The sequence below is a fragment of the Paenibacillus sp. J31R34 genome, from assembly GCF_059383715.1.
Window position 1 is genome coordinate 230,685 of record NZ_JBXENU010000005.1, and the last position, 57,671, is coordinate 288,355.

The following is a 57,671-nucleotide window of genomic DNA, read 5'->3' on the forward strand; positions in this document are numbered from 1 at the left end:
TATGGACGTAAGCTGCTCTCGCAAATCAAGGATGCGATTGGAAACACCATTACAATCTCCTATAGTGCATCCGAAGTTGTAGTAACAAAAGGGAACCAAAGCGTAACTTACCAGAAGCGTAAAGATGCCGCCTCAGGGATAGAATTGCTGGATTCCGTAACCGATGCAGAAGGAAGAAAAACGTCCTATTCTTATCTGCTAAGTGAAGCGAAGTTCAATTTAATGGGGGCTTATCCAGAGCGGGCACGCTCCAATCCGTATGCTTTATTAACGAGCGTGCAGCATCCTACAGGTGCGTTGAGTGAGTATACCTATGAGCCGAATGCCGTGACTCGTTATTTGGGCGAGAGCTCAACCAATCAGGCTTACCGGGTATTAGAGCGACGGGACAAACTAACTTATGAAAACGGAACAACCGAAATTTTTAATAGACAGTCTATGTTCTATACAAATGATTTCAGCGGTCCATATGGACAGGACATGTCTTTCTCAACGCAAATTGATTTTGGATTGACGCAGACGACCTTTAGCTACAAGAAGGATTATATTGATGAATCTACCGGAGCAAAGTATTATTTGGAGCAGCAGGTGGAAAAGGGCGGGACTCTACAGAAGACAACGGCGTATACGTATGGCAAAAATGTTGGCAGTCGCAGCTATCCAGCTCCAGTGCCTACGTTAACAGTTTTTAGTGACAATATGTCCAGCGATACGTTAACCACAAGTGCAAAGTATGATGATTATGGTAATGTGCTGCAAGCAACTGACGTTGCGGGATTAAGCACTACGTATGGTTATGACAGTGTGAAAAAATGGCTGGTCAGCGAGACGAAGCCTGTAGATACAGGTGCTTTTTTGTATACGTCATTTGGTCGCAATCCACAAGGGGATGTAATTGAAACCACAATACGTAAAAATAATGCGTCTGGAGAAGTTATTCAGCAAGTTAATGACAAAAATACAGACGCATACGGTAATGTGACGCTTCGTACGATCTCCTATGGGGATAAGACCTTGCAAATGACGATAGCATACGACAGCGCCTATCAATTTGCATTCCCAACTAGCCAAGCAGTGGTGGTGACAGATGCAAGCAATCAGAAAAGTACTATAGTGACGAAAGCGGAGTACGACTTAGGCACGGGTATGATGATTGCCTCAACTGATGGGAAAAATGCGCGTATGGCTTATCAGTACGATAAACTTGGGCGTATTAAACAAGTCACTCATCCCGATGGGAAATTGCTGCGGGCGGCATATAATGATGTTCGGAATACCTTGCTTGTTACAGATGAAGGAGGATATCAAACACAGAAAAGCTGGAATGGTTTAGGTTGGGAAATAGAATCCGGTATAATCAATCAAGCTGGTTATGAAATGAAAGCCAGAAACGATTATGATGCCTATGGACGTGTGGAATGGTCGGAAGATGCTTTAGGATATCGGACTCGCTATGAATATGATAATTGGAAGCGATCAACCAAAACTATTTTGCCGAATGGATCAGAAACGACATCAACTTATGATGATATCCTGCATAGAAAGATGACAACTAATCCACTAGGCAATAAAAATATTGAAACCTATGATAAGTTTGGTCGATTGGAGAAAGCAGAAGAACAGGCACAAGCGACAGGAATTATTACTCCATTGCTTAAAAACACGTATCACCCAATTAATGGACAAATCGTACAGCAGTTGGATGCCAAGCAGCAAGTTACGATGTTTACGTATACAATATTGGGGCAACTTGCTTCGGTTACGAATACGAAGAATGAAATGACTCGTTATGAATATGATCAGGCAGGTAATTTGACAAAAACAATCTTTCCTGATGCAAATGTGCAAACGAAGGCTTATGATGAACTTGGACGCGTTATTCGCAGTACCGATGCACAACAGAATAGTGAAAAATTGTATTATGATGCCAATGGTAATCGAAGCAAATTAATTGATAAGACAGGTAAGGTATTTCAATATTCTTATACTAACCGAAATTTATTGTTGTCTAAGCAAGGACCAAGTGAAACGATTTCCTTTACTTATACCGATAACGGTTCACGTAAAACGATGACGGATAGCACGGGGACGACTCAATATACGTATAAGCCGTATACAGCGGAGTTGGCTTCCGTAATCTATCCAGACGGGAAGAAGCTAGATTATGGTTATGATATACGTGGTCAAGTAGCGAGTGTAACCTCACCATTTGGGGATACTGCATCTTATAGCTATAACAATAACAATCAACTAAACCTTGTTTTGTGGAATGGGGCCGTTCAGGAAAGCTACACTTATGATGCAGGCGGTCAACTTGCCAAAAAGCAGCAGGCTAATGGGCTATTGACAGAATATAGTTATACCGATTTAAAACTGACGAACTTGAAGCAGTTGAAAATGGATGGTGGGATTTCATCTAATTATAGTTACCAGTATGATGTGAACAACAACATCACAAGCATTAATGAGCAAGGTTCAGATAAGACAGAAGTGGATAGTCTTTTCACATACGATGTATTAAACCGTATTAAGACATCTACGAAGTTAAATGAATCGTATACCTATGACAGTCGGGGAAATAGGAAAACTCTATCTAGTGACAGTGAAGTAGGACTTACAGATAATGTTTCCTATGAGTATGATGAGTGGGACCGCCTAAAGAAAGTCGTTAAGGCTGATGGGAAGAATGTGACTTATCGTTATAACGGAGATAATCTAATGGTGGAGCGGCAGGAAAATGCCGTAACGACTCGTTATTATTATGATGGTAATTATTTGATTGCAGAGGGTACTTTACAATCAAATGGGACAGTCAAGGAAAAAGTGAGTTATTTACGTGGGAACGGTCTTATCATGCAGGAGAATGTTACAGGAACAAAAGGATACTATTCGCAAAACGGACATGGTGATGTAGTATCAATACGAGATACAACTGGTGCAATTTTAAATGAATACGAATATGATATTTGGGGAAATTCGCTCAAAGCAACCGAGAGTGTGGCAAATTCTTTCCGTTATTCCGGCGAGTACTGGGATGATACGACAGATTTACAGTATCTTCGCGCTCGTTGGTATGATCCAGGGATGGGAAGGTTTATTAATGAGGATTCGTATGAAGGGGATCTGACGAATCCTTTAAGTCAAAACCTTTATACGTATGTGCATAATAATCCTCTTAACTGGGTTGACTCTCTAGGTCATTGGATTGAAGGTATTGACAATCAATTATCAGTATCGGATCAGACTAAAATAAGGCAACTTACGTCTGATTGGTATAAGGCCAAAGGCAATAAAGATTTACAAGCAAATCTAAGTCAAGCAGCTCAAAATCTTAGAATAGATCACTTTATAAATGTAGCTAATCAAACTAGGGCGAAGCTAAATGATGATTTTGTTGAGGCAATTGCTGATTCCATACCTAACCCAAGGAGTGCCATAAAGAATGCATCAAAATCACTAGTAAAAATGTTTGTTAAATCTATGGACGATGATGTAACCTTCATTTTTAGGAGATCTGACACTACCGATTCCCAAAGTATGACTGCTGAGCATAGAGATGTTCTGAAAAAGAGGAAAGGAGTATTGCAAGCAAAAGGTAAAGATGATAAGGCATTATCTTGGTCGACTAATATGATGTTGCCTGGTTGGGTATCTACTGCAGAAGCTATTACTGCAACGGGGTTATTCAGCGTCGTTTTTGATGGTAACGGACATGTTTCAATTGCTCCGACTGCCGCCGCACAGAAGGCATTTGGGACTATGGCGGACTGGAGAAATAGCTACGATAATGCGAATACTACTCGTCATTTTTATACAGCCATCCTTATGACGGTCAGCATTGCGGTTAAATAATTTCTATTGGAAAGGTCTGGGGATATGAATGTTAATTTTGGTGATATAGTTGCAGGTGAGCGAGTAGGAAAGTATAAATTGGGGAGTAGTTTAGAGGAGCTACTTGAAATTATTGAATCTCCTTATGTCATATCAGAGAGCTCGAATACAATAAATATAGATATAGATAATACTCACTTCTTTGTATCGAAAAAAACGGGAGAATTATCAACGATAACTGTATTTGGTGAGTATAAAGGGAAATACTTAGGTAGGATTTGCATAGGTTCAACATTATTGGATCTAGAGGATTTAGATATAGAAGATTTAGAGTATGATTCAATGGAAAACGAATATAATATGCAAGGTCTTACATTTTGCTTTTCATTAAAAAATGAACAGGGTGAGAGGTTTTTAGAGCATATGGTAATATGGAAATCGATAGGATGATATTAAGCTAAATATTCTTAGATAATTTCACATGATATAATAGGACCACATGCGAGTGTGAACTGTAACCCGTAAGATGGATACTTTAAAAAAGTGACCTCTTACGGGTTTTTCTGCTTTAATCATACTATCGAGATTACACGAGAAATGAACATCATGAGAAAAATCAGAACTGGATTTACTGAAGCAACGATCAGATTGTTGGAATCGAATCCAAACGTAAGCCGCGTATCAGGCAGGAACATTTCGTATGCTCCAAGTTTTAAACTCGCAGAGGTGCAAGCTAACCAAGCGGGAGAGCCGCCAATGGAGATTTTCTTGAAAGCAGGCTTTAGTATCGAACTCATCGGTCAGAGAACACCTACAGAGAGCCTCTATCGCTGGAGGGAGACCTACGATAGTATGGTGAGGATGGCTTGCTAGAAGAACGCAGAGGCATCGTAAGCACAGGCAGACGATCGAAGAGTGAATCGTCAGCAGAAGAGAAGCTGAAGCAAGCTGAAGCTCGGATTAAACTCTTCGAAGCGGAAAATGAACTTTTAAAAAAGCTAGAAGCGCTCGAAAGGCGAAGCAGTAAGGAGTTGAAGCCTTCCGAGCACTTTCAGCTCATTAACCAGACGATTCTCAAGCATGACCTACGACGTTTAACACGCTACTTATGTGAGATTGCCGAAGTAAGTACAAGCGGCTATTACCGTTGGCGCAGCACTGAAGAAACGCGCCAAGTCGTATGATGCGTAAGTTCGGGTTAGTAGCTACGATCCGCCAAGCCAATCCCTATCGAAAAAAGGCAAAAGCGACGCAAGAACATCGTACATGTTCTAATCTTCTGGAGCGCAAGTTCGATCAAGGAGAACCTGAGAAAGTCCTCCTTCAAAGCTACGTGTGGTTTCTTTTTGTTTATAGTATCAGATACTGCACTTCTTATTTGATTTATTGCATAGAATTGCTCGATATTTCATCTTTTCTCACGATTGAATCTGAAAGGTGAAGTTGGAAAACGTGGGGACAATAACTTCACATGGAAAGAACTTCAGGAGATAGTTAAAGAGTATATGGAAAAAGAAGGATGGTGCAGCTATTGAGTTTTATTTCTGGAGCTTGCTCATTAATAATTAGAGGCGAGAAGCTAAACAAAGAAAACATTTCTGAAGAATTGAATATCAAACCAACAAATTATACGTTTAAAGGACAAACTATTAACAAGACATAATACAAAGCACCTAAAGACGTTTGGAGTTATAAGATAGAAATTGTAAATGACGAGTTTCCAAACACTGTACTGCATAAACTTGTTTTAAAGTTACAGCAATCTGAAAAATATATATCCGAAACAGCCTTTGAGGATATTTGTATTCGGTTGTATTTACAATCTGATTTGGCTCAAATGTATTTTGAATTGCAGCCAAGTGTTTTAAATGATTTAGCAAAATTAAAAATACGGTTTGAAGTTTCAATATTGTCTTGGGGAGGGGTAGAGGATAAGTAATGAACGAATTTAATTTGAAACAATTCCTATTGCAAGAGGCTCCATTTGAGAAAGCGGTTGAAGGTTTTTGGTTATATGCAATTAATTGGAAAGTGGATGAGCCAGAAGAATTTTTTGATGCCTTTAGAACATTTGATCTATCATCAATCCAGTTAGAGAGAGAGAAGATAGCATATGTGATTCATTATCGTTTTAACGAACCGGTTGAATTTGTCCAGACAACCTTGAATGTATATTTAAATGGCAAGTATGCTGCTTTATATCAATTCCTTCAGAAGTTAGATGGGGAAGGAATGGATGATTCAATAAGTTTCAACATCTAATATTTATATTATTATCGAGGGTCTGTCAAATCTTTTGTGTAAACTCTTTTAATAGGCTTCTCCCCGCGGGGAGAAGATGAAAAATCATTTAAGAAAATGACCGATGCGATCCGGGAAGAAGACGGATAGCTGGAGGAGCATTTGTCCCCAGTTTTGTACGCGGCCGGTCCATTTACGGGTCACGTCCATCGTGGCCAAGTAAAGCATCTTGAGCAAGGATTCATCCTTTGGAAAGATGCTTTTGCCTTTGGTCACCTTGCGCAGCTGACGGTGGTAGCTCTCAATGATGTTCGTCGTGTAGATAATCTTGCGGATTTCAGCAGGATACTTAAAGAACGTAGCGAGCTCATCCCAGTTATTGCGCCAGGATTTCACAATGAGCGGGTATTTCGTTCCCCATGTTTCCTCAAATCGATCGAGCTCCAGCAACGCCATCTCTTCGTTAACCGCCTTGTAGATGGGCTTTAGGTCCGCCGTGACCTTCTTGATGTCCTTGTAGGAGACAAACCGCGTGGAATTGCGGATCTGATGGATGATACACTTCTGGATTTCGGTCTGCGTATAACACGCGGAGATGGCCTGCGTGAAGCCGCTCAAGTTATCGACGCAGGTAATGAGAATGTCTTGTACACCGCGGTTTTTCAGGTCATTCAGGACGTTAAGCCAGAACTTAGAGGACTCATTTTCGCCGATCCACATGCCGAGCACATCTTTACAACCCTCCAGGTCAATGCCAATAACCATGTAAGCCGCCTTATTCACGATAGCCCCATCTTGCTTGACCTTGAAGTGAATGGCATCGAGAAAAATAACGGCGTACACGGACTGCAACGGTCGGTTTTGCCACTCTTTAATAAGTGGAATAATCTTGTTGGTCACGTTGGAAATGAAGGTTGGCGAGACCTCAATGCCATACAGATTCTGCAGATGATCCTGAATCTCCCGAGTAGACACCCCTTTGGCGTACAGGGCAATGATTTGATCCTCGATACCCGTCACGTTGGACTGGTGCTTCTTCACGACAAGTGGCTCAAAAGCGCCATCGCGGTCACGAGGGATGTTAATTTCTTGTTCACCATACTCGCTAACGATGCTCTTTTTGCTCTTACCATTGCGACTATTCTTCGTCTGCTTGTTTTGAACCTCATGCTTTTGGTAACCCAAATGCGTATCCATTTCGGCCTCGAGCATCTCTTGTAGCGTCTCGGCGAACAGATCCTTCAATGCATTTTGGGCATCTTGTGCGGATACCAATTTGTTCTCTTTAATGAAAGCTCGTAGCTGCTCTTTCGTCCATAATCCCATGTGTACTCCCCAACCTTTCGTATACTACCATTTTAATGGGTTTAGGAGTTTACACAATCTATTTTACAGACTCATTATCGACAAAAGCGAAGTGTCCCTGTATTGGCAGGACACTTCGCTTTTTTAGTCTTTAGTGAGCAAGTTAGCTGGAGCCGAGCTTAAGACTGCTCCGCAGCAGGCTTAACCAGCTTTCCAGCGAGACCCGTGCTTGCAGCAGTATGTGCAGGCTCGACTTTCGCGGCTACAGCCGCATCCGGCGCGCCGCCCGGATGAAATTCATTTTCCATCTTGGCGACGACGACCGTTGCGACACCGTTGCCGATCAGGTTCGTGATGGCGCGGGCCTCGGACATAAAGCGGTCAACGCCGAGCAGCAGAGCCATGCCAGCAACAGGAATGCTCGGGAAAGCAGCAAGCGTCGCTGCCAGCGTAATAAACCCGGAGCCCGTAACGCCTGCGGCTCCCTTGGACGTCAGCATCAGTACGCCAAGCAGCGTAAGCTGCTGCCAGAGCGACATCTCAACGCCGGATGCCTGAGCGACGAACATCGCGGCCATGGACAAATAAATCGCCGTACCGTCGAGATTGAACGAGTACCCAGTTGGAACGACGAGCCCAACGACGGGCTTGGAGCAGCCGTATTTTTCAAGCTTATCCATCATGCGCGGCAGCGCCGATTCGGAGGACGAAGTGCCGAGCACGAGGAAAATTTCATCCTTGATATAACGGATAAAGCTGAAAATGCTAAAGCCATAAAAGCGGGCAATCGAGCCGAGCACAATGATGATGAACAGCGCCATCGTAATATAGACGGAGCCCATCAGCTTGCCCAGCGAGGTCAGCGAGCCAATGCCGAACTTGCCGATTGTGTAGGACATCGCTCCGAAAGCAGCAAGTGGTGATAGCTTCATAATCATATTGACGATGCCGAAAAAGCCATGCGACAGCTTGTCAAACAGTTGGGTAACCGGTTTTGCCGATTCTCCCATCGCCGTAAGCGACAAGCCGAACAAAATCGCAAATAAGAGTATCGGCAGCAAATCGCCGCCAGCCATGGCCGAAATGACGTTATCCGGAATAATGCCGAGTATAAAATCCACCATGCTGTGGCTCGACTGGGCAGCAGCGTCGGTGTACTTTGTAATGTCGCCGCTGGCTTTGCTGGCATCAATGCCTGCGCCCGGCTTCACCAAATTGACGACGATGAGGCCAATCGCAAGCGCTAGCGTCGTCACAATTTCAAAATAGAGCAGCGCCTTGCCGCCGATGCGGCCGACTTTTTTCATATCGCCCATATTGGCAATGCCGTTTACAACGGTGAAAAAGACGATGGGCGCAATAACCATTTTGATCAGCTTAATGAATCCATCGGCAAGCACTTTCATTTTCTCGCCAAGCTCCGGGAAGTAATGGCCGAATAAAATACCAATAATGATAGCACACACGACTTGGACAGTTAGGTTTTTTAGGTTGAATTTCAGCTTCATGAGGAGGGCCCCACTTTCTTTTATCAAAATGAAAACGCTTTAATTTCGTTTGCGTCCTCATTGTAAAAGAAGGAGAGCCTCTGTCACAAGCATACGGTCATATTGTTCGTTTTGGTTATTTCGGTCGCGCGATTTCCTTCATCAGTGGTTCCCCGATAATTTCATAATATTGGTCATAAATCGGCAGAAAAGCCTGCACCCATTGCTCCCGCTCCTGCGGCGTCAGCGTATGGATGTCAATATCCTTCAATTGCTTGAGCTGGCGAAGCTGCTGCTCCTGCATGGCTGCTGTGTTCCGCATCATCCATTCGGTCGTTTCTGCAAGCGCGCTTTGCAGCTCGTCCTGAATGCCCGGAGGAAGCTCGTCCCAGAAGCTTTCATTAAACATGACGCCATAGCCAAGATAGCCATGATTGCTAATCGTCATATAATGCTGCGTCTGAAACAGCTGCTTCGTAAAAATGTTGGATATCGTGTTTTCCTGTCCATTAACGATGCCTTTTTTCAAGCTTGCGAACACTTGGTTAAAGGGGATTTTCGCTGTAGTGGCGCCAAGCGCTTGAAATTGGCTGATGACGACATCGCTCGGCAGCATGCGGAATTTCAGCCCTGCAAAATCTTCGGGAACCCGCAGCGGACGAATGCTGTTCGTCATTTGCTTGAAGCCATTGCTCCAAAAGGCAACGCTTTTTATATGATGCTTCTCCATCGCTGCAGCTAAAAGCGTGCCAAGCTCGCCTGCAAGCGCCTTATCCACTGCTTGCTGATCGGCAAAAGCAAAGGGCAGATCCATGACGAGCCATGCGGGATCAACGGCGCTTAGATTGGAAAAGGAGGGGGAGATCATTTGAATATCTCCACGCTTGAGTGCCGCGACCTCGGTATCCTCGGTATACAGCATGCCGTTTGGAAATATTTGAATTTCAACGGCGTCATTCGTCTTTTCCTTGACGAGCTTGGCGAAATGGGTCGCCGCCAGTCCTTTCGGTGTATTTTCCGCGACCACATGGCTGAATTTAATGACGATCCGCTCCTTCAGTCCCGTCTGCTCTTCATCAAAGGGCAGGGTACGAGTCGCCTCGGGACGAAAGCCGAACAAAATGGCTGCCAGCAAGCCTACAGCAATAAAGCTGATCATACCGATTGCGGTTTTCATTTTTAATCCACTCCCCCTTCCTGCCAGATTAGCAGCGTTTGCCGCAGTTGCTATTTTACCCTTATTATTTCACAATAGAGAAAAAACGTAAACGAAGCAACAGGGAGGAGAAGCGATGCTCAGCCGTCTGCGAATTTATTGGAAAATGATATTGCTGTCATTCGGACTCGTTCTTCTCTCGCTGCTTATTGGTGGCATTGTCGTGATTGGGAGCGTCACCCGCATGAAGGAGGACGAGCTTAAACAGCGGCTGCTGATTACCGCCCGTACCGTTGCCGAGCTGCCTAGCATTAAAAATCAGATCAATGAACCGGACAGCGCAAGCTGGATTGCGCCTGTAGCGGACAATATCCGCATTATTAATAATGTGGCCTATGTTGTCGTGCTGGACATGAACCGGACGAGGCTATCGCATCCATTGGCGTCGAGGATCGGCGGCAAATTCAATTCATCGGATGCGGATGCAGCGTTTGCCGAGCACACCTACATGTCAAAGGTGAAGGGGGAGTCGGGCGTTGCGCTGCGTGCTTATGTCCCGATTATGAATGAGGCGCATGAGCAGGTAGGCGTCGTTGTGGCGGGCGGGCTGCTGCCGGGGCTGGCGAAGCTTATCGCGGAGCAGAAAAGCTCGATTGTGCTTACGCTGCTGATCGCTTTATTGTTTGGGATATTCGGGTCAGCGCTGCTTGCCCGCCACATTAAACGGCAAATGTACAATTTGGAGCCGCATGAAATTGCGCGTATGTATGGGGAGCGCACAGCAGCTTTTCAGGCGATGCATGAAGGGGTCATTGCGATTGACCGTTCTGAGCTGATCACGATTTTTAATGAACGGGCGAAGCAGATTTTCAATGTATCCCGCGACGTAGTCGGCTTGCCGATTCGCGAGGTGCTGCCGGATACAAGGCTGCCGGAAATTATGGAGCTGGAGCGTCCCGTATTCAATCAGGAGCTGCGAGTGGGCAAAACGCTGATTTGGAGCAATCGCATTCCGATTCGTGAGCAGGGGGAGATGATCGGGGCGATTGCGATTTTTCAAGATCGGACCGAGGTGGCACGTATGGCAGAGGAATTGACGGGTGTGCGAGAGTTCGTCGATGCGCTGCGGGTGCAAAATCATGAGCATAGCAACAAGCTGCACACGATTGCTGGACTGCTTCAATTGGATAAAAAAGAGCAGGCACTGCAATATGTATATGATATTTCCGGCCAGCAGGAGGAGCTGACGCAGTTTCTGCATCAGCACATTGCGGATGACAGCCTGGCGGGCCTGCTGCTTGGCAAAATCAGCCGGGGCAAGGAGCTGGGCATTCAGGTTAAGCTTGATCCTCATATGGAGGTAAAGCAATTCCCCGTCATGCTGGATCAGCATGATATGGTGCTGCTTATCGGAAATTTGATTGAAAATGCTTTTGATGCGCTGGCGCAAGTAGTTCGCGAAGAAAAGGAAATTTATGTTAGTATGGAGCAGAATGAAGAGCTGCTGTCCATTCTTGTTGAAGACAATGGCTGCGGCATGACGATTGAGGTGCAGTCGCGTGTGCTTGAACGGGGTTTTACGACAAAAGGCAGCGATAATCGCGGCATTGGATTGTATTTGGTTGGCAGCATCGTCGATAAGGGCGATGGAGAGCTGCGTATTCAGTCAGAGCTAGGAAGCGGTACGGCTATTGAGCTAACATTTCCGATGGGAGGGGCTGGCGGATGAACGTGAAAGCGGAGGACATGAGCAAAGGACAGAACGGAAGCTTTTTCAAAGTGGTGCTTATTGAAGATGATCCCATGGTACAGGAGGTTAATCGCCAGTTTGTCGAGCAAGTAGACGGCTTTCAGGTCGTGGGCATTGCGGGGAATGGGCTGGAGGGCTTGCGCCTCATCCGGGAGCTTGCGCCGGATTTGGTGTTTCTCGATGTGTTTATGCCCGCGCTTGATGGGATGGCAGCGCTGCGGGAGCTGCGCTCAGCGGCAATGCCCGTTGACGTTATTGTCGTAACGGCGGCGAAAGATCCGGAGACGATTCGCGAAATGCTGCGCGGAGGTGCGATGGATTATATTATTAAACCCTTCAAGCTGGAGCGGATTCGCCAGACCTTGGAGCGTTACCGCGAGCGTCATGAAGGTTTGGCCGAAGAAAAGCCCGTCACCCAAGAGGAGCTGGATCGAATGCTGCTCATTGGGGAAAACTGGGTGCAGGGGCAGAAGCATGGTAATTGTCAGCAGGAAACTGGACAGGCTGGACAAACAGGGCCAGCAGGAATAGTTGGAAAGGCTGAGCAAACAGGACAAGCAAGGCAAATTGGTTTTGCTGGACTGGATGAGCAGCAAAGCAGCCTGCCGAAAGGGCTGAATGCCGTTACTCTGCGGCAAATCGTTGAGGTGATGCATCGCTCGGAGGGCGGGGTATCGGCGGAGGAAGCAGCCGAGGGAATCGGCATTGCCAGAGTCACGGCGAGGCGCTACTTGGATTTTTTGGAGAAGAGCGGTTATGTGATGCTGGAAATCAACTATGGCGGGGTTGGGCGTCCAATCAATCGCTACGTATTGCAGCAAAGACCAAAATGACCAAAACCAACAATATGGTCAAAAGCTTCCCACATTTTCATGTAACCGTTAACATGAAGGCAAATAGCAAGCGCTAAAGCGTTTGCAAAGGGAGTGTGGTCAGGGTGGCGGTGCCAGCAACGGGAAGCACGAATATCGTATTGCGTTTGGAAATGGACAAGGAAACGTCAACCTTTGGCCGAATTGCTACGGCAATTGGTGAAGCGGGCGGCGACATTGTAGCTGTAGACGTAAGCGGGACAAGCAAAACATCGACGATTCGTGATGTGACGGTCAATATTACGGATACGCAGCGCAAAGAACTAATAGTAAGCGTATTAAATAAGTCGCCAGGCGTGAAGGTGCTGCAGGTATCAGACCAGACCTTCCTTATGCATCTTGGCGGCAAAATCGAAGTTACACCGAAAATGACGATTAAAACGCGTGATGATCTGTCACGGGTGTACACGCCGGGCGTGGCAAATATTTGCATGGCGATACATGAAAGCCCGAAGCGGGCACACTCGCTCACGATAAAAAGAAATACGATAGCCGTCGTATCGGACGGAACAGCCGTATTAGGGCTTGGCAATATTGGCCCGCTCGCAGCGATGCCGGTCATGGAGGGCAAGGCGATGCTGTTCAAGCAGCTCGCAGGAGTAGATGCTTTCCCGATCTGCCTCGATACACAGGATACGGAAGAAATCATTGCGACCATTAAGCGCATTGCCCCTACTTTCGGCGGCATTAATCTCGAGGATATTTCGTCGCCGCGCTGCTTCGAAATTGAGAGGCGTCTCATTGAGGAGCTGGACATTCCGGTATTCCACGATGACCAGCATGGTACAGCGGTCGTGCTGCTCGCAGGTCTTATTAATGCGGTCAAGCTTGCTGACAAGCAGCTTGCAGATTGCAAGTTTGTGCTGTGCGGCGTTGGGGCGGCAGGTATTGCCTGCACGAAGATTTTGCTCGCAGCAGGTGTACGGAACATCATCGGGGTTGATCGTGACGGCGCACTCGTCGCTGGCAACAGCTACGCGCATGAAGCGTGGAGCTGGTATGCGGAGCATACGAATCCGAACCGGGAGCAGGGCAAGCTGAGTGAGGTCATTGCGGGCGCAGATATTTTTATCGGCGTATCGGGGCCGGGCGTGCTGAAGGCGGATGATGTTCGCAAAATGGCGAAGGATGCCATTGTGTTCGCAATGGCGAATCCAACGCCGGAAATAACGCCGGAGGAAGCGGAAGGCCTTGTGCGCGTTATTGCGACGGGACGGTCGGATTATCCGAACCAAATCAATAATGTATTATGCTTCCCCGGATTGTTCCGCGGCGTGCTGGACTGCCGTGCCTCGCGGGTGACAGAGGAGATGAAGCTGGCTGCCGCCAAGGCCATTGCTGCGGTGGTTACCGAGGATGAGCTGAATGAATATTACATCATTCCGAGCATATTCAATCCGCATGTGGCAGAGCGTGTCAAAGAGGCGGTCATTGAAGCGGCTTATGCTTCAGGCGTTGCCCGCAGACGGGAGCGCAAGCTGTAGTTTGCATATGGCGAGGGTGCCAGATAGGGGACAAAGAAATATTTAGATTCGAATATTGATTGAAAAGTGGGAATGCTTCGGGGCTATCTATGAGCCTGAGGCATTCTTTTTTTATCTGCTTCAACAAGTTGCTTCAGAATAAAATCATGAAACAAAATTGATAATGATAAGAAACAAAATCGATATCTTCGTGAAATGATAGCGGATACAATTATATTGTAAAAAGAAATTACGAGGGGAGCAATTAAAAATGAGGTTTGAAAAAAAGATTATGACGCTTGCCTGTCTCGTCATTTTACTGCCTGCCTTAATTATTGGTTGCAGTAAAAACAATGCAGGTTCGGAAGCGTCGCCAGCCGCTTCGGCAGCAACAGAACCTTCTCAAGAGCCCTATGTTGTCAAGATTATTATGGTGGATGATGCCGACGACGAAGCGGTGAAAGAGGTTGCAGCGGCAGCAAGCAAAATTACAGAAGCAAAGTTTAACACAACCATTGAGCTTGTTCGTTTTGGCTTCAGTTCCTTTGGCCAACAAAGAAATCTGATGCTTTCTTCCGGAGAAGATTTTGATTTAATGCCAAGCTTCGGATTGACTGTTCCAAATGCGGCCAACAGCGGTCAGGTTGTGCCTCTGAATGATTTGCTCAAGGAATATGGGAAGGACATGCTGGAGCAAATCCCTCAGTCCGATTGGGATTCAACTTCAGTAGACGGTCAAATTTATGCGGTCCGCAACAATAAAGAGCTTGCATCCGGGTATGGTTATGCCATTCCGACCGAGTATCTGGAGAAGCTGGGCACCGACACTTCTGCCATTAAAACCGAGGATGATGTTGAGAAGCTCCTTCGTGAGGCAAAGACCCAGTTCCCGGATATGTATCCACTGGTGTCCGATGCTGGAACGATGGGATATTATATTTCCTACAAGGATGATTTGGGAGGAGACCCAGGAGTTCTGGAGGACTCTACGACTGACCATACAACGGTAGTCAATTGGTATACGTCAGACACCTACAAAAATATTGTAACGAGACGTCATCAATGGCAGGAAGAAGGCTTGCTGCTGCCAAACGGCTCAACCAACTCGGAGAGTGCCGTCAGTCTAATTAAGGCAGGAAAGGCATTCGCGTCCATAACCAACACCAAGCCTGGAATGGAAGGCGAGATTGAAAGAAGCACGGGCAAAAAGATGACGATTATTGAGCTTACTGCTCCGTATTCGACAACTAATAATATTAATAATCTGTGGTATGTTGCCCATAATAGTAAAAACCCGGGAAGAGCGGTGCAAATTCTGAATGAAATGTACACGAATCCAGAATTAGCTAATATCTTTATCTACGGTGTTGAGGGTAAAAACTATGTGGTAAAAGACGCAGCCAAAGGATTAATTGATTACCCTGAAGGAATGAACGCCCAAAACAAAACCTACAGCGCAGATCCATGGGCTTGGCCGAACGAATTAATTTCTCATGTATGGGCCTCCGATTCCCCTACCGTCTGGGAGGATACGCTCAAATTCAACGAAAATGCTACGAAATCCATTGCAAAAGGGTTTATTTGGAACAACACGAAAGTATTGCCGCAAATTGCTGCAGTAAATAATGTACTCGCAAAATATGTGAACGCGCTGGATTGCGGCGACCTCGATCCGGTCGAGGTGCTGCCGCGGTTTGAAAAGGAATTGAAGAGTGCCGGCATAGACGCAATTATAGAAGAAAAGCAGGCTCAGCTCGATAATTGGCTCGCACAAAAATAAACAATAGCAAACAATGCTCCCCCGCTCCTGCGATGAGGCTGTTACGACAATCGGAAGGTAGGAGCGGGGTGAGGGGAGGTCCGCATGAATAGCCTGCAAAAAATGAGTCGGTGGAGAAAAATGCAGTTTCTGCCGCTGTATCTTCTTCTTTTACCCGGGACGATTTATATGATTATCAATAACTATATTCCAATGAGCGGGATTATTGTTGCCTTCAAGCAGTACAATTACCAGAAGGGAATTTGGGGAAGCGATTTCATTGGCTTTCAAAACTTTGAATTCCTGTTCAAAACGCAGGATGCATGGCTGATAACACGCAATACAATCGGTTACAATTTATTGTTTATCGTCATTGGAACGATAATTTCTGTTTTTGTCGCCGTATTATTAAATGAGATCACATCAAAGAAAGCCAAAAAATTTTACCAAACGACTATTTTATTGCCTTACCTGATTTCTATCGTTATTGTGGGATATCTGGTTTATGGATTTTTGAGCGCAGAAACGGGGTTCATCAACAATACGATTTTAAAACCGCTCGGAATCGATCCGGTTTCATGGTATACGAGCCCTAAATATTGGCCCTTCATTTTGGTCATTGTGAATGTGTGGAAATGGTTTGGCTTTAACACGATTATCTTTTATGCCACATTGGTTGGGATCGACAACGGTTATTTTGAATCAGCGGCAATTGATGGCGCGAGCAAATGGAAGAGCATTCTCCATATTTCGCTGCCGAGCTTAAAACCGACCATCATCATTTTGACCTTGATGGCAATAGGGCGAATTTTTTACTCCGATTTTGGACTGTTTTACCAGGTGCCTATGAACAGCGGGCCATTAATGAACGTAACCAATACGATTGATACTTATGTCTATCGTGGGCTTATGCAAACACAAAACATTGGAATGTCCTCCGCTGCCGGCGCTTATCAGTCTCTTGTCGGATTTATTCTGATTTTGATTGCTAATTATACCGTCAAAAAAAGCGACCCCGAAAGTGCGCTATTTTAGGACATTCATAGAAAGCGGGTATTGCAGATGGTTCAAACCAATAAGGGATTCCAGGCGTTTGCGAACCTGAGTCTGGTTGGAATATCATTATTTTGTATTATTCCTTTTTTACTGCTGATTATATCCTCCATAACTAATGAAACGGCCCTGATCCAAAACGGGTATTCGTTTTTCACCAAAAGCTTTGACTTTACCGCTTATAAATATATTCTCACCAATTCAAGCGAAGTAGGTCGAGCGTATTTCATTTCAACGCTTGTCACCGTAATCGGAACCTTGCTAAGCCTGATCATCACCACTATGTTCGCTTATCCATTATCGCGAAAGGATTTGCCAGGGAGAAATATATTTTCTTTTTTTATTTTTTTCACGATGTTGTTTTCAGGCGGATTAATTCCAAGCTATATTATGTGGACGCAGATTTTTGATGTGAAAAACACGATTTATGCGCTGATCTTTCCCAACTTGCTTATGAACGCATTTAATGTCATTATGATGCGCACTTATTTTACGACGAATATACCAGAGGCTGTAACGGAAGCAGCTAAAATAGATGGGGCTGGCGAAATACGTATTTTATGCAAAATTGTACTTCCGATGTCCCTCCCTATTATTACAACACTGGTTATGTTTATAGGGCTAGGTTACTGGAATGATTGGCTGAATGGATTATATTTTATTAGTGATAAGCGATTATTCAGCTTGCAGGTTCTGTTGAATAGAATGCTTTTGGACACGCTTTTCATGATGAGCGGCCTTGGCAGTAAACTGCAGGTTAGCATGGGGACAAGCTTTCCGACAACTGCGATAAAAATGGCAATTGCGGTCATCGGTTTAATTCCTGTACTGCTGGTCTATCCGTTTTTCCAAAAATATTTTATTAAAGGTATAGTTGTCGGAGCGGTTAAAGGGTAATATTCACACACACGATTAATGATAACGATGGAGGAAATACTAATGACGAAATATTCACATTTTAATGTGGCGCTATACTTTACAACGAGATGTATTGCCAATTTTGATTCTCTGGACAACCTCAGAGCAGGCTTTCAATTTTTTGAGAAGCATTTGAAATGCTCCAAGGTTTATCTGGAAACACATAGAGACGACATGGATGTATCCAGAGAGAAGCTCGATGCTTTGAAGCAGTTTTTCCGTGAAAAGGGAATAGCTGTATCAGGGGCTATCACAACAACACGGATGAATACGACAAAAAACAAGCCGCTTATTAACGAAACAGGGGTTAATGGCAGCGGAGGGACGATTTTTGAGAGCCAGGCCGAGCCGATTGAAGAAGGCTATAAGCGATCATGCACGACGCTTTGCTATACAAACGAGGAAGATTTGAAAATGTTGGAGGAAGCAGTTAAATTTGCGGCCTCCGTGTTCGATGAGATTATTATTGATGATTTCTTCTTTACGAATTGCGCCTGCCCGACCTGCATCGAGGCAAAGGGAAGCAAAAGCTGGTCCGAGTTCCGATTGCAATTGATGACGGAAGTATCGGAGAATATCGTTATGAAAGCTGCCAAAACGATAAATCCCAATGTAAATATGATCATCAAATTTCCGGATTGGAATGAATCGTTTCAAGAAACGGGTTATAACCCCGAAACACAGTCGCGGATTTTCGATGAGATTTACACGGGAACAGAAACGAGGGACTCCAACCATTCTTCACAAAGCCTTCCGCGATACGGCAGTTATTCACTCATGCGTTGGCTGGAAAATGTAAAGCCCGGGCATAATGCAGGAGGATGGATTGATTCGCTTGGAAGCACACCTCATATTTCTTATTTCCTTGAACAAGCGATGCTCACGCTTTTTGCCAAAGGCAAGGAGCTCACCTTGTTCTGCTACAGCTGGCTGCTCGACACCGTTCAAATTCCAGCGATTGGACATGAATTGGAACGATTGGACAAGGTGCTCGGCGATACGGGGAATCCAGTAGGTTTGTCGGTATATGAGCCTTTTCATGCACGAGGAGAGAATCATTTGTACGATTATTTGGGCATGGTAGGAGTCGCCTTAGAGCCTAGCCCTCAATTCCCGGACTCACCCGGTTTGGTATTCATCTCTGCGAATAGCGCCCAAGATGCTGAAATTATCCAGAAGCTGAAAAATCACCTGTTGCAGGGCTCGGATGTTTGCCTAACCTCTGGCTTCCTGCGGGAGATGCAGGGGCGAGGCGTCGAAGAGCTGACATCGGCAAGGTACACTGGCAGAAAAGCCTTTTCCAATGAATTTGTATCCGAAGGCATTAGCTTTAATGGTAGCTACTGGAGCCGCAGCAACGTGCTTTTGCCCGTGATTGAGTATATGAGCAATGCTGGAGATTGTATAGTTGCGCTGAAAAAAGAAGACATGTGGTTTCCTGTATTATTGAAAAATAAATATGGGAATGGAACCGTATATATTTTGACGGTACCCGATGACTACGTTGAATTGTATATTTATCCAACAGAAGTGCTGACGACAATACGTCAGTACCTGATGAGTGAATGGAAGATTTATTTAGAGTGCCCCGGTAAAGTATCCATCTTCCTGTATGACAACGATACGTTTATTTTGGAATCTTTTCTTGATCATCAAGAGAAAATCAAAGTGCATGTTGACGGGAATGGGCGTAAACTAGTAGATGTAAGAAGCGGGGAGGAATGGTCTGCCCTGTATGAGACAACAAACGAAACGGTATTTGAAATCGAGCTGCAGCCGCTGATTTATAGAGTATTCAAACGGGTATGAGCTACACATGCAATTAAATAATCATGAATTTGCGGATAAGCTTTATTGGATTGCCTGAAGCTCGGCATTTCAGTAAAGCCTTTCTGCACCTCTTTGAGGAGCCGGATGCATATGAAAGTAAAATCACGAATTTCATATAAAAAGCAAACCATTCTAATTTTACTTTTGTTGATCGTTCCTTTTATGATTTGCTTGCTTTTTTACAATATATATACGGCCAATACGGTAGTTAACTCGAACATCGTGCAAGAAAACAAAAGCAAGCTCCACGTTTATTCCTCATCTCTCGAGAAGAATTTATCCAATATTCATTCTTTTATGTCCACGACTGTAGCGAACGATACGAATTTTAAAGTGCTAAGCTACAAGGTTGGGAAATTGGATGCTTATTTGTCTGCCTATGAAATTTTGGAAAAAAGTAAAAATGTCATGTCTATGTATGATTTGGTGACCGGTTTTTTTCTCTATTCGGCTCCTAACGGTCTTATTTGGAACGAGTTTCAAAGTAAAACCGATTCCATTGATCGCCCAAAGCTGACCGTCGAACTGCAAGAAATGATACAAGAGGGCGATATTGTACCTGCAAAGTGGTTTGTGCGCGAGCTGAATGCCCAGAATTATCTTGTAAGAGTATTAGAATACAAGCAGGCCTACTTTGTATGTATCATCCAGTTGAATCGAGCCGCCCAATTATTAAATGTCGACAGCTCGGCCAATCCCAATGTACTGTTGTTTGCTTCAGAAGGCATGCAGTTACTGACGACCGATCAATATTTGAATAATAAAACGATTACATTAAATATGACAAAAAGTGGAAACCCTTATTATACAACGAAGATCGGTGACAGCAATTACCTCTTCATTCAAAGCGATTTCGGAGTTCCTGAACTGAGAATGGTATATCTTGTGGCTATTCGGAGCTTTTGGAATAATATGGACAGCAAGCAGCTTTCATTGCTGTTCTCTTCTATCCTTTGTATATTATTAGTGCCAGTAGGTTATTATTTGCTGAAGAGATCCTTTTTCTCTCCGTTTAAGGGCTTTGTAAATACAATGAATCATATAAAGGATGGAAATTTCGATGTGAGCATGGTCAATCATTCGCCCATATTGGAATTTGATCAAATGAGCGATACGTTTAATGAAATGCTCCATGAAATAAAATCGCTGAAAATTAAGACGTATGAACAAATGCTTGAAGCACAGCTTGCCACGATGCAATATCTAAGAATACAAATACGTCCACATTTCTATTTAAATTGTTTGAACAACCTGTATGCGCTTGCCGAGAACAGGAATTATAAAGAGATACAAGAAATCATTCTGTTGCTTTCAGGTTATTTGCGTCATATGTTCCAGGAATCTCCGTACTTTGTTACTTTGTCAGATGAAATTTATAACACGGAAACGTATGTGAAATTGCAACGGATGACGCAATTCATATCCATTCATTTTTCGGTAGAAGTGGATAATGAGTTAAATGATTTTCCGATACCCCCCATTACAATATTGACTTTTGTAGAAAATTCCATGAAATACGGGATGTACCAGGATAAGCCCTTGATCATACATGTAAAGGCTAGACATCTGAGAAGTGATTCGATGAACTATGTCAACATCACTATTTTGGACAATGGCAAGGGATTCTCGGAAGAGGAGCTAGCTCGCTTGAATTCGGAACTCAGCGAAACAGACTCCCAGCATGTAGGAATCAGTAATGTAAAGCAGCGCTTGCTCTTACAATACAAGGGAGAGGCCATTCTATTATTCTCTAATTCGAATGGCGCATGTGTGGATATATTCATTCCATGCTCCGATTCCATATCCCAATCCAAGCATGATGAGGTGGTTTAGATGATTGTGCTTATCGTTGACGATCAGACACATATCGTGGATGGCATTTACTCCGGCATTGATTGGGATAGGATTGGCGTCAAGCAGGTGCTGAAGGCTTACAATGCCTTTGAAGCAAAAAATATTTTAAAAAGTCAGATTGTCGACATTATGCTTAGCGATATTGAAATGCCAGGAGAAAGCGGTCTTGACTTATTAAGGTGGGTGCAGGAGAAAAAATATGAAGTTGCATGCTTGTTCTTGACCTCACACGCGAACTTTCAATATGCGAAAGAAGCTGTACAGCTAGGAGGGCAGGACTATATTCTCCAGCCTGCTAAATATGAAGATATTGAGCTTTCCATTGTTCAGGCCATACAAAAAGTAAAGGGCAAACGGGAGAGCGAAAAATACTCCTCTTACGGAAAGCTGCTTTTCAATAACAGTGAACGTATATTGCAGGCGCTGCTTAAAGAATGGTTTTCCGAAAAGGCTACAAGCCTCGAAAGCTTTTTGGCAGATATGAAGAGCTTTAATGTACAAATCAACGAAAGCAGCCAGGTGTATTTATCTTTAATCGATATGCAAAGCAATGGGGGTTCCTACGGAGTATGGGATGCGTCCACGTTCTCTTATGCCTTGTCGAATATTATTACGGAGCACTTTGACGCATATGACCAGCAGGTACTGCTCATTTCACTGGAAGACCACTGTTTTTTATGTATTATATATTCCAGTGACAACGTATTAGTCAGTCCTTGGATTCTTAAAAAGCAATTGGATACCTTAAGGGAATTTATGCAAAAATATTTTAAATGCAAAATTGCTTGTTATTCCGGTTCATCCCATTCCATTGCCATGCTGGGCAAGAGATTTCATGAGCTTAAAAAAATGAAGGAAGACAATGTGGCGGGTCTTGATGATGTCTTTATGCTGAATCAAGATAAAATGATCCATCAAATTGAAAAAAATGCTGAAGATATACAAATGTGGAATCAGTTTCTCAGCAAAGGGTCGCCAGATTTGATTTTAAATGAAGTTTTGCTTTATCTTAAGCTAATGTCTAAGGAAAGCGATTTAAATGCGAAACGCTTAAAGCGATTTTACCAGAATTTTATGCAGCTGATCTCTCATATGGCGGGATATATGAATATCTCGGTCAATGATATTTTTGAAGGCAGCGAATGGCTTGAGAAGTCGCTTCATTCTTATTCCAGTGTCGCAGACATGGAAAATCTGATTAAATACGTGATGGAATATTTTCAGAGTATATCCGTCTCCAAGCAGGAAGCGCAGCGACAGGTAGATATCATTATCCAATTTATTCGTTGCAACATAGAAAATGAGATCAGAAGGACGGATATTGCAGAAGCTGTTCATCTGACACCAAACTATGTTTCAAGGCTTTTTAAAAGTGTAATGAATATCTCCTTGAAGAGCTTCATTACAACGGAGAAAATGAATACGGCCAAAACGCTGCTGCGGAACACAACACTTCCAATCAGCATGGTTGCAGCCAAAGTGGGGTATTCCAATTTCTCGCATTTCACTCAAGCTTATAAAATGTTTTTTGGCGTTACTCCTATTGAGGATCGGCAAAATAAGCAATGAAATTTCCAATTGAAAAGTGGGAATGCTTTGGGGCTATCTATGGGCCTGAGGCATTCTTTTTTTGATATGTAAGAAAAGTCACTTTCAAAAACAAACAAAAGTAATACAATATAAACAAAGATATTGAACGCAAAAAAGGGGGACACGCAAATGGAATTCACCTTATTACATCCTTCCGATCAGCTGGTCATGATGATGGAGCGCATTTACGGTTATGGCATGACGACGACTTCAGGCGGCAATTTATCGATTTTGGACGATAATGGCGATCTTTGGATTACGCCTGCTGGGATCGACAAGGGGGAACTGACGCGTCAGGACATCGTTTGTGTCAAGGCGGACGGTACGATTGCAGGCAATCACCGGCCATCGAGCGAATACCCGTTCCATCAGATGATTTATCGCAGAAGGCCGGATATTCGGGCGGTCGTTCATGCACATCCACCGGCGCTTGTGGCGTTCAGCATGGTGCGTAAAGTGCCAAATGTCCGTCTGCTGCCAAATGACTATTTGATTTGCGGCGAGGTGGGCATGGCGAAATACGGCTTGCCGGGAAGCGCGGAGCTGGGTGAAAATATAGCGGATGTATTCAGCGAAGGGCTGAACACGATTATGCTGGAAAATCACGGCGTCGTAGTAGGCGGCCGGGATTTATTTGAAGCCTTTCAAAGATTCGAGACGCTGGAATATTGCGCGCGGATGGAGATACAGGCGAATCGGATTGGGACGCCAGTAACGCTGGCGGCCGAACAGCTGGCGGATACGCGCGAGGTGCTGCTGGAGGAGTTCGTACCAGACTTTTACAGCAGTGAGGAGAAGGAAGCACGCCGGGAGATGTGCAAGCTCATTAAGCGTTCTTATGATCAGCGGCTGTTTACGAGCACGCAGGGGACCTTTTCCCATCGGGTCGGTGAAAATTCCTTCACTATTACGCCGTATGATCAGGACCGTAAATATGTGGAGCCAGCGGATCTCGTACGCATCGACGGCGGGAAGAAGGAGGCGGGCAAGGTGCCTAGCCGCTCGGTGCAGTTTCACCAGCATATTTATGAAACGCAGCCGCATGTGAACTCGGTTATTATTGCCCATCCGCCCAACATTATGGCGTTTGCGGTGACGGAGGAGCTGCTGGACTCGCGGACGATTCCGGAAAGCTATATTTTGCTGCGGAATATTCCTAAGCTCCCGTATGGAGATTTGTATACGAAGCCGCAGAAGGCGGCACAGCTTTTTCAGGAGAACACGCCCATCGTCATTGCCGAAAATGACTGTGTCATCGTCACCGGGCAAAGCCTGCTGAACGCCTTCGACCGTCTGGAGGTCGCCGAATACAGCGCGAAAGCAACCATTTCAGCGAAAAATATTGGCGCTATTGTGCATATGGAGCAGTCGAGGATTGCGGAGCTGGAGCAGGCTTTTGGGTTGAAGTAGTAGGATAGTTGGTAGATAGACATGATAGAGTAGAAATTGCCCAGTCCATGAATTTGTGGAGTGGGCTTTTTTTGAATAGTTAGATCTAAGGAACTTAATATAAAATCTGAAAGTGATTAAAGTATTAAATTAAACTTTTAGATAGATATATATTATGTTAAATTATAAGCTGCATGAAAAATTTAATTTTCTATAATAGTCAGTTAAGTAGTAGGCAGGAGGCATTTATGAGCTGAACCTTATTTTTCTAGACGCATTACAGAATGAGACGAGCCGATTGTATATGGATAATTTTATTTTTTTACTAGGAGAGGGCTGAAATGTTGAATTTATTCCAAGTAGTATATCAAAGAGAGAGACAAAAAGATTTTAAATTTGTTATAAGCTTGATCGTATCTATTGCTATTTTATTTGTTTCTCAAAATTCTATTTATGCGGCTTCTTCTTATTATGAGTACGATGATTCCAACAGATTAATAGCTATATATACAATGGATGGTAATAAGCAATATAAAATCACTTATAATTATGATGCTGCTGGTAATCTGATTTCAAAAAGTAAAGCAGAAGTATCCTCTATATTGGCACCTAAAGAAACTAGTTATTCTAATGTGTCCTATGAGATCATTGTAAATGGTATTGATTCCAATGCTACAAATGTTCGTTTTAAAACGTCGACTTCACAAGATCCTGCTCCAGTTTGGAGAGAAGGGGAAAAAGTGACAGGCGGTATCTGGAAAATTACAATACCTTTCAATGAGCATGTTGGGATTGGTCTTTATACGACAGATATTTATGTAGGAAATACACTCTGGAATTCAAGCAGCACAACAGTCAAGCAAACGACCAGTATCCGAATTCCAACTGAACCTAACCTGGCAGCAAAGGGTTATGAGGTATATGTAGACGGAGTAGGCGATAGAGTAACCAAAGTTCAATTCCCCACGTGGACAATTCTAAATGGACAAGATGATTTGGTATGGAGTGAGGGCGTGAAGGTTTCGCAAGGCACATGGAAAGTTTGGATCCCATTTAGCGAGCACAATTATGAAAAAGGTATCTATGTTACTCATATTTATACTTATGATACTGTTGGTAACAAATTGGGGATTTCCAATTTCACAGTTGAAGTGAAAGAAGATGTAGCAGCCCCCATAGAAACGAGTAGTTCCAATGCTTCTTATGACATTTTTGCCTATGGCGTGGATGCTGGAGCAACAACTGTATGGTTCCCTACATGGTCGACACAGGATCAGAGCGCGGTGTGGCATGAAGGTGAAAAAATTCAAAATGGTGTTTGGAAAGCAACTATTCCTTTTAGCCTGCATATTGGAATAGGTCTATATACAACACATATTTACGTTGGAAATACATTCTGGAAAGTAAGTACTACTACAGTCAAGCACACGACGAGTATACGAATTCCAGCTGAAGCCAGTCTTGCAGCAGGCGGTTACGAGGTGTATGTAGATGGCGTAGGAGAGATGGCCAAGAGAGTTAGTTTCCCAACATGGACCAATTTAAACGGGCAAGACGATTTAGTGTGGAGTGAAGGAGAAAAAGTAGCTGAAGGTACATGGAAAGTGTGGATTCCGTTCAGTGAACACAATTATGAAAAAGGTAGTTATAATACACATATTTATACATATGATGCTGCTGGTAACAAATTGGGGATTGCAAATCGTGTAGTTGAAGTGAAGGAAGGTGTGGCAGCCCCGGATGAAACGAGCAGTTCCAATGCTTCTTATGACATTATTGCTTATGGAATTGATGCCGCAGCAACAAATGTAAAGTTCTCAACATGGTCAGCGCAGGATCAGAATGCTATTTCACATGAGGGTGCCAAAATTCAAGCTGGCGTATGGAAGGTGACCATTCCTTTCAGTCAGCATGTCGGAATTGGTCTCTACACAACAAATATTTACGTAGATAATGTACTTTGGAAAATGAGCAGCACAACAGTTAAACATACGACTAGCTTGCGAATGCCAAAAGAAGTAAATTTGGCAGTAGGCGGTTATGAGATCAATGTGGATGGTGTAGGGGATCGGGTAACAAGAGTCCGTTTTCCAACGTGGACTAATCTGAATGGACAGGATGATTTAGTATGGAGTGAAGGGGTGAAGGTAAAACAAGGCACATGGAAAGTGTGGATTCCATTTAATCAACATAATAATGAAAAAGGTAGCTATATTACACATGTTTATACGTATGATGCTGCTGATAATAATTTGGGGATAGAAAATGGTAGTGTAATGGTAAAGTAATAATCAATCGATAGATAGTTGAAATACATTTGAAAAATTTAAGGATTTATGGATTAGTGAAGGCGCTGAATGATTTAGCAATAGCAGAAAAAAACCGCAGAACTGCTCTTAAAGGAACAACTCCGGAGAATAAATATTAGGATATAAATAAAGAACTTTGACCTTGGGAAAAAACCAAGGTTATTTTTTTGATTCTGTGAAATAGTTTGTGTAAGTTCCAAAACCTACTAAAATGGATGTAATGGATAGGTTGAGAGAATTTGTTCCGCCAGTAATAGTTGAGCCGACTTTTAATGAAATCCTGCATGAATTAGATTTTGCACTGAATCATGGTGCTATAGCAGACGATGGGCTAAGGAATACAAAGAGCCTGCAGCATCTGAGTATGTTAGAAAAATAAAACTAGCCTTATTTCAGAAAGCGAGAACGATGATCTGATGGCTTGCTTATATTCAAAAAATACATCCACTTGATACAGTCATGGGCTATTACTATTTGTTGAATTAATGAATTTTACGTCTATAAACTCATTTGAAGTGTAATAAATTTTATTTCAAACTTAAATTTCGACATATTAAAACAAAGTTCGACAAAATCTCCTGATGAATAAAATAATGTGATCATGTTATATTAATCTCTGGGTCTTTTAGAGGGAGAGAAATATTTACCATGTTATAGAACTTGATAGGTGTAGAAATATTTTTCTAATACTGTAGGTGGGGGTTCATATGTCTAGAAATTCTTTTTTCACACGGTTAGTGATAGCTTTTTTTATGTCGCTTGTAATCGTAACAACAATTCCTACAGGAGTTTTTGCTAATCAACAGAGTAAAGTAAATGAAGTTTTATTAACACGCAATAATGAGAACTTACTTGTCAATTCGGACTTTGAGGTAACAGGAATAAATGGAATATCTAAAAACTGGGAGAGCTATGGCTCTGCAAATTTTAGTTTAGTCAGTAATCCTGTATCGAGTGGAGTGCAAGCTCAAAAGATAACCGTATCCAATTTATCAACAGGTGATTTTGTTTCTGTCAATCAGGCTTTAGAGGTTGTTCCTGGTACTCCGTTTGTATTGAGCGGAAGGTTTAATATAGAAGCTTTATCCCATGCAAAAGTTCAACTCCAAGCTGATTTTTATAATCGCGAATCCTATCTTTCATCAACTGTTCTTGACTTGTCTCAAACGAACACAGTTGGCTATGTAACGCTATCTGGTCATGATATCCTTCCTGAAAAAGCCTCTATTGTACGTATACATGCCCTAATTCGATCAACGGGAAGCAATGGAGCAGGTACCATCTATGTAGACTCTATTAAACTCGCTTACACAAGCGAGGGGAATTTAGTTGCAAATTCTGATTTTAAACAGTCAGGAGCTAGCAACCCATTAGCAGATGCATGGGCAAGCGTGTTTTCAGCCACCTCTCAATTTTCTTTAGTAACAGACCCCGTATTAAATGGGAAAAAGGTTCAAAAAATAGCTGTAAATCAGCTGCCAAAAAATGAGTTCGTGAGCGTTTATCAAAAGATGAAGGTAACGCCCAAACAGTCATTTAATATAAGCAGCAGAATTTCCGTGGAATCTTTGACAAATGCTAAGGTGCAGCTTTTTGCAGAATTTATGAATGGAAGCCGTTATGTAGGTAGCAAAACGATGGATTTGGATGTAAAGACATCTGGAGCTTACTGGACATTGTCAGGTTTTGGTGAGGTGCCCGAAGAAGCAATAACCATGACCCTTCATGTTCTAATAAGAGGGCTGGATAATAACGCTGCAGGTGTCATTTATATCGACAATGTTAGTTTTGAATACGCAGCTGAGGAAAATCAATTGAAAAATGGAAGCTTTGAATTACTGGACTCAGGAAATATGAATACTGGAATGAATGCTTCTAGCTGGTCCTACACTTGGGGAGCTCAATCTTCCTTTGAGTTGGTCACAGCTTCCAATCAAGTAACGGATCAACTTCGAGCTCAGAAAATAACGGTTTCACAATTACCTAATAATGAATTTATCGGAATTCACCAATCGCTAAAAGTAACGCCGGGCCAATCTTATTCAGTAAGCGGTCGTTTTAAAATTGATACTCTTCAGCATGCCAAAGTACAGCTGTTATTGGATTTTTCGAGTGTTAATTCGTATGTATCTACCGATATCGTAGATGTTCCTACAACAACTTTAGGTGAATACATTCATGTTTCAACGATGGGAGTAGTTCCGCAAAATGCGGCGTTTGTTCGTGTCTACGCCATTATTCGTTCGCAAGGCACCAATGGAGCAGGCACATTTTTCGTAGATGACATGAGATTTAGTAAGGAATCTAACCTCTTGCGAAATGCAAATTTTGAACGGGAAAAATTCGGGGAAAATGTTGCTCAGGATTGGAAGCTTGTGAAGCCTGTAAGTTCAATTGAGGTTAATCAGGTAATTAAAAATCAATTCCAGCCTGATGGGCAAATGAATATTTACTCTAGTTCAGGTTTACTTCATTATTCGACCCAAGCTAAAAATGAAAAACGATTAAACACCTTTTATAAATATGATTTAAATGGGAACTTGATTAAAAAGCTGAGCCTGTTAGCAAATAATAGTCACACCCTAATTTATCAAGGGAGTAAGTCACAGAAGGTTGCGGGCTCTTGGATTCCTAAAAATGAATTTTATAGCATCTCTCAAACCTTCATCGTTAAACCGAATCTATCCTATAAAGTGTCAGGTCATGTAAATGTGGAGATGCTTTATAACTCAAAGCTGCAATTATATATCGATTTCTACGATTTTTCTGGAAACTTTATTTCAAGCAATATAACCGATGCTGTATTAACAAATGGGCAGTATATGTTGCTAGAAAATCAAGGGCAAACGCCTAACCAAGCTAGTTTTGCAAAGCTGCATTTCTTACTAAGAGCCAATGAAGCAGATGCTGCGGGGATTTTTTATGTGGATAAAGCAGCGTTTTATTATAGTTAGCTGAAAGGGAACTGAGATAATGAGTAGATTTTTTAAAACACCAAGTATCCTAATGTTATGTGCATTATTGATTTTATCTGTATTATCTACACCAAAAGCCGCATTTGCTGCTACCTCTGTAGTTTACGAAGGAAAATTTTTTAGTGTTAGTCATAATCAAGACTGGATAAACGTTAATGTTGATGGAGTACAACGGAGCAATACGCTGGTGAATACGAAGCAAGAAGTTGAGGTTTATGATGTCTATATTATGTCTATTGATAACGTTACTATAAAAACCGTTATTGATAGTTATTCAATACCTCAGCCTATTTTAGTTGTTACTTGGACACAGTACAGAAATACAGGTTCGATTCAAAAAATATATGAGGTAAACATAAACAGTCTTGTAGCTGGCACCGTAGCTACACCGACTCTTTCTAAGAGTGGCGATTTAGTTACTATTGTATTTCCTGACAATGCGATTCATAAAAAATACCGTATCGCTTCAGGAGCGTGGCAGCACTACACAGTCCCTTTAGCAACAACAGAAGGAATTGCAGCGGTTGGTGCAGATAAATTTGGGCATGTATCAGGTATAGGCTATTTTCAAAATTCAATCCCGCCTCAAATTGCATTAAGTGTTAACACGACAGCACTTGCTCAATCTATAACGATTACAACAAACATTACAGATACGCTGGGCTTATTAGAGCAAAAATATACTTTAGGTAATTACAGTGCTGAGTACATGTCTCAGGCGGGTAATGGAACTCCAATATCAAGTTTGTATAATAGATTCCAAGTTTATGAGAATGGAACATATACCATATATGCTAAAAACAAAGCAGGTCTAATGTCAATAAAGACCATACAGATTTCTAATATTGACAGAGAGCCTCCAACTAAACCCGTTATTTCTATTAGTCCGACTGAGCCTGCTTATGATTATACAGTTACTATTAATTACTCTTCTGATTCAATAAAGAAGCAGTATCGAATTGGGAATGGCAATTGGCAGCCGTATACGAAAGAGTTCCATATTAATTACAACACGACTATATATGCTTTGGCAGTGGATCAAGTAGGAAACTATTCAGAAATATCACAGTTGGTTATTAATAATATTAAACATGCAAATGAGTATAGTTATGATTCGAATGGTAGATTAATTAAGTTAGATTCGGAAAAAGGCTCATATATTTTTAAATATGATGCTAACGGCAATACATTATCCAAGACCTTTATCAAATCAGGAATAGATGATACGACTGTACCACCTACAATCCCATCTGGTAATTTATACTTTGATTTTGAAGGCGACAATGCGCAAGGCTGGATACCGCAAGGGGAAGGGGTGCTACTTAATACTTCCCAAGAGGCAGCACATGGGGGAAACAAAAGTTTGAAAGTTTCCAATCGAACTGCTACATGGCACGGCCCCATTCTTAATGTGAAAAATAATATAGTGGCACAAAAGAGTTATCAAATTAAAGCATTTGTACGTCTTCCACAAGGTGCAGCTGCATCACAAGTGATGATGACCATTCATCGAACAATGCCTGATGGTAACAGCTACTACGATAATATTAGTACCAAGATGGTTACTTCTGGAGGTTGGGCCACGCTTGAAGGCATTTACCAATTAAATGAACCGGCAACGAGTATGTATTTATACATGGAGAGTGCTAGTCCTAACGCTTCCTTCTTTATTGATAATCTCAGCTTAGAAGCTTACACGGATGGTCCGGCACCACTTATCCATAATTTTGAAGATGGAACAGTACAAGGCTGGTTCCCTCAGGGAGATGGAGTGCTGGTTTCAAATACAAATGAGGCTGCAAGCGAGGGGAGCCGTAGTCTGAAAATAACAAATCGTAACGCAAATTGGCAAGGGCCGGCTCTTGATTTATCCAGTTATATGAAGCCTGGAGTGACTTATACGATTTCTGGAAAGCTCCTGCTGCCTCAAGAAACTACCTCTTCGGATATTCTAATTACTATGAATAGGGGAGACGGGAGTGGTGCTTCCCACTACGATAATATTAGTGCAAGTCACGTGACAACAGATGGATGGGTTACTTTTGAAGGGAAATACACGTTTACTGGTTCAATTGCAAATTTAATTATATATATGGAAAGCCCTAATGAGACTGCAAGCTTTTATTTAGATGAGTTTAAAGTAGAGAAATATGTAGAAGCCCCGCCTGTCGTAAGCCATGATTTTGAAGATGAAACGTTGCAGGGCTGGACGGCTCAAGGAGAAGGAGTTACTCTTCAAGTCTCGGGAGATACAGCTAAGAGTGGAGCTAGAAGCATGAAGGTAACAAATCGAACTGCACAATGGCAGGGCCCTCTCCTTGATATAGCAAGCCTTATTAAGCCAGATACTAAATATCAAATCAAGGCAGCTGTAAAATTGGTTTCAGGTACTACTCCATCAGATTTATTGTTTACAATTCATCGCGAATCACCGAACGGCACGCATTTCTATGAAAATGTTAGTGCAGGAACGGTAACAGATGGAGAATGGGTCATTATTAGCGGGACTTATAAATATAGCGATATTGCAGCAAAAAATCTGTCCTTATACGTAGAAAGCAACAACGCAACGAGCAGCTTTTATATCGATGATTTTATCATTTTACTAGATAAATAGAGGAGATCGGTCAACTTGAAGAAGGTCATAAGTTATTTTTTAATCATTAGCTTGTTATTATCTATTTTCGCAGAAATGGGGAGCCCTGTTGCATATGCTAAATTGGAAAATAATATATCAGCCCTTACTGTAGAAGGATCCGTTTACGTCCCCGGAAAAAATCCGTTAATGGATGGAGAATTGTCTGTCGACGAGTCGGTATATGAGAAAAAATGGGGTATTTTTTCAGAGGAGCAAGTGGAGATCATTACCCAGCAGTATACGCTGGAAATGAAGAAACTCGCTGTGTATTTCTATACAGAACTAACGCCTCTGCTAGAGACAGAGCAGTTTTTTGAAGTATTAGATATGACTGAAGAAGATCTTCCGGTTTTAATTAATAAACTTACTGAAGGTCAGCAAGTGCTATTAAGGGAAGTAACTCCTGTTACGATGAAGCAATATGATTATGATCACAATTATGAGGAAATATTAGCTCAACAGAACGTTAAAGCAGAAGCCCCATTTATTGAAACGAACGGGGATCCGATATTAGAAGCCATTGTAGAACAGTATGAGAGCGCAACGGCTTCTACTTACAGCAGTAATGCTAAAAAGAGCGGTAAATTGTCAACGACGAATACAGGAAATAGCTTTCGTTTTACAGAGAAAAATAGTGAATTTAAATATAAAGCTAATACCGACTCTAATGTAGATCCGATTTATAAAACAGCCAATCAAAGAGACGTTGATTTATATTTGCCTGGAAGAAATGGGCTGGATTTCAGTTTGGTTCGTAGTTACAGTTCGTTGAACGCTAAAATCATGCAGCCAAGTTTAGATGGAGATCTGTCTAATCCAGTATGCGATCCAGATAATGTGACTTTTCAAACGATGTTATCGGATTGTATGGGAAATTTTCCTTACCCAAGTTATTATGATTATGGTTATGGAGACAATCTGGGTTTTATTGCAACGGGCTGGTCACTCAATATTCCTAAAATGACGGAGGGAACGATTAGTGCCACGATTGCCTCGGCACAAACGAGTTCCAATATCAACTTCTATAATCGTGCTACCTATTCTACAACAGATACGATTACCTTTGATTTAGATGATGGATCTTCATATGAATTCAGAGGGAATGATACAACGCCTTACAATCATCCATACAGTAATGTTACTTATTTCTATAATGGAACGGGCTATAGTTTGGTACTAGATGATAAAATCACATATACGTTTAACAGGGATGGGCAAATTTTAACCAAAAGTAATCGTCTTGGTGATCAAATAACCTATGATTATCAACAACATGCCAATAGAATCATCATTACAGACACTATCGGAAGAAAAATTCAGACGGATGGTCCATTAGGTGTGCCTCCATACGGTACCCAAGGTTTCACTGTAACGGATCCACAAGGAAATCTAACGCACAAAATTAAGTATAATATGGAGACAGATAATCCCGTTATGCAAGCAAGGACTTATGTTTTCGGAACTGCTGAAGAATATCAAAATGATGAGAATCCAAGAAGTGTTTTTTTTAGTAAGCTTACGAGTGTGGTTGATGTTCTAGCGAATAAGACGTTGAAAACTTACACTTATCAGACACCGGGTCTCGTAACCCGAGCAGATTTTAACTTTGAAGATGATTATATGTATCTTATGGAAAATGGTAAACCTGTTCTGGATTTTTTAAATGGAGCAGAATCCAGTTTAATTATCAAACGGGATAATGACGTTCATGGTGAAATTAATTATCTCTTGTTGGACACAATTACGGATAATAGTGGTTTAGAAATCAAATATAAATATCGTCCATATAATTGGGCTTGGTTTAAAGAAACAAACGGTTATAATAGAGAATCGGAAAGAGGGACAATGCGATTGTATCTCGATCCATGGAACCTCACTTATATTGGGTATCACCCGGTAACGAATGTGTATTATAGCTATACTAATAAAGCTGGAGAAAAGAAGCTTCTTACACAGAATGTGGCTAGGTTTTCAAGTTATGCACAGGAAATATGGACGACACCTAAAACGGGCGGCATTGTAGAAAATTTTCGATTGAAAAATAGTAATGAGTTCCGTCGTCCTGAATTTTCAGTGTCTATCTCTCTTGATTTAGGAGAATATAGCGAAAGTAGTACTACTGTTTATCGACCATTAGGAAAAGGCTCCTTCGTACCTGTAAATGAGAGTAAAGGGCAACTTAGCTTTTTTAACTATTTGAACTTCAATGAGGAAGGGAACACATATGGTGTTTCTTTCGTGGAAAATCAAGCCTATCAATATGACCCAGGAAAAAACAAACCGTATTTAACTAAAGTATTTGGAAATGATAATAAGTCAGACATAGATAAATTCTTGAGATCGGGTAATGATCGTACATTGCCAGCCAATTTGGATAAATACGCAACGCTTTATCGTACGGAATATGATGTTTTTGGATATGTGATCTCTCAGGAAGACCCTTATGGGAATAAAACGGAGATGGCTTACGGCGGACCCTATCATCAAATAAGTTCACAGAAACAAACAGCAGCAGATGGTTTAACGAAGTCAGAAATAACTTATTCGTATAACGCAGATGGCACGCTCCTTCGTACAACGCAGCTTGGTAGCTATCGCGATCCGGCTTCGCCAGCGGTTGGCCGTCAGGATCAAACGGTTACGGACTATTTGAATTATAATAGTTCCAAGCAGCCTACCCGAATTCGCACGAAAAGCTCGGGTAGTCAATATGATCAACAACCGACAGAAACGATTGTGGATATGCAATATGATGCGAGTAATTTACATGTTATTAAAGAAACGACGAATGTCACGTTAGGTAAAGGAAAGACACCTACGCCGCTAGTTGTTCTTTATGAATATGACAATAAGGATCAGCTTAAAAAACAGACCTTTCCTGATGGAAGTACAGCAACGTATAGTTATGATTCAAGTAGTCGGATGGCTTCAGAAAGCTATACACCGTCTGCTGCTAATCCTGGTGCTGTTCGAACGACGAATTACACGTACGATGACGCACGGCGTTTAGTTGTACAGACGAAGCCTGATGGGGAGAAGGTAAATACGTATTATACGCCTTATGGCGATATAGAAAAACAGGAACAAATAGTAGGGAGTACATTGCGTGTACTTGTGTTGAATAAAACGAATTCGGCAGGCAAACTATTGAAAAGCACATTGCCATACGACTCTGCAGATAAAGAAGTGAAATATTCATATGGTGAAAATGGTAAGATCAGCAGAGTAACGGACCCTATAGGGCAAGCGACAGATTATTATTACTCTAACGTAATGACTAAGGAGGATGGCTCTGCATATTACCTGCAAAACACTACAAAAGTGGTAGGTCCAGATGGGAAAGAAATCTGGAATTATCAGGATCGTTTAGGTAGAGTGATAAAGCAAGTGGAGAAAGCCGGGGCAAAGACGAGAACGGTGTTAAACACATACACTCCGCTTGGAGCCTTATCACAGACACGAGTCATTGCAGATGGTGTTACGCAAACGACACAGTATGGTTATGATACCGCAGGTAATTTGATTTATTTGAAAGATAACAACAACCAAGTTAATCGTTATGTGTACAATAGCATGGGTCAGCTTATTGCCACGTATACCAATGATAAGTTGCAAAAGCAAAGCGAATATAATGAAGTCGGTTGGCAATTGACGAAGACGAATGCAGAAGGGAAAAAAGAAAGCTTCCAGTATACGAATACGGGATTGTTGGATACACGTACTGACGAAATGATGCAAAAGCATCAATATTCTTACTCGCCATATGATGAGGTAAGCCGATTATCCGTAAAAGATTCGGCTGGAACAGAAACCTATTGGGAGCAGTATAGTTATGATTCGGCTACGCGTCTTCCAACAGCCACAACAACGAAAGAGGGAGAATCGTTAGGTTATCAATATGATCTATGGAAACGTCTGAGCAGTCAAACAGTGGCAGGGCGACAGTATGGGCTGGAATATGATGGATTTGACCGCATGACTGCATTGAAGTATCCAGATAATCAAAAAGTATCTTATACTTATGATGTCTTGGATCGTTTGTTGACGGTAACGACACCAGATATGGGAACGGTAGGATATAACTATACGATAGGTCAAAATGAGTATACGAATACCTTGACGTATCCGAATGGTGTAACACAGCAAAGAAAAACAAATGCTTTCGGAGAATTGAAGTCATACAATCAAACTTCGCCAGGGAACGTATCGAACTGGAATGAGACCTTTGGATATGATGGTTTTAGTAACATTACCAGCATTAATCGAAATGGCTCGACGCAGGCATTCAGTTATGATGCGCTTAATCGCATTAAAGAGGAAAATACAGCGCAAGGACAACGTACGTATACGTATGATGAGCGCGGCAATCGGTTGACGGTGAGTGGAAATACACCTGAACTAACAGAGGAAACGACGATGTATACTTATAACGCCTTGGACATGCTTAAAACGTACTCCTCTTCAGCGGGTAAGCAAGCATCCTACTCCTACTATGGTGATGGTCTTCGTGCAACGAAGAAAGTAAATGGGCAAACCACCCGATACGTTTATTTAAATGGACATATCATTGAAGAACTTGATGGAAGTGGTAACGTAAAGGCTCGAAATGTCTGGGGCAACGAGTTGCTGTATCGACATGACTATGTATCAGGAAAAGAAGGATACTATTCGTATAATGGTCATGGGGATGTAGTAAGAATTACGAATGATAGTGGCATTGCCATTAATTCTTATGATTATGACATCTGGGGAAATATACTTTCGCAGACGGAGGGTATGTCCAACCCATTTAAGTACACTGGAGAAGTATATGATGAAGAGAGTGGTCTTTACTATCTTCGGGCAAGGTATTATGATCCAAGTATCGGTCGGTTTATTAATGAGGATACGTATGAAGGGGAGATTAATAATCCGCTGAGTTTAAATTTGTATACGTATGTTAATAATAATCCTATAAGATATACTGATCCTAGTGGAAATCGTCCAATAATAGATGATTACTATGAAGACTATTTCTCTAAGTTGAATTTTAATATTAGAGACTCATGGCTTGATGTAGATCGAAAAATAAAAGGGCTGGCTAAGCGATCGAAGAGAGCTACTTTTATATTAGCATTTGTAGAATATTTAATTGAAGACAGCGAACAGCAGTATTATTCTGGTTTTGTATGGGATTGGACTGCTACTACTAGAGGGGATTTTATTGAAGCTTTTCTTGCTCGTACAGATTATGAGGACTGGTATAATATAGGTCAAGAAAATAACGGATATTTTCCAGTGATAGACTTCCAAAAGGATCAAGAAATTGTTAGTTTAAAAACGATTGATCCTCGTTTATATTCTGAAAAAGATTTAACGAATAAACTCGGTGTTTATGTAAGTGCGTTATCGAATCTAAAAGTTACCATTAATGGTGTGTATGTTCCACTTGAAAATCGTACCCTTGATATAAGAGTACCCAAAGGCTACGTTGATAGTGTTAATATTGAAGAATTGGAAAAAATGGGTGGAGGAATTCAGATAAGAGTGGAGGAGTTCTAGATGGGAAAAACGGAAATTACTATAGCACAATATTTCAAATGTGGTAATCTGAATGAAATTAATATGCACTATTGGTTTAATGAACTATTCAAATTGGATTATGAACATATGATACTATCAGGCAACTCAAATTCAAAGACTGTCAAATATAGCTATTCAAAATTCGAGGAATTTTTAAAGAGGAGTTTGAATGGAAAGGGGAACTTCATAGTTAATGGTTTTGATTATGAACGTAATCATGTGGGAATTTCGAACACAAGTGAATATGTAACGCTTAATGCTTCCCTATTAATTGAAGTGTCAAGAATTCCTGAGTTAATGGATAAATTGGAAAAACTATTTAATGATGCTAATGGGTCTGTGGGATTTGTTCATTCTACAGAAGATTTTATTTGGCAGAAAACGGTGGATATCTCTCGGTACGAGAGAGCAGGAAGGTCACTAGAAGGTCTTATTATCGTAGATAGCAAGTCGTTTAAGAATAAGAAAGAGATCGATAAAAAGTGTTTGCCAGGATATTCTTATTATCGAGCGGGTTTATGGTTTGGAGCTTGTTGGAAAATGTGGTATGGGGACGAAATGTTTGTCTATTTACCAAAAATATTATTTAGCGATTTTAATGACTGTTATGAGAATAAAGAGCTTCCAAATGGGAGCATTCAAATCACTCTGTATGAGGATATAGAAGATTATGAGCTACCAGAAAGTCGGGAGAAGCAATGGAGTTTTAGAAGGGAAACTGGACTTGATCAGCTAGTAGATGCATTAGGGAAAAAGAATGATAATGCAACACATGATCCTGCAGTAGAAATTATTACTGAAAATTGTCCCCATGGAGGCGACCGATTAGTTATTCACTATTATGATGAGAATAAGAACATTACAAATAAATCAACAGCTTCAGTGCAGGTCTCGTATGAATATAAAGATAAATCGGTTATTTGGGAAGAAGTACTGCAAATAAAAAGGCAGTAAGATGATTTTAAAATAATACATTGTCAACTATATAGGAGAAGAAACGATGAGAATAACGTGTGCCAATGCTCAATTGGCATGCGTTATTTTATTTTGGCTTGATATTTTAAGTTTAAGGATGGAATTAATCAAATCTCTCAGACCCTACTCCCATTCCAATAGACAACCAACAACAGAAAATGGTACCATGAGAGTATCTGTTTGGCTAGGTTCCGCCTTTCTTTTGGTGTCTCTATCATTTGCGGACGGGACTCAATCTATCAATAAAATACGCCCCAGGTAATCGACAAAAATTTGGAGGAAATACATACGTGAAAACAAAACTAGCAAAAACGCTGCTAGCCCCGTTGCTCGTTACTGGCTTGCTGCTGTCGCCGCTGGCTGGAACGACTTCGACGGCTTCTGCTGCAAGCGCTGTTACGACAGCAGCGTCTACGACGCAGGCTATTAAAGTCTATATTGACGGTAGCAAGCTTTCGCTACCAACTGCTCCTTATGTGAAAAGCGGTGTGACGTTCGTGCCGATGCGTCAGATTTTCACGGCGCTGGGCGCTTCCATCACTTGGGTGGAGAAGACACAGACGATTATCGTACGCAAAAACACAACGACGGTATCACTGACCGTAGGCAAGAAAGAAGCGGTTGTTGACGGCAACACCGTTAAGCTTGATGCAGCCCCTGCCGTGAAAAATGGCACCACCTTCGTACCGACCCGTTTCGTGGCCGAGGCGCTTGGCGCCAAAGTGAAATGGGATAACGCGGCGCAAGCCGTTCGCATTACTTCCATAGAACAGCAATGGGCAGAGACTTACGAGGAGTACGAGGAGACGCCTGAGGATGACCGTACAAAGCTGACGCCTAAGGAAATCGTTGAGCAAAACGACGAAAGCGTCGTATTGATTACTACGAATAAAGCGCTTGGCAGCGGCGTCGTTATCGGTGATCGTTGGATTTTGACTAACAATCACGTTATTGAGGATGCGAGCTCGGCAACGATTACGTCAATCTATGGCGATGAATACAAGGTTCAAGGCGTCGTTGTCAACCGCCCAAGCTCGGACCTTGCGATTATTCAGACGGATGAGTCGCTGTATTTGGAGCCAGTAAGCGTTGGCTATACGGTTCCAGAGAAAGGCGATAAAGTCGTAGCCATCGGCAGCCCGCTCGGTATCCAGAATACGGTATCTGACGGTCTCGTAAGTAACATTTCATACGAAGATGGCCTCACTTATATCCAGACAAGTGCGCCAATCGACCACGGCAGCTCCGGCGGAGCGCTGTTCGATGAGTACGGCGATCTGGTCGGCATTACGACCGCTGGCTATACATCGCAGGCCGACCTGAACTTTGCTGTATCGGTTGCCCACGCGAGCCTGCTGATGGGCTTGCTGCCGGAAAGCCCGCAGGAGGACGTGAAGTTCCTGCCAGCGATTTTGCCGGATACGCTGAAAGGCGCTTCGATGGAAACGATCACATCGCTGATGAAGAAAGAATTTGGCTCCGTATCGACAGGCGATGGCACAGCAGACTTCAGCAATTGGGAAGTGAAGCGGGATTCGCAGGGCTGGATCGTGCTGACGGCAGATATTGATCCGCGCTTTTACACGTATTATGGCGGTTCTTCCGCTAACGATATTCGCAGCTGGGCCATTAACCTCGGCCATGAGCTGAACCGCATGCTTCCGGGCGAGACGATTCAAGTCATCATTTCCTTCGACCGTACATTCGGGTTCCAGCCGCGTGGCTTTGCGGAAAATGAAGTGACGGCGCTTGGCGACAATAAGTGGAAGGTTCGCTTCCCGGTTCTCGACATGCAGCTGAAAGACCAGCTTTATATTGATATGAGAGATTAGCACTTATTACCTTAATCATTCTTCTTAATTCTTTTGGTTAAATCATCAGGCTGTTGGCGGGAGCGTAAGCGACCACCAGCAGCCTTTTCTTTTGTGCGGGAGCCCTCATCTGTAGTACAATGATAGACAATAGTGACAAAACAATGAGCGAGGTAACGAGATGAAGGTAGTACTTTCTACATTAAACGCAAAATTTATTCACACATCGCTTGCGCTGCGCTGCCTGAAAGCCTACAGCGGCGAGCAATTCGATATCGATATTGCCGAATACACGATTAAAGATCCCGTGATGAACATTGTGTCGGATATTTACTCACGCCAGCCTGATGTAGTCGGCTTCTCCTGCTACATTTGGAACATTGAAGAGACGATTACGGTCATCAATATGCTGCGCAAGGTCAGTCCACAGGTGAAAATCATACTTGGCGGACCGGAAGTAAGCTACGACACCGATCATTGGATGGAGCGCATTCCCGAGGTTGATTTTATCGTCGTCGGCGAAGGCGAGGAGACATTCCATCATCTGCTGACCGAGATCGAGGGCGCGGGCAAGTACCATATGGTGTTTGGGCTCGCCTATCGCAAGCAGCGCGAGGGCTATATTGAAGCGTTAGTTAATCCGGGCCGTCCGAAGCTGGATCTGGCAACGCTGCCGTCGCCGCACCGGTTTGCCGAGGATGTGCCGCATTTGGCCAGCCGCGTTGTTTATTTTGAGACGAGCCGGGGCTGTCCGTTCAGCTGCCAGTTCTGCCTCTCCAGCATCGAGGTAGGTGTGCGTTATTTTGACAAGGAGCGGACGAAGGCGGATATTTTGTATTTGATTGATGCTGGAGCGAAGCTGATTAAATTCGTCGATCGCACGTTTAATATTAAGCGGGATTACGCGCTGGAAATTTTTCAATTTTTGATTGAAAATCACAATGGCTGCGTCTTCCAATTTGAAATTACGGCAGACATTATGCGCCCCGAGGTGCTCGACTATTTGGCTGAGCATGCGCCTCCAGGCGTGTTCCGCTTCGAAATTGGCGTGCAGTCAACGAACGATCCGACGAATGAGGCGGTTCAGCGCAGACAGAACTGGTCCAAGCTCGTGCGGACGGTGACGAAGGTGAAGGAATCGGGCAAAATCGACCAGCATCTCGACTTAATCGCTGGATTGCCGCTCGAAAACTACGATACGTTCAAAGGCACCTTCAACGATGTATTTGCGCTCGGGCCTGAAGAAATGCAGCTGGGTTTTCTGAAAATGCTGCGCGGCACCGGGCTACGCAACGACGCGGATAAATGGGGCTACATCTACATGGACCGTGCACCTTACGAAATGCTCGGCAATGACCTGATGCCTTTCGGCGACATTGTGCGCATGAAGCGGGTCGAGGACGTGCTGGAGAAATATTGGAATGCGCACCGGATGGACCGCACGCTTATGTATTTGGTAGAGCAGGTTTTCCCTTCGCCGTTCGATTTCTTCCAGGACTTTGGCGACTATTGGGAGGAGCGGGGCTGGCAGAAAATCGGGCATCAGCTGGAGGATTTATTTTCCCGGCTATGGTCGTTCCTGAACAGCTACAAGCATGAGCAGCAAGCGGCTGGCGAAGCTGGTCCGGATATGGACGTCATTATGGGGCTGATGAAATACGACTATTTCCTCAACCATAAATATAAGCCGCGCAAAACGTGGTGGGAGTTCACGATGGATAAAGCGGTATGGGGAAGCCATATGCGCAGTCTCGTCGAACGCCCGGAGAAGGTGTCGGAATCGTTTGCGGCGCTCGGCATGTCGGAGAAGGAGCTGCATAAGCATGCCGTTATCGAACGGCTGCCGTTTGATCTGGAGGCGTATTTGGCGGACGGCTCGATTCAGAAAAATACGCATACGCTGCTCGTCGTTCTGTATGCGATGGAGGCTGGCAGCAGCAAGCCAACGCCTAAGCCGTATATGTTGAAGCTGCATCATGATGCGGTAACCGCGTAAAAATGCAGTTCATGTCATTTAAAGTGACGTGGACTGCGTTTTTTTATTGACAAACAATATATTGCTGCCTATATTAATCGTAAAATGATGATTGCATGTTAGGTTTAACGAAAAAGCAATCAGACTGTTGAATGAGGGATACTATTGGTTCAATCTATTGATCGCGCGATGCAAATTATTCAGCTTCTCATGTCTGCTCACAGCCGCACTGGCTGGGCGATATCTGATATTTCGGAACGGGTGGACTTGCCGCTAAGTACGACGCACAGACTAATTAGTACGCTGGTGAAGCATGAGCTGATTGTTCAGCTTCCGGAGACGAAGCGCTATCGGCTGGGGCCTAAGTGGATGGAGGTGGGCTTGCAGCAGCTGGAGCAGCTTGATTTGCGCACGGCCGCACGGCCGATCATGGAACGTCTGGCGGATGAATTGAAAGAAGCGGTTTTCCTTAGCATCCCCTATGGCATGTTTTCAATAGTGGTCGATAAAGTAGACAGTAAGGTGAAGCTCCGGGTTGTAGAAAGCTTGGGAGAGCGGATTGCGATGCATATCGGCGCAACGAACAAAGTGATGTTGGCCAATATGAAGCTGGCTGAGGCGGAAGCGATCTTGATTCGGCTGATGGATGACCCAGAGAAGCGCAAGCAGCTGCTATCGGCTTTGCCCGGTATTAAGAAGGCGGGATATGCGGTCAGCTACGGCGAGCTTACGGAAGGCACGGCGGCGATTGCTGCCCCGATTATCGGCTTTGGGCGAAAAGTAGTTGGAGCACTTGGGGTTGGCGTCACGGCATCCCAGCTGACAGAGGAGCGTTTGGTTGATCTCAGCAAGCAGGTTATACAGGGTGCTCACGAAATTACGACAACGATTGGCGGTTAAGTCTACTAGTTGTTGTTGTTATTTTAGGGGAGGCGTTTGTCCGCCGGTTTCCTATCCCTCTTTTTCCAATTGCCAAAAGCAAATGAAGGATTAGACTGAAAAATAAAGGGTAGACTCGGCACAGCGGTGGGGAGCCGGTCTATACAGGGCGCAAAAAACGCCGGTGACCTTAAGCAGGTGACCGGCGTTTCCCTATTAGCTTTTCGGCATTTTGCTCTCATCCATATACAGCAGGTTCCAGCGGTGACCGTCCAGGTCGGCAAATGCTGCGCCGTACATCCAGCCGTCATTTTCACTCGGCTTGCTAAAGATGCTTCCTCCAGCAAGCTCCACTTTTTGAATAAAAGCATCCACTTCTTCTCTGCTTGCAGCACTAATAGAAAATATGACTTCTGCGCTATGGGAAGTATCTGCTTTTTTTGAACCTGTAAATTTCTCAAACACCGCATCCGGGAACAGCAAAATCGTTGTTTGGCCTATGGCAAGCTTGGCTCTCTCGGTACCAACGCTCACCGCATGGAATCCAATCTCATTGAAAAAGGTAGTTGACCTCTCAACATCTTTGACCGGCAGGTTAATCCAAATCTCCTGTGACATGAGTGTAGCCTCCAGTAATATATTTTTAACCACTCCTACTATACTCTACTTCTGGCAGCAGAAGCGAATCAAGGCTACCTCTCGTTGTCCCTCCTCATAAGCGATTGGGCTGGATGCCCATAAGTGGACGAAGCGCCCCAATATTCATCAAGCTTTTGCTGTGAGGATGGATTTAGTGCCTGTCTGCATTCATATCTTATTTCATTAGCACATTTCGGCTATGCCACAGTCGGAGCCTGCTGCCATTCAAGAAAGAAGCGGCAGGACATTGCCTAGAAGGAGGGAATCGCATGGCGGTCATGCGTGATATGCTGCTCTATTTGTCCAAAAACCGAGTAGCCAATCGGATGGCGTTGCGCTTTGGGCTTCGCCTTGGGGCGGAACGTTTTGTAGCGGGTGAGACGCTTGCAGCAGCAATGATCAAGGTAGCGGCGCTTAACGAAAGCGGACTTCTCGTTACGCTCGACCATTTGGGCGAATTTACCCGAAGCGAGCCGGAGGCGAAGGAAGCCGCCGAAGAGGTTGTGAAAGGGCTGCAAGCCATTGCCAGCGCGGGTGCTTCCGCCAACGTATCGGTAAAGCTGACGCAGCTGGGGCTGGATATTTCCTATCCGCTATGCCTCAGCCTTATGAGAACGATCGTGTCGGAGGCGAAGCGCTTGAACAGCTTTGTGCGCATCGATATGGAGGATTATGCCCGCAATGAGCCGTCGATCCAAATGTATGAGCAGCTGCGCGCTGAGTTCGGCCATCATATCGGCATTGTCCTGCAGGCTTATTTATTCAAAACCGAAGCGGACATGGAGCGGCTGCGCGTGCTGAAGCCAAACTACCGATTGGTAAAAGGAGCCTACAAGGAGCCGCCGGAGGTCGCCTTCCCTGACAAAGCGGATGTGGATCGCCATTTTATCCATATCATTAAAAAGCAGCTGGACAACGGTCATTATGCCGCTGTTGCAACCCATGATGCTGCGATTATTGAATGGGTGAAGGGCTACGTCAAGGAGCAGGCGATCAAGGTGGAGCGATTTGAATTTCAAATGCTGTATGGCATTCGCACGGCGCTCCAGCAGCAGCTCGCGGAGGAGGGCTACAAGGTGCGTACCTATGTGCCGTACGGAACGGATTGGTACGGCTATTTTATGCGGCGGCTGGCCGAACGGCCGGAAAATGTCTCTTTTGTGCTCAAATCCATGTTCAAACGATAAGCTGGGCTGAAAAAGAAATAGCCTTCAGGCGGGAAAGAGGGATGGGGATGAAGGAGAAGGCCAATACGATTGAGCAGACCGAGCGGCTTGGCGCACATAATTATCACCCGCTGCCGATTGTAATCGCCAAGGCGGAGGGCGTGTGGGTCGAGGACCCGGATGGAAAACGTTATATGGATATGCTTAGCGGGTATTCGGCACTTAATCAAGGGCATCGGCATCCGCGCATTATTGAAGCTTTGAAGAAGCAAGCGGATCTGGTCACGCTGACGTCGCGAGCTTTTTATAATGAGCCGCTTGGGGAATTGCTTGCGCTGCTGACGGAATTGACGGGCAAAAATATGCTGCTTCCGATGAATACAGGAGTAGAAGCGGTAGAGACGGCGGTGAAGGCAGCCCGCAGATACGGCTACCGGGTAAAAGGCATTTCGGCGGGCCAAGCGGATATTATTGTGTGCGCCGGTAATTTTCACGGTCGGACTCTGACCGTTACGTCTTTCTCCTCCGAGCCCTCGTATCGGGAAGAATTTGGCCCGTTTACGCCGGGCTTCACCATTATTCCCTATGGGGATATTGCGGCGCTGGAAGCGGCGATATCTCCGAATACGGCCGCCTTTCTCGTCGAGCCGATTCAAGGGGAGGCGGGCATCGTCATCCCGCCTGACGGCTATTTGCGTAAGGCTGCCGCTTTGTGCAAGCAGCATCAGGTGCTGCTGATGGCCGATGAGATACAGACAGGCTTTGGCCGCACGGGCAAGCGCTTCGCCTGTGATTGGGAAGAGGTCACGCCAGATGTTTACATTTTGGGCAAAGCGCTTGGCGGCGGCGTGCTGCCTGTGTCAGCGGTGGCGGCGGACAGCAGCGTCCTGGGGGTGTTTGAGCCGGGCTCGCATGGCTCGACGTTTGGCGGCAATCCGCTGGCGAGCGCCGTAGCTGTCGCATCGCTCCGTGTAACCGAGGACGAGCGCCTAGCGGACAGATCGCTAACGCTGGGCGAGAAGCTGTTGAGCAAGCTGCGCTTGATCAAGCATCCAGATATCGTGGAGGTGCGCGGCAGGGGGCTGTTTATTGCGATCGAGCTGAGAGGAGCGGCGCGTCCGTACTGTGAGAAGCTCAAGGAAGCGGGCTTGCTATGCAAGGAGACGCATGAAAAAGTAATTCGGCTCGCGCCGCCGCTTATCATTTCTGAAGACGAGCTTGAATGGGCGGGCGAGCGTATTGCTGGTGTTTTTCAAACTCTATAAAATCATCCCGTTTCATTCCGTTATGTTTCATTCATTTGACTAATAGAAGGGTGGAGCTCTCCTATGATTAGTTATGTACCGGAGCCATTTACCGATTTTGCGATTGAGGCGAACAGCAAGGCGCTTGCAGCAGCAATTAGTCAAGTACAGCAGCAGCTGGATCTTGTTTATCCGCTTATTATTGGCGGCAGCAGGGTCATTACAGAGGAAATGCAAAGCTCCATTAATCCTTCCAGCACGAGTGAGGTCGTAGGGAGGGTATCGAAGGCGAATGCAAAGCAAGCGGAGCAGGCGATAGAGAGCGCTTATGAGACGTTTAGGTCGTGGTCCAAGGTGCCTGTGGCGCATCGGGCGAGATTGCTGTTTAAGTCCGCGGCAATTTTGCGCCGCCGCAAGCATGAGTTTAACGCCTGGCTCATGATTGAGGCGGGCAAAACGCGGGGCGAAGCAGACGCCGATACGGCGGAAGCGATTGATTTTCTCGAATATTATGCCCGGCAAATGCTGGAGATGAGTGAAACGGCAGCGAGGAAGCTGGTCGTTCGGCGCGGCGAAGATAACGATCTGCAATATATTCCACTTGGCGTCGGTGTCGTCATTCCGCCGTGGAACTTTCCGCTGGCGATTATGGCGGGCATGACGACCGCAGCTGTAGTAGCAGGTAACACCGTTGTGCTTAAACCTGCGAGCACGACGCCTGTCATCGCTTATAAGTTCGTCGAAGTGCTGGAGCAGGCGGGGATGCCGCCGGGTGTCGTCCAGTTTTTGCCGGGTAGCGGCGCGGAAATTGGCGATTTGCTCGTGACACATCCGCTAACGCGCTTCATTTCCTTCACAGGTTCGCGGGAAGTCGGACTTAGAATATTCGAGCTGTCAGCGAAAACATCGCCAGGCCAAATTTGGCTTAAACGCTTTGTCGGCGAGCTGGGCGGCAAAGATGCTATCGTCGTCGATAGCGAAGCGGATCTGGAGGCGGCGGCACAAGCGATTGTCGCTTCGGCATTCAGCTTTTCCGGGCAAAAATGCTCGGCCTGCTCCCGGGCCATCGTCCATGAGGATGTGTATGACGCGGTACTCAAGCGCTGCAAGGAGCTGACGGAGGCGCTGACCGTCGGCAATACAGTAGACTTTAGCAACTATACGGGGCCGGTCATTGATTTGAACGCTTATCGCAAAATTTTCGAATATATCGAAACGGGCAGCAAGGAAGGGCGGCTAGTGACTGGAGGAAAAAAGGCGGAAGGCGACGGCTATTTCATCCAGCCTACGATTATTGCTGATCTCAAACCCGATGCTGTCCTGATGCAGGAGGAGGTTTTTGGCCCTGTGCTCGGCTTCTGCAAAGCTTCCTCCTATGAGGAGGCGCTTGCCATTGCCAATCATACGGAATACGGACTTACAGGAGCTGTATTTTCGACGAACCGCGCAAAGCTGGAGCTGGCGCGCGAGCAGTTCCATGTCGGCAATCTTTATTTTAATCGAAAATGTACCGGAGCCATCGTAGGTGTCCATCCTTTCGGCGGCTTCAATATGTCGGGAACGGATTCCAAAGCCGGTGGCCCGGATTATTTGCTGCAATTTACACAGCTTAAGCTGATTTCGGAGCAGCTGTAAAAAGCTGAAGCGTATGCGAAGCAAGTCCAGCAGGTAAAGGAGGATGGCTTATGCTGCCTGTTAGTCGAACGGATATTTCAATTATCGGCGTCCCGATTGATCTGGGTGCAGACCGCCGCGGCGTCGATATGGGCCCAAGTGCGATTCGCTGTGCGGGTATTGAACAGAAGCTGGAGCAGCTCGGCTATATCGTACATGATTTGGGCGATCTGGCTGTGCGCCGCCCAGCATCCCGTCCTGAGCCGGGCGAGAAGCTGAAATACGTAGATGAGCTCGTAAGGGTCAATAGCAAGCTGGCGGATAAAACAGCGGAGGAGCTGGGGAAAGGGCGGTTTCCGCTTGTTTTGGGCGGCGACCACAGCATTGCCATTGGCTCGATAAAAGGGGTGCAGCGCCATGTCCCGCGCCTGGGCGTATTATGGTTCGACGCTCACTGTGATGCCAATACAGCGGACACAACGCCGTCGGGTAATATTCACGGGATGTCGCTGGCGGTTAGTCTCGGCTATGGCAGCCGTCGCCTGCTTGGAGTAGGAGGCGGCAGACGCGATCCGATCCGGCCGGAGGATGTCGTCATTATCGGAGCGCGCTCCATTGATCCGGGTGAGAAGGCTTTGCTGCGCGAGCTTGGCGTTCGCGTTTATACGATGCAGGATATTGATCGGCGAGGCATGGATCAGGTGATGGAGGAAGCGCTTGGCCGGCTTGCGGCGGCAGACGGCGTTCATTTGAGCTTTGATTTGGACGGCCTTGATCCAAATGATGCCCCTGGTGTCGGAACGCCTGTAATCGGCGGGGTGAGTTATCGGGAAAGCCATCTCGCGATGGAGATGCTGGCCGAATCGGGGCGGCTAGTATCCGCGGAGTTTGTTGAGGTGAATCCGGTGCTTGATAATCGCAACAGAACGGCCCGTACAGCCGTTGAGCTGATCGGTTCTGTGTTCGGGGAGCAGATTATGTAGCGAGGCGGTTTGCCAATTTAACTGGAAATTATGTGCTGAACCGTCCATAATGAAAGGAATGAATTATATCTTTTAAAGGTTTAAAGCGATAGATATGGATGCTGATGCTCGGCTGTGCCGCGTTGCTGGTCCGGGCATCGGCGTCTGATCAGTAAACAGGAGGGAAGCATAGTGGTGGCGGGTTCAATTAAGTCGATCAATATTGGGATGCCGCAGCAGGTACCCTATTTGAAGAAAGAGATTCTAACAGGCATTCATAAGCAACCTGTGCAGGAGGCAATCAAGCTAACAGCTGTCTGCTTTGAAGGGGACGGTCAAGCGGACCTGGTCCATCATGGCGGGGAAGATAAGGCGGTGTGCGTGTATCCTTTTGAGCATTATGCTTATTGGGAGACGCAGGGGCTGAGGATGGGCTTTGGCGCCTTTGGAGAAAATCTCACGACCCAGGGTATCGTTGAGGAGAATATCCATATTGGCGATACGTTCCAGCTTGGGACGGCAATTGTGCAGGTAAGCCAGCCACGCCAGCCCTGCTTCAAGCTGTCGGTCAAATACGGCTTGCCAGAGCTTCCGCTGCAGGTGCAGCAGACCGGCTATACCGGGTTTTATTTTCGCGTGCTGCAGGAAGGTGTCGTTTCGCCTTCGGACTCGCTGATTTGTATGAGCAAGCATCCGGCAGCGTTGTCGATTTCTTACGCCAATCAAATTATGCATGTGGAGAAAACAAATCGGGAGGCCATGGAGCGGCTGCTTGCGGCGCCGGAGCTGTCCAGCAGCTGGAGAGCGACTTTCGTGAAACGTTTGGCCGGACTAGAGACGGATACAGCGGAGCGACTGACGGGCCGAGCAGCGAATAAGGAAGCTGATTAAGCTGTAATCGCAGCGTGATAGGAATGCTCAGCTTATATAACAAAGGAATTCAAATACAAGGAGGCACACCTAAATGACAAATTTATTATGGCAGGAAGATAGAGTGACGAGCGCGGAAGAGCTGAAAAGCATGATGACAGAGCCTTCTGAAGCCGTCGTGAAGAAAACGATTTCCATTATTGATTCGCATGCGGCCAATTATTTGGCGATGTCGCCGCTCTTTTTTCTAGCGACCTCGAATGCATCTGGTGTAGGCGATGTTTCCCCACGCGGAGATGAGGCCGGTTTTGTTAAGGTGCTTAATGAGAAGCAAATTGCATTTCCGGATCGTCCGGGCAATAGAAGAATTGACTCGTTGCTGAATGTGATTGAAAACCCGCAAATCGGAATGATTTTTATAATACCAGGGCTGGAGGAAGTGCTGCGTGTGAATGGACGCGCGAGCCTTACCCGGAATGTTGCGTTTATCAGCAGCATGGAGTGGAAGGGCAAGACGAGCGGCCTTGCCGTTGTCGTTGAAGTCGAGGAATGCTTTATCCACTGCCCACGGGCGTTCAAGCAGGCCGGCTTATGGGCGCATGAGCAGTGGCCTTCCAAGGAACAGCTGCCATCCGTTCAAGATTTGTTCAAGGCCCATCTGGAAATCAACGGCTTCCCGATTAATAAATAATCTCAGACTACAAAGGCAGGTACAGTCATGCAATTATCAGAAATGCAAAAGCATGTGAAGGAATTCAGCACTGCTCACGGGTTTGACGAGTCAACGCTCGAGCAAAGGGCGCTTTATCTAGTTACGGAGGTTGGGGAGACGGTGAAGGAGCTGCTGCATCTTTCCTACCACCCCGACCATGAGAAAAAGGAAGAAATCAAAGATCGTCTAGGCCTGGAAATGTACGATATCGTGTGGAATATTTGCGACCTTGCCAATAAGCTGGATATTGACTTGGAGCAGGCTTTTGCGAAAAAGATGGAAATTAACAAAACCCGCACTTGGTAAGGGGAGTCCTGTATGTTTAGGAATTTGGATAAGTCTCCTTAAGAAACTGGACAGACTGGTGAATTAGCGCCTTTAAGACTTCCGTATCAATGTCGGCGATCTTATTGATGTAGACGCATGCCTTGCCGGCTGTATGCTTTCCGAGCTGCAGCAGCAGCACCTCTCGCTGCGTGTCGCCTGTGGCAAAATACAGGCTGATCTTGGCTTTTCTTGGTGAAAAGCCAACTAGAGGTGCCTCGCCGGCATGTCCCGATTCATATTTGTAGTGATACGATCCGAAGCCGATAATGCTCGGCCCCCACATTTTTGCGGGAAGCCCCGTTGTTTCCGTAAAGAGGTCGAGCAGCTTATAAGCGTCTTCCCGTTTCTTCATATTTTCGACCTCTTCAATAAATGCGATGACGCTGTTTTCGGTTTCCTTCGTTTTCAGCTCATACATGTTGAAATGCCTCCAATCACTAATCTAGTGGTTATAAATACGTCTATAGGATTCTCTGAATGAGGTCCCATCCCCCTCGAGCACACTAATCAAGTAGTCGCCAAATTCCTCCCGATACTGAAAATGCAAATTAGCCCCCGTATTCAGAAAAGCAATGATCGTATCGTGGTCCTTGCAAATTTCGGTGATCTGCAGATCATTTTGCTGTGCATAAAGCTTAAAGCTTTCCCAAAAATGAATCTCGCAATTCTTTATGATTTCTTCTTTGCTGCTGTGGGAACTGCGGTTTATGAATTTAAGATTTTCCCCGATAAGCTCCTGATTATCATTATAAAAAATTTCCAAAAGCCAGTTTTTAAATTCAAAGCCTAGGATGGTGCCGGTTATGGCGCTATGGCTTTCCTTGCTGCTACATTTCAGTAACAAATCATTGAAATTACTGTTTTTATGGGCCGGCAAATGGAAGAAACCTTGCTGCCTCAAATAATGGAGGATCGTAAAATCCATACGCTCCATCTCCATGTAAGAGGGGGCTGAGAGTGTAGCATTGATGATTCGTTTGTTCCTGAATCGGCTTGTTATTTCGCTTATAAGGAAATCGTCATGGGTTTTGGAATAATGAAAAGTTAGCCGCAAGCCGTTGTCGAGTATGGCTTTCCTGCTGTTTTTGGTTTGTGTGCATGTGCGGATAGTCAAATGATGCTGGGCCGCATAATGCTCAAAATTATGCCAAAAATGGATGTCGCACTGTTTTGCCATTTTATGAAAGTTCGTGACTCGGGCCAGTTTTTTAAAATCGATAAGCGAGCCATAATATTGGCCATAAACATAGATTAAGGATAAGTCGTAGTGGTGATATTCAAATTCCAATATCGTACCTTGCTCACTTTTAACACTAGCCTGGCAGGACGTTAACAGCTCGTGAAAGGTGAAATGTGCGTTTCCCGGTATTTCGAGGAATCCGCCATGCTTAATAAATGCATGCAGCCCAGTGTAATTATGTTTATTTTCTCCTAAGTGAATAGGTAACACCTCTCTTATATTGAAAGCGAGTCTCCCTATAAATTATACATGATCATAGAATGTAAACGCATGCTCCGATATGCCCGGTACAAATAAAACAGGGATGCAAGAAGGTCGCATCCCTGTTTACCATTCATTTATGTTCCTGTCAATTATGATCCTGCCTCGAAAAAAGCTTTACGCAGGCACTACGCTGCGGATCACGGTCAGGCTGCCGTCCAGCTCATAGCCGCCAAGGCTTGCTGGAAGCAAATAGGCTTGGCCTGCTGCTAGAGCAAGCTCGCCGTCTGCCCATTTCAAGTTGCCGCTGCCTTCGGCAACGATCAAGATGACGAAGCTTGTCGCAGGCGTTTCATAGGCTGCTGCGGAGCGGATGATTCCTTTTTCGACAATAAAATAAGGAGATGAGGCAATGGTCAGCCACTGGCCATCAGCAACGCCGTCTGTTGTCATGCGGCTTGCGCCTGCGCCGTCATAAGCAATGACGTTCAGGGAGTCCTCGATATGCAGGTCGCGCAGCTCGCCATCAAGACCAAGACGGTCATAATCATAGAGGCGGTAGGTCGTATCGGAATTTTGCTGAATTTCGGCAACGACTACGCCAGCGCACAAAGCATGAACGGTTCCTGCCGGAATGTAGAAGGCATCGCCTGCTTGAACCGGAACCTCCTGCAGCGTATCCATGATGCGGCCTTCGGCAATTGCGGCTTCCATAGCTGCACGGTCAACGCCGTCCTTCAAGCCGTAAATAATCGTAGCGCCTGGCTTGGCATCAAGAATGTACCACATTTCGGTTTTGCCAAGCTCACCTTCAGGCAAGCCTTCGTAGGTGTCGGTCGGGTGAACCTGAATCGACAGGTCATCATTGCAATCCAGCAGCTTGATGAGCAGCGGGAAGCGGCCATTTTTCTCCGAAAAGCCTTTCGTGCCGAACCACTCGCGGCCATAAGCTTCGCGAATTTCGTCGAGGCCTTTGCCAGCAAGCTCGCCATTAATAACCTTCGTTGTGCCGTTTGGATGGTCGCCGATCATCCAGCCTTCGCCAATCGAGCCTTCTGGCAGCGTAAGGCCAAACTGCTCAAGCGCACGGCCACCCCAAATACGTTCCTTCATCTCTGGTTGAAATTGCAGTGGGTATGGTTTAGTCATTACAGTATCTCTCCCTAAGTTAAGTAGTTTAAGCTTCTCATTTGCCTTTTTTCTCTACGCCAAGCAAATACGGTGCAGCCTTCTTGTGCAGCTGTCGGTACAGCATGGTGGCAGCTGCCGCATCTGGCAGTGCTTCAACCCATTGCTGCACGGCTTGCGCTTCCTCGGCGCCGCCCGGATGACCGGGATAGACGACGCATGTAATGACGCCGCCCGGACAAAGCAGGGCAAGCGCAGCTTCCAGCGCAGCAATTGTAGTTGATGGCTGCGTAATAAGCGACTCGTCGCCTCCAGGCAAAAAGCCGAGATTAAACATGACACCGGCTATATGGCCATGCAGCGAGGCTGGAACGCAAACCGCCATCTGCTCGTGGCTCTGGAGGAAAAGCTGCGTATCCGCGAGCTTCTCCTTGCCGCTGGCACGTATTGCTTCCAGCCGCTCCCGCGTCCGGTCAAGCGCCGCCTGCTGGATGTCGAAGGCAAATACGCTGCCCCGTTCACCGACGAGACGGGCGAGGGCAAGCGTGTCAACGCCGCCGCCCGAGGTGGCATCGATGACGGTATCTCCGGGCTGTGCCCGTTCGGCCATCCAGCGATGCGCCATGCTGAGAACCGATAGAAATCCCATGCTAGCTGTTCACCCACAGCTTTCCTTGCCAAGTGCCGCGCTGACGCAGCTCGTCATCGATCGCATTGAGCACTTCCCATTTCTTGAGGCTCCACATCGGGCCGATGAGCAGGTCGCGAGGGGCATCGCCAGTCAGACGGTGGACAATCATCTCTGGCGGCAAAAACTCCAGCGTGTCGCCAATTAGCTTGACGTATTCGTCCTTCTCCAGAAAGCGCAGCAGTCCAGCCTCATATTGGCGGACCATTGGCGTCTTGCGCATCAGATGCAGCAGATGGATTTTGATGCCCTGCACATCCATGGCAGCAACGGCGCGCCCGGTATCGAGCATCATTTCATGCGTTTCCTGCGGCAGCCCGTAAATAATATGGGCACACACGCGGATGCCGCGTGCTCGCAGTCGCTTTACAGCATCAACATAGCAGGCGGTATCATGCGCCCGGTTAATCAGCTCCGAGGTCGATTCATGCACCGTCTGGAGTCCCATTTCAACCCAGAGGTAGGTGCGCTCATTGAGCTCTGCCAAATAATCGATGACATCATCCGGCAGACAGTCGGGGCGAGTGGCAATCGACAGGCCGACAACACCGGGCTGCTGCAAAATCACTTCATAATATTCGCGAAGCTCTTCTACGGGCGCGTAAGTGTTCGTGTAGGCCTGGAAGTAGCCGATATACTGGGCATCCGGCCATTTTTGATGCTGGCGGTCACGGATATTGTTGAACTGGGTAACGAGATCATCACGCCGGCTTCCGGCGAAGTCGCCTGATCCGCGCGCGCTGCAGAAGGTGCAGCCGCCCTTGGCAATGGAGCCATCACGGTTAGGGCAAGTGAATCCGGCATCGAGCATGACCTTGAATACTTTGCCGCCGAATTGCTCGCGCATCTCGTAGTTCCATGTATGAAATCTTTTATCGCCCCATAGCAGGGGTTCATTGGTCGGTTCTAATGCTGTTGCTTTTAATGAATTCATTCCGTTCTCCTTCTCTTATAAAAAGGGTGGTGAAAAAATCGGGAAGCGGAGCTTTCAAAATATAAGAATGTATAAGTTTCCCCCTTATACATCGCTTATATTTCACCGCGAAACGTTAGCTTTACCGCCAGAGGACGGCTTTCGACCGTTTACGCTTGCGCAGCGCAGATTCTTACTCACCGCTATTTATTCACTCCCTCTATTTTAACGAAAAAGCGGGCGGAAAGCCACGCCCGATTATGGGCTGATTGTAAACGTTTCCACTATGCGGAAAACTGGAAATTATTTTTAAGAAAAAGAAAAATAGGCTTGCTATACCTTACATGATCTGTTATATTAAAAGTGTGAAATGGCAACAAAAAAACCTAACATAGCTGATTCGTAGCGATTGTCATACAATGTCGTTTGTCTGGAAATAATGAGTTATATTAAACGATGAGGTGATGTCTAATGAGCGAGCAAACTAGAATTCCACATGGCGATGAGAAAGTAACAGTAGAATTAACAGTTAAAGAGCTGATGGCGCTGAGCGGTATCAGATTCCACAATAATCATCATGTTGAAGTATCTGCGCGCAAGAAGCTGAATGAAGCGCTGGAAGAAACGTATGAAATTGATAAGTCCAGTGCTCCGATTGATTATCGCTTGCTGATCTGAGCTGCTCTATTTAGTAGAAGAACCGCGGGGGCGGCCACCCTGTGGTTCTTTTTTTTGGCTATCAGCTTTACAAGAAGGACGATCTTAGGCACAATAAGGACTAGCTTATATGCGGGAGTTGCCTGCGATTCAGGCAGGCCCGCTATTAAATGGAGGATTCAAATACAATGCGATTAAGAGGAAGAAAAGGAATTCGTGAAAGCCTGGAGGCACAGCCGGAGCTTGTTATTCTGGATGCCGCCCCGCTTAAAGGGAAATGGCGCGATTTTTTCGGCAATGATAACCCGATTTATGTGGAGCTTGGCATGGGCAAGGGCCGTTTTATCAGCCATATGAGCGCGCGCAACCCGCATATTAATTTTATTGGCGTAGATATGTATGACGAGCTGATTCGCCGTGCAGGCGAGAAAGCGCATGCGATTTGGGCTGAGCAGGGCGTTAGCCATCCGCCTAATTTGGCGCTGCTGCGTGCGAATATCGAACAAATCGAGACGATGTTTGAGCCGGGCGAGCTTGAGCGCATTCATCTGAATTTCAGCGATCCTTGGCCGAAAGCTAAGCATGCTCGCCGCAGGCTGACACATCCGCGTTTTCTGGCGAAATATGGCCAGCTGCTGAATGAGCGGGGAGAGATTCATTTTAAGACCGATTCGATGTCGCTGTTTGAGTTCTCGCTTAACAGCTTTACAGAGATGGAGCTTCAGCTTCGGAACATTTCACTGCATTTGCACAAGGATGAGCCGCGTGAGGAGCTTGTATTTACCGAATATGAGATGAAATTTATGGACAAGGGCCAGCCGATCTACCGTCTGGAAGCTGTAATTGGCTCAGCGGCGCTGGCGAAATTTCGCGAAAACAAGCTGGCGAATGCCCAGCGTGAAGCGGAGCAAAGCGAAGAGGATACAGAAACGGAAGACTAGCATCTCAAACGATTAATTAACAATCCCCGTAAAAAAAACGGGCAAAAGCCAAATACAGCTAGGTTACATGGCAGTAACCCAGCTGTATTGTACGGCGAATGCCGTGACCGTGCCTATAAATGCGCCGACAATAACGTCGGAAGGATAATGCAGCCCCAGGTACATCCTCGACCAGCCTACCGAAACGCCTATAATCGCAGCAATTGGAATCGTAATGACCAGTAGGACGCCGCTCGTAAGCACGATTGGGATGAGCCAGGCGAATATCGCTGTCGTATGCCCGGATGGAAATGACGAATCGACAAGCGGTTTGTGGCTCGTGGTCAAGCCTTCAAGCGCTTGATACGGGCGCAGCCTTTTGAACCAGCGTTTGACTACAAAAACGGGGAGATGGCTAATGACGACGGTTATGAAGCATTGCCAGCCGGTTGCGTTCCATGGTGATGGAGCGATCAAAGCAAATAGCAGAGAACTGGACAGGGTAAACGTCGCGCCTCCCATATGTGTAATGACGCTGAGCCATTTTCCAAGCCAGCGGTGCAGGCGCTTATGTCCCCGCCTACTGTTCGCCCAGACAATGAGCTGCTGCTCGCGCACTCTCAGCCATCCTAACAATTGTTTCATTCCAATCCTCCTGTATAAGTGTGGCGGTTTTCCACTCTAAAGATAGTACCATGTTTTGAGCCCCTGTACGCATACAATTTGTAAAAATCCAGATTAATGTTCCGTTCATACTGTGTTGATTAC

The 57,671-nt window shown here is 45.0% G+C and carries 41 protein-coding genes (1 of these 41 only partly in view); 31 read left to right on the forward strand and 10 right to left on the reverse strand.

The annotated features are described in order from the left end of the window. The 4 genes from AC50YG_RS16045 to AC50YG_RS16060 all read left to right on the forward strand — a co-directional run. Window positions 1-3,852, forward strand: partial view of an RHS repeat domain-containing protein gene (locus tag AC50YG_RS16045; RefSeq protein WP_494828020.1) — the 3' portion only. 2,085 nt of this gene lie to the left of the window's left edge; 3,852 of the gene's 5,937 nt are visible here — the last part of the coding sequence; its start codon lies beyond the left edge, outside the window; its stop codon occupies window positions 3,850-3,852. Between the two features lie 24 nt (window positions 3,853-3,876). Next, a complete protein-coding gene (locus AC50YG_RS16050) occupies window positions 3,877-4,281 on the forward strand; it encodes a hypothetical protein (protein ID WP_494828021.1) in 405 nt (134 codons plus the stop codon). A 416-nt stretch (window positions 4,282-4,697) separates the two neighbouring features. Then, window positions 4,698-5,015 carry a hypothetical protein gene (locus AC50YG_RS16055; protein ID WP_494828022.1) on the forward strand — a complete coding sequence of 106 codons (318 nt, stop codon included), beginning with the start codon at window positions 4,698-4,700 and terminating at the stop codon, window positions 5,013-5,015. A gap of 754 nt (window positions 5,016-5,769) precedes the next feature. Beyond that, window positions 5,770-6,093 (forward strand): hypothetical protein, encoded by a 324-nt coding sequence (locus tag AC50YG_RS16060; RefSeq protein ID WP_494828023.1) that lies wholly within the window; start codon window positions 5,770-5,772, stop codon window positions 6,091-6,093. 84 nt (window positions 6,094-6,177) lie between these two features. On the opposite strand, the gene AC50YG_RS16065 is transcribed toward AC50YG_RS16060, so the two are convergent. The 3 genes from AC50YG_RS16065 to AC50YG_RS16075 form a co-directional block, all read right to left on the reverse strand. Beyond that, window positions 6,178-7,398: an IS256 family transposase gene (locus AC50YG_RS16065; RefSeq protein ID WP_494828024.1), complete on the reverse strand. Its 1,221-nt coding sequence runs from the start codon at window positions 7,396-7,398 to the stop codon at window positions 6,178-6,180. Between the two features lie 158 nt (window positions 7,399-7,556). After that, on the reverse strand, window positions 7,557-8,885 hold the full coding sequence (locus AC50YG_RS16070; RefSeq protein WP_494828025.1) for a dicarboxylate/amino acid:cation symporter: 1,329 nt from the start codon (window positions 8,883-8,885) through the stop codon (window positions 7,557-7,559). A 115-nt stretch (window positions 8,886-9,000) separates the two neighbouring features. Further along, window positions 9,001-10,041 (reverse strand): DctP family TRAP transporter solute-binding subunit, encoded by a 1,041-nt coding sequence (locus tag AC50YG_RS16075; protein ID WP_494828026.1) that lies wholly within the window; start codon window positions 10,039-10,041, stop codon window positions 9,001-9,003. Between the two features lie 115 nt (window positions 10,042-10,156). Here AC50YG_RS16075 and AC50YG_RS16080 point away from each other — a divergent pair, with 115 nt between their 5' ends. From AC50YG_RS16080 to AC50YG_RS16165, 18 genes are all read left to right on the forward strand, one after another. After that, complete coding sequence (locus tag AC50YG_RS16080; protein ID WP_494828027.1) at window positions 10,157-11,749, forward strand: ATP-binding protein; 1,593 nt, start codon at window positions 10,157-10,159, stop codon at window positions 11,747-11,749. Further along, a complete protein-coding gene (locus AC50YG_RS16085; RefSeq protein ID WP_494828028.1) occupies window positions 11,746-12,603 on the forward strand; it encodes a response regulator in 858 nt (285 codons plus the stop codon). The genes AC50YG_RS16080 and AC50YG_RS16085 overlap by 4 nt, the downstream gene beginning before the upstream one ends. Window positions 12,604-12,707: 104 nt before the next feature. Further along, the gene (locus AC50YG_RS16090; protein WP_494828029.1) at window positions 12,708-14,126 is read left to right on the forward strand and encodes an NAD-dependent malic enzyme; all 1,419 of its coding nucleotides are present in this window, start codon (window positions 12,708-12,710) and stop codon (window positions 14,124-14,126) included. Window positions 14,127-14,376: 250 nt separating this feature from the next. Then, window positions 14,377-15,885 (forward strand): ABC transporter substrate-binding protein, encoded by a 1,509-nt coding sequence (locus AC50YG_RS16095; protein WP_494828030.1) that lies wholly within the window; start codon window positions 14,377-14,379, stop codon window positions 15,883-15,885. An 84-nt stretch (window positions 15,886-15,969) separates the two neighbouring features. After that, window positions 15,970-16,899, forward strand: coding sequence for an ABC transporter permease (locus AC50YG_RS16100; RefSeq protein WP_494828031.1), 930 nt, complete (start codon window positions 15,970-15,972; stop codon window positions 16,897-16,899). 27 nt (window positions 16,900-16,926) lie between these two features. Further along, on the forward strand, window positions 16,927-17,814 hold the full coding sequence (locus AC50YG_RS16105; protein ID WP_494828032.1) for a carbohydrate ABC transporter permease: 888 nt from the start codon (window positions 16,927-16,929) through the stop codon (window positions 17,812-17,814). A gap of 42 nt (window positions 17,815-17,856) precedes the next feature. Next, on the forward strand, window positions 17,857-19,644 hold the full coding sequence (locus tag AC50YG_RS16110; RefSeq protein WP_494828033.1) for a permease: 1,788 nt from the start codon (window positions 17,857-17,859) through the stop codon (window positions 19,642-19,644). A 378-nt stretch (window positions 19,645-20,022) separates the two neighbouring features. After that, entirely contained in the window at window positions 20,023-21,498 is a 1,476-nt protein-coding gene (locus tag AC50YG_RS16115) for a sensor histidine kinase (RefSeq protein WP_494828034.1), read from the forward strand. Further along, window positions 21,499-23,088 (forward strand): response regulator transcription factor, encoded by a 1,590-nt coding sequence (locus tag AC50YG_RS16120; protein WP_494828035.1) that lies wholly within the window; start codon window positions 21,499-21,501, stop codon window positions 23,086-23,088. It begins immediately after the preceding gene. Between the two features lie 150 nt (window positions 23,089-23,238). Next, window positions 23,239-24,519, forward strand: a complete 1,281-nt coding sequence (locus AC50YG_RS16125; RefSeq protein ID WP_494828036.1) for a class II aldolase/adducin family protein — start codon at window positions 23,239-23,241, stop codon at window positions 24,517-24,519. Window positions 24,520-24,839: 320 nt separating this feature from the next. Next, entirely contained in the window at window positions 24,840-26,786 is a 1,947-nt protein-coding gene (locus AC50YG_RS16130; protein WP_494828037.1) for a GBS Bsp-like repeat-containing protein, read from the forward strand. A 728-nt stretch (window positions 26,787-27,514) separates the two neighbouring features. After that, on the forward strand, window positions 27,515-29,761 hold the full coding sequence (locus AC50YG_RS16135) for a hypothetical protein (protein WP_494828038.1): 2,247 nt from the start codon (window positions 27,515-27,517) through the stop codon (window positions 29,759-29,761). A gap of 19 nt (window positions 29,762-29,780) precedes the next feature. Continuing rightward, entirely contained in the window at window positions 29,781-32,399 is a 2,619-nt protein-coding gene (locus AC50YG_RS16140) for a carbohydrate binding domain-containing protein (protein WP_494828039.1), read from the forward strand. Between the two features lie 15 nt (window positions 32,400-32,414). Next, on the forward strand, window positions 32,415-37,961 hold the full coding sequence (locus AC50YG_RS16145; RefSeq protein WP_494828040.1) for an RHS repeat domain-containing protein: 5,547 nt from the start codon (window positions 32,415-32,417) through the stop codon (window positions 37,959-37,961). Next, on the forward strand, window positions 37,962-38,936 hold the full coding sequence (locus AC50YG_RS16150) for a hypothetical protein (protein ID WP_494828041.1): 975 nt from the start codon (window positions 37,962-37,964) through the stop codon (window positions 38,934-38,936). Window positions 38,937-39,247: 311 nt separating this feature from the next. Continuing rightward, window positions 39,248-40,789 (forward strand): stalk domain-containing protein, encoded by a 1,542-nt coding sequence (locus AC50YG_RS16155; RefSeq protein ID WP_494828042.1) that lies wholly within the window; start codon window positions 39,248-39,250, stop codon window positions 40,787-40,789. A 160-nt stretch (window positions 40,790-40,949) separates the two neighbouring features. Further along, window positions 40,950-42,764, forward strand: a complete 1,815-nt coding sequence (locus AC50YG_RS16160) for a B12-binding domain-containing radical SAM protein (RefSeq protein WP_341278958.1) — start codon at window positions 40,950-40,952, stop codon at window positions 42,762-42,764. A gap of 144 nt (window positions 42,765-42,908) precedes the next feature. Continuing rightward, window positions 42,909-43,643, forward strand: coding sequence for an IclR family transcriptional regulator (locus AC50YG_RS16165; RefSeq protein WP_494828043.1), 735 nt, complete (start codon window positions 42,909-42,911; stop codon window positions 43,641-43,643). Window positions 43,644-43,838: 195 nt separating this feature from the next. On the opposite strand, the gene AC50YG_RS16170 is transcribed toward AC50YG_RS16165, so the two are convergent. Further along, complete coding sequence (locus AC50YG_RS16170) at window positions 43,839-44,240, reverse strand: VOC family protein (RefSeq protein ID WP_494828044.1); 402 nt, start codon at window positions 44,238-44,240, stop codon at window positions 43,839-43,841. A 290-nt stretch (window positions 44,241-44,530) separates the two neighbouring features. Between AC50YG_RS16170 and AC50YG_RS16175 the strand changes: the two genes are divergently transcribed. The 7 genes from AC50YG_RS16175 (at window position 44,531) to AC50YG_RS16205 (ending at window position 51,135) form a co-directional block, all read left to right on the forward strand. Then, entirely contained in the window at window positions 44,531-45,448 is a 918-nt protein-coding gene (locus AC50YG_RS16175; protein ID WP_494828045.1) for a proline dehydrogenase family protein, read from the forward strand. 47 nt (window positions 45,449-45,495) lie between these two features. Next, the gene (locus AC50YG_RS16180) at window positions 45,496-46,692 is read left to right on the forward strand and encodes an ornithine--oxo-acid transaminase (RefSeq protein WP_494828046.1); all 1,197 of its coding nucleotides are present in this window, start codon (window positions 45,496-45,498) and stop codon (window positions 46,690-46,692) included. Window positions 46,693-46,755: 63 nt separating this feature from the next. Then, entirely contained in the window at window positions 46,756-48,306 is a 1,551-nt protein-coding gene (gene pruA / locus AC50YG_RS16185) for an L-glutamate gamma-semialdehyde dehydrogenase (RefSeq protein ID WP_494828047.1), read from the forward strand. Window positions 48,307-48,356: 50 nt separating this feature from the next. Beyond that, window positions 48,357-49,268: an arginase gene (rocF, locus tag AC50YG_RS16190; RefSeq protein ID WP_494828048.1), complete on the forward strand. Its 912-nt coding sequence runs from the start codon at window positions 48,357-48,359 to the stop codon at window positions 49,266-49,268. Window positions 49,269-49,475: 207 nt separating this feature from the next. Then, a complete protein-coding gene (locus tag AC50YG_RS16195) occupies window positions 49,476-50,138 on the forward strand; it encodes an MOSC domain-containing protein (RefSeq protein ID WP_494828191.1) in 663 nt (220 codons plus the stop codon). A gap of 73 nt (window positions 50,139-50,211) precedes the next feature. After that, the gene (locus AC50YG_RS16200; protein WP_494828049.1) at window positions 50,212-50,808 is read left to right on the forward strand and encodes an MSMEG_1061 family FMN-dependent PPOX-type flavoprotein; all 597 of its coding nucleotides are present in this window, start codon (window positions 50,212-50,214) and stop codon (window positions 50,806-50,808) included. A gap of 27 nt (window positions 50,809-50,835) precedes the next feature. Then, entirely contained in the window at window positions 50,836-51,135 is a 300-nt protein-coding gene (locus AC50YG_RS16205; protein ID WP_341278949.1) for a MazG-like family protein, read from the forward strand. A gap of 16 nt (window positions 51,136-51,151) precedes the next feature. Here AC50YG_RS16205 and AC50YG_RS16210 read toward each other — a convergent pair whose 3' ends face one another. The 5 genes from AC50YG_RS16210 to mnmL all read right to left on the reverse strand — a co-directional run bounded on the left by AC50YG_RS16210 (window position 51,152) and on the right by mnmL (window position 55,347). After that, complete coding sequence (locus tag AC50YG_RS16210) at window positions 51,152-51,574, reverse strand: DUF1801 domain-containing protein (protein WP_494828050.1); 423 nt, start codon at window positions 51,572-51,574, stop codon at window positions 51,152-51,154. 24 nt (window positions 51,575-51,598) lie between these two features. Further along, on the reverse strand, window positions 51,599-52,081 hold the full coding sequence (locus tag AC50YG_RS16215; RefSeq protein ID WP_494828051.1) for a hypothetical protein: 483 nt from the start codon (window positions 52,079-52,081) through the stop codon (window positions 51,599-51,601). Between the two features lie 693 nt (window positions 52,082-52,774). Next, complete coding sequence (locus AC50YG_RS16220; RefSeq protein WP_494828052.1) at window positions 52,775-53,746, reverse strand: type I phosphomannose isomerase catalytic subunit; 972 nt, start codon at window positions 53,744-53,746, stop codon at window positions 52,775-52,777. 37 nt (window positions 53,747-53,783) lie between these two features. After that, a complete protein-coding gene (mnmM, locus tag AC50YG_RS16225) occupies window positions 53,784-54,374 on the reverse strand; it encodes a tRNA 5-(aminomethyl)-2-thiouridylate-methyltransferase MnmM (RefSeq protein ID WP_494828053.1) in 591 nt (196 codons plus the stop codon). Window position 54,375: 1 nt separating this feature from the next. After that, window positions 54,376-55,347 (reverse strand): tRNA modification radical SAM protein MnmL/YtqA, encoded by a 972-nt coding sequence (gene mnmL / locus AC50YG_RS16230; protein WP_494828054.1) that lies wholly within the window; start codon window positions 55,345-55,347, stop codon window positions 54,376-54,378. A 450-nt stretch (window positions 55,348-55,797) separates the two neighbouring features. On the opposite strand from mnmL, the gene AC50YG_RS16235 reads away from it, so the two are divergent. Further along, window positions 55,798-56,004 (forward strand): hypothetical protein, encoded by a 207-nt coding sequence (locus tag AC50YG_RS16235; protein ID WP_341278943.1) that lies wholly within the window; start codon window positions 55,798-55,800, stop codon window positions 56,002-56,004. Between the two features lie 167 nt (window positions 56,005-56,171). After that, on the forward strand, window positions 56,172-56,924 hold the full coding sequence (gene trmB / locus AC50YG_RS16240) for a tRNA (guanosine(46)-N7)-methyltransferase TrmB (protein ID WP_341278942.1): 753 nt from the start codon (window positions 56,172-56,174) through the stop codon (window positions 56,922-56,924). A gap of 63 nt (window positions 56,925-56,987) precedes the next feature. On the opposite strand, the gene AC50YG_RS16245 is transcribed toward trmB, so the two are convergent. Continuing rightward, window positions 56,988-57,548 (reverse strand): phosphatase PAP2 family protein, encoded by a 561-nt coding sequence (locus tag AC50YG_RS16245; RefSeq protein WP_494828055.1) that lies wholly within the window; start codon window positions 57,546-57,548, stop codon window positions 56,988-56,990. Window positions 57,549-57,671 lie beyond the last annotated feature (123 nt).

Bases quoted from the DNA above. Each gene is read 5' to 3' on its own strand.
- AC50YG_RS16050 (WP_494828021.1), top strand. From the start codon at position 3,877: ATGAATGTTAATTTTGGTGATATAGTTGCAGGTGAGCGAGTAGGAAAG.
- AC50YG_RS16060 (WP_494828023.1), top strand. From the start codon at position 5,770: ATGAACGAATTTAATTTGAAACAATTCCTATTGCAAGAGGCTCCATTT.
- AC50YG_RS16065 (WP_494828024.1), bottom strand. From the start codon at position 7,398: ATGGGATTATGGACGAAAGAGCAGCTACGAGCTTTCATTAAAGAGAAC.
- AC50YG_RS16070 (WP_494828025.1), bottom strand. From the start codon at position 8,885: ATGAAGCTGAAATTCAACCTAAAAAACCTAACTGTCCAAGTCGTGTGT.
- AC50YG_RS16075 (WP_494828026.1), bottom strand. From the start codon at position 10,041: ATGAAAACCGCAATCGGTATGATCAGCTTTATTGCTGTAGGCTTGCTG.
- AC50YG_RS16080 (WP_494828027.1), top strand. From the start codon at position 10,157: ATGCTCAGCCGTCTGCGAATTTATTGGAAAATGATATTGCTGTCATTC.
- AC50YG_RS16085 (WP_494828028.1), top strand. From the start codon at position 11,746: ATGAACGTGAAAGCGGAGGACATGAGCAAAGGACAGAACGGAAGCTTT.
- AC50YG_RS16095 (WP_494828030.1), top strand. From the start codon at position 14,377: ATGAGGTTTGAAAAAAAGATTATGACGCTTGCCTGTCTCGTCATTTTA.
- AC50YG_RS16100 (WP_494828031.1), top strand. From the start codon at position 15,970: ATGAATAGCCTGCAAAAAATGAGTCGGTGGAGAAAAATGCAGTTTCTG.
- AC50YG_RS16105 (WP_494828032.1), top strand. From the start codon at position 16,927: ATGGTTCAAACCAATAAGGGATTCCAGGCGTTTGCGAACCTGAGTCTG.
- AC50YG_RS16110 (WP_494828033.1), top strand. From the start codon at position 17,857: ATGACGAAATATTCACATTTTAATGTGGCGCTATACTTTACAACGAGA.
- AC50YG_RS16120 (WP_494828035.1), top strand. From the start codon at position 21,499: ATGATTGTGCTTATCGTTGACGATCAGACACATATCGTGGATGGCATT.
- AC50YG_RS16125 (WP_494828036.1), top strand. From the start codon at position 23,239: ATGGAATTCACCTTATTACATCCTTCCGATCAGCTGGTCATGATGATG.
- AC50YG_RS16130 (WP_494828037.1), top strand. From the start codon at position 24,840: ATGTTGAATTTATTCCAAGTAGTATATCAAAGAGAGAGACAAAAAGAT.
- AC50YG_RS16135 (WP_494828038.1), top strand. From the start codon at position 27,515: ATGTCTAGAAATTCTTTTTTCACACGGTTAGTGATAGCTTTTTTTATG.
- AC50YG_RS16140 (WP_494828039.1), top strand. From the start codon at position 29,781: ATGAGTAGATTTTTTAAAACACCAAGTATCCTAATGTTATGTGCATTA.
- AC50YG_RS16150 (WP_494828041.1), top strand. From the start codon at position 37,962: ATGGGAAAAACGGAAATTACTATAGCACAATATTTCAAATGTGGTAAT.
- AC50YG_RS16160 (WP_341278958.1), top strand. From the start codon at position 40,950: ATGAAGGTAGTACTTTCTACATTAAACGCAAAATTTATTCACACATCG.
- AC50YG_RS16170 (WP_494828044.1), bottom strand. From the start codon at position 44,240: ATGTCACAGGAGATTTGGATTAACCTGCCGGTCAAAGATGTTGAGAGG.
- AC50YG_RS16175 (WP_494828045.1), top strand. From the start codon at position 44,531: ATGGCGGTCATGCGTGATATGCTGCTCTATTTGTCCAAAAACCGAGTA.
- AC50YG_RS16180 (WP_494828046.1), top strand. From the start codon at position 45,496: ATGAAGGAGAAGGCCAATACGATTGAGCAGACCGAGCGGCTTGGCGCA.
- pruA (WP_494828047.1), top strand. From the start codon at position 46,756: ATGATTAGTTATGTACCGGAGCCATTTACCGATTTTGCGATTGAGGCG.
- rocF (WP_494828048.1), top strand. From the start codon at position 48,357: ATGCTGCCTGTTAGTCGAACGGATATTTCAATTATCGGCGTCCCGATT.
- AC50YG_RS16195 (WP_494828191.1), top strand. From the start codon at position 49,476: ATGCCGCAGCAGGTACCCTATTTGAAGAAAGAGATTCTAACAGGCATT.
- AC50YG_RS16200 (WP_494828049.1), top strand. From the start codon at position 50,212: ATGACAAATTTATTATGGCAGGAAGATAGAGTGACGAGCGCGGAAGAG.
- AC50YG_RS16205 (WP_341278949.1), top strand. From the start codon at position 50,836: ATGCAATTATCAGAAATGCAAAAGCATGTGAAGGAATTCAGCACTGCT.
- AC50YG_RS16210 (WP_494828050.1), bottom strand. From the start codon at position 51,574: ATGTATGAGCTGAAAACGAAGGAAACCGAAAACAGCGTCATCGCATTT.
- AC50YG_RS16215 (WP_494828051.1), bottom strand. From the start codon at position 52,081: ATGGATTTTACGATCCTCCATTATTTGAGGCAGCAAGGTTTCTTCCAT.
- AC50YG_RS16220 (WP_494828052.1), bottom strand. From the start codon at position 53,746: ATGACTAAACCATACCCACTGCAATTTCAACCAGAGATGAAGGAACGT.
- mnmM (WP_494828053.1), bottom strand. From the start codon at position 54,374: ATGGGATTTCTATCGGTTCTCAGCATGGCGCATCGCTGGATGGCCGAA.
- mnmL (WP_494828054.1), bottom strand. From the start codon at position 55,347: ATGAATTCATTAAAAGCAACAGCATTAGAACCGACCAATGAACCCCTG.
- AC50YG_RS16235 (WP_341278943.1), top strand. From the start codon at position 55,798: ATGAGCGAGCAAACTAGAATTCCACATGGCGATGAGAAAGTAACAGTA.
- trmB (WP_341278942.1), top strand. From the start codon at position 56,172: ATGCGATTAAGAGGAAGAAAAGGAATTCGTGAAAGCCTGGAGGCACAG.
- AC50YG_RS16245 (WP_494828055.1), bottom strand. From the start codon at position 57,548: ATGAAACAATTGTTAGGATGGCTGAGAGTGCGCGAGCAGCAGCTCATT.